The sequence below is a fragment of the Aquitalea palustris genome (assembly GCF_003693445.1).
GTDB classification, from domain to species: Bacteria; Pseudomonadota; Gammaproteobacteria; order Burkholderiales; family Chromobacteriaceae; genus Aquitalea; species Aquitalea palustris.
This window is the reverse complement of sequence record NZ_RFAR01000012.1, coordinates 1-57,671: the sequence shown is the minus strand read 5'-3', so window position 1 is coordinate 57,671 and position 57,671 is coordinate 1. Positions and strand designations below refer to the sequence as shown.

The window sequence follows — 57,671 nt, the reverse complement described above, 5'->3', positions numbered from 1 at the left end:
AGCAAGGTGGCAGCATCGCGCCGTGGCCCGCGCTGGATCTCGCCACGGCCGATGGCGCGCACATGGCGTGCATTCAGCGCCGCCTTGCTCAAGGGCCATGCCAGCCAGGCCAGGGCATTGAACCAGTCATGCCAGTTTTCGCTGCGAGTGGGCACCTCGCCGGTGTCGGCAATATGGGTTTCGTAGTAGGAGGGTGCTTGCAGGTCGCAGCAGAAGCGCAGGCCTGCGGGAAGGGTGGCCGGGGCCGCCAGTTGCAGCAGCCGGTCGTAGTCGGCCTGCCCAGGCCAGTTGGCCAGCGGGAGCCGGGCGCAGATGGCGCGTAGCGGCTGGTAGAGGGGATGGGACAGATAGTCGGTGTGCCAGTGACTCACGATGGGCGGCTGCCTGACAAAAGCACCATTTTAATCCAGCGCCGGCGGCAGGTCATGGCAAACCCGGTCGCGCCCCAGGTGTTTGGCCTGATACAGCAGCTTGTCGGCCCGTTTCAGCGGGTCATCCACATGCAGATCGCTACTGCGTAGCAAGGATAGTCCCACGCTGACGGTGTAGTGGATCTGCTGCCCGTTGACTTCCACCCGGCTCTGGCTGACCGCTTCGCGTATACGCTCGGCTGCCACCAGTGCGGCGCTGCCAGCGGTATTGGGCAGCAGGGCGGCAAACTCCTCACCACCCAGTCGTCCGGTCAGGTCCGAGGTGCGCAGCACTTCACGGCACAGCGTGGCGAAGTGGGTGATGACCTGATCACCGGCGGCATGGCCGTATTGGTCGTTGATGTTCTTGAAATGGTCCAGATCCATCATCAGCACCGCCAGCGGCTGCTGGTAGCGCTGGCTGCGCTTGATTTCGCGTTCTGCCTGTTCCAGGAAATGGCGGCGATTGTCCAGCCGGGTCAGTTCGTCCTTGGTCGCCAGCTGGAACAGCTTTTTCTCGTGCAGGTCGCGCTGCAGGGCAATGGCGGTGATGTGGGAGCTGCGATAGACCAGCCGCATTTCGTCCGGATTGGGCGTGCGCGGTTCGGTGTAGTAAATGGCAAAAGTGCCCAGCAGTTCGCGCGTGCTGCTAAATAGCGGTGTCGACCAGCAGGCGCGCAGCTGGTAGGGCCGGACAAAGTCCAGATAGGGCTGCCACAGCGGGCTATTTTCCATGTCCTCGACAATGATGGTGCGTTTCCAGTAGGCCGCCGTGCCGCATGAGCCCACTTCGGGGCCAATGGCAATGCCTTCAATCAGCGCGCTGTATTCCGGCGGCAGGCTGTTGCCGGAGGCCACGTGCAGGTGCTGGCCATCTTCGGTCAGCAGCATGACCGAACACAGCCCGCCGGTGAGCTGGGATTCGATCATGGTGCAGATCTGCGCCAGCGTGTCTTGCAGTGGCTGATTGGAGGCAATCATCTCCATCACCGCATTTTCTTCGCTCAGCAGGCGATTGGCCTGGCGGGTATCGGTAATTTCCCGGTCCACCGACAAAATGCTGGTGAGCTTGCCATTGTTGTCGAACTCGGGAAACAGGCGGGTTTCGAAAATATAGCGCCGGTTATGCGATAGCAGCTCCATTTCGAAGCAGCGCGGTTCCCAGGTCTCGATCAATTGCCGGCATTGCGACTCGAACAGCGCAACCACATCGGCCGGCCAACCCTTTTCGCCCACGGTTTTGCCGATGTGTTCATCGCGGATCAACGGCGAGTAGCGGCTGACGCTGCGGTTGATGAACTGGCAGCGCAGTTGCAGATCGTAGCGAGCGATGATGTCGGTGGAGTTTTCCACCAGGGTGCGGAATTCCTGTTCGCGCCGCCGCATGGCGGCCTCGGCCAGCTTGCGCGCGGTGACGACCTGACTGAGTGCCAGCACGATGGCACCGTCTCCGGCTTGCGGATCGGCCTGCAGATTCTGCTCCAGCCATTCCCAGTGCTGGTCGGCATGCTGCATGCGGCATTCCAGGCTGTGGCTGGTGGCGGGGTGATGGCAAGCCGTCTGCAGGGCGTTCTCCAGCAGGGGGCGGTCTTCCGGGTGCAGCAGTTGCAGCCAGTCGTCCAGGCTCATGCTTTCCCGCTGCACATCCAGCCCCAGCAGCTTGTGCAGCGAGCCGGGCGAGCAGCTGACTCGCTGTTTGCCAAGATCGAATTCGCACAAGCCGAGGCGCGAGCCTTGCAATACCGTGGCGATGGCATTGCCCAGCGGGACTGGCCGGCCTTCCGCGCTGGCATCATGTAATAGCAGCAGCCGCCAGTTGCCCGGCGACCTGCCGGCTGGCAGCACGATTTGCTGCAGGCCCAGCTGGCGGGTGCGGCCTTGTGCATCCTGCAACTCGACATGCTGCGGGGTGGTCAGCAAAGCAGTCTGCTGTTGCAATGCCTGGCACAGTGCTGGCGGCAGGCCGCATTCCTCCAGGCTGTGCGGTTGCCGGCCGAGCAGAGCCATGCAGCCCTGTCCGGCAGCTTGCAACTGACCCTGCTCATCCAGTGCCAGCAGGGCGGTGCTGGAATGTTCCACCAGAAAACGCAGCGTGCCGGCCTGCTCATGTTCGTGGCGTCGACGCTGCCACAGGCTACCCAGCCAGATGCCGGCGGCCACACCAAGCAGGCCGGTCAGTGGCCAGTCCCAGGGGGCGTGAGGCAGTTCGCCGGCCCATGCCAGCGGGCTGCCCAGCGCCAGCATCAAGACCGTGCCATAGCCTGTTCTGCTGCATGTCGATCTGAAGATATTCAATGTGAACCCACCGCTTCCTGGAGTTGCCCTGTTTATATATTGCCAAGGGCTTACTCTCATCATGGCATTTGGCAGGCAAATTGTGATGACGAAAATCAGGCAGAGTGCCGGTCGCTCGTCGTTTTTATGCAACAAATAAAGTATGCTGTGGCGATTGTTGTGGAGCGATGCATGGATTACTTTCCGATTTTTCTGAAGCTGCAGGATGCCCCTTGCCTGGTAGTGGGGGGCGGCGATGTTGCCTTGCGCAAGATTCGTCTGCTCAAGGCGGCCGGTGCCAGGGTGACCGTGGTGGCGCCCGAGCTGACCGCCGAACTGGGCGAAATGGCGCAGCAAGGTGCCTTGCACTGGGAGCCGGGCTATTTCGCCCCCGGGCAGGTTGCCGGCATGCGGCTAGTGGTCGCCGCCACCGACCAGCGCCCGGTCAATCAGCAGGTTTCCGCTGCGGCGCAGGCCCACAATATCCCGGTGAATGTGGTGGATGATCCGGAACTGTCCACCTACATCACCCCGGCCATCATCGACCGCTCGCCGCTGGTGATTGCCGTGTCTTCCGGCGGTGCTGTCCCGGTGCTGGCGCGGCTGGTGCGCGCCCGGCTGGAAAGCATCATCCCGGCTGGTTTCGGCCTGCTGGCGGCCTTTTCCGCGCGCTTTCGCGACAAGGTAAAAGCCCGTTTCGGCGATGTGGAAGCACGCCGCGCTTTCTGGGAATCGGTACTCGAAGGCCCCTTGGCCGAAGCCGTGATGAATGGCCGAGAAGAGGCCGCCTGCCTAGAGATGGAAAAGCGCCTGGCCAGTCGCACGGACACGCCTAGTGGCGCGGTCTACCTGGTGGGAGCCGGGCCGGGTAATCCGGACCTGCTCACCTTCCGCGCATTGCGACTGATGCAGCAGGCCGACGTGGTCTTGCACGATAATCTGGTGGCATCGGAATTACTGGAACTGGTACGCCGCGACGCCGAACGCATATACGTGGGCAAGGCCCGTGCCAACCACAGCCTGCCGCAGGAAGACATCAATCTGCTGATGGTAAGATTGGCCAGCGAAGGCAAGCGGGTATTGCGCCTGAAAGGGGGCGATCCCTTTACCTTCGGCCGTGGTGGCGAGGAAATCGAAACCCTGGCCGAGCATGGCATTCCGTTTGAAGTCGTACCCGGCATTACCTCGGCAAATGGTGCGGCCAGCTATGCCGGTATACCCTTGACCCACCGCGACCATGCGCAGTCGGTCACCTTTGTCACCGGTCACAAGAAAGATGGCAGCATCAATCTGGACTGGCCGGCGCTGACCCGGCCGGACCAGACCGTGGTGGTGTACATGGGGCTGACCATGGCGGCGGAGTTGTGTGCTGCCTTCATCCAGCATGGCAAGCCGGCAGATACCCCGGTGGCGGTGATCGAATGGGCTACCACGGCACGGCAGCGGACGCTGACCGGCACCCTGAGCAGCCTGCCGGCACTGATTTCTTCCTATGGTGTTGCCTCGCCTGCGCTTATCATAGTGGGCAGCGTGGTCACGCTGGCGGATAAACTGGCCTGGTACCGGCGGGTGGAAAACGCTCCTGCTACAATGCCGGATTCGCAGCAGACATGAGCACAGCCAGGCAGCATGCGGCTGTGTGCCAATAATCGTTACGGACAAGAAGACTCGGGCATGGTTGGTGTACTAGTCATATCACATGGCAATCTGGGCGCCTGTCTACTGGACTGCGCCCGGCACGTATTGGGACGGGACCCGGACAATATCGCCACGCTGGCGGTAGAAAAAACCGAGGATCCGGATCAGAAACTGGTCGAAGCCGCTGCGCTGGTGGCACGCCTGGAACAGGGCGATGGCGTGGTGGTGTTGACTGATATGTATGGCGGCACGCCATCCAATATCGCCAGCCGGCTGATCAATCCGGGCAAGGTCGAGGCCGTTGCCGGCGTCAGCCTGCCCATGCTGGTGCGAGCGCTCAGCTATAGCAGCCAGCCGCTGGAGATCGTGGTCAGCAAAGCCATTACCGGCGGGCTGGAAGGTGTGCTTTATATTCTACCGGGGGACGGTAATGCTGCGCGTTGAAATACAAATTATCAATAAACTTGGCCTGCATGCTCGCGCATCGAGTAAATTCACCCAGCTTGCCAGCCGCTTCAAGAGCGATGTGGGCATTGCCCGCAATGGTCGCCGCGTCAATGGCAAGAGCATCATGGGGGTGATGATGCTGGCCGCTGCCAAGGGCTCCACCATCGAGCTGGATGTGGCAGGCCCTGACGAACAGGAAGCGCTGGATGCGCTGGTAGCACTGATCAACAACCGGTTTGACGAGGCTGAATGAATCAGCCCGCTTGAGGAGGGGATGGGACGATGAATATCACCCTGCATGGTGTAGCCATTGGTGGCGGCATCGCAATTGGCCGGGCCCATCTCATCTCGCGCAGCATGGACGATGTGGCGCACTACGGCCTGGAAGACGCAGACATCCCGGCCGAGATGGCGCGCTTCGACGAGGCGGTGCGCGCCACGCGCAAAGAGCTGGAAATGCTGTGGGGCAGCATCCCGGAAAATGCCCCGGCCGAGTTGGGCGCCTTCCTGTCCTTGCACATTATGCTGCTGGGCGATGTCACCATCTCGCGCGAACCACGCGAAATCATTGAAAAGCAGCACTGCAATGCCGAATGGGCGTTGAAGCTGCAGTGCGACCTGCTGGTGGAGCAGTTCGACGCCATCGAAGAAGACTACCTGCGCGAGCGCAAGAATGATGTGCTGCAGGTGGTGGAACGCATTTTCAAGAACCTGGATGGCCACGCCCCGCAATTGCCGGCCCCCGGCGACCTGCTGGACGATACCATTCTGGTGGCGCACGACCTGTCGCCGGCCGACATGGTGTATTTCAAGGATTCCAACTTCGCGGCTTTCGTCACCGACGTCGGCGGCGCCACCTCGCATACCGCCATTCTGGGGCGTAGTCTCGACCTGCCCTCCGTCATCGCCCTGCACCACGCGCGCGAGCTGATCCGCGAAGAGGAACAGATCATCGTCGATGGCCAGCAAGGGGTGTTGATCGTCAATCCGGATGAACTGGTCCTCAGCGAATACCGCAAGCGCCAGCGTGCCTGGCGCGATGCCAAGCGCAAGCTGTCTTCCATCCGTAAATCCGATGCCAAAACCAAAGATGGCACGGTGATCGAACTGCTGGCCAATATCGAATTGCCGCAGGATGTGGAGGTAGTGAAGGGGTCCGGCGCGGTGGGCGTAGGCCTGTTCCGCAGCGAATTCCTGTTTCTGGGCCGGGATACGCTGCCTACCGAGGACGAACAGTTCGAGGCCTACCGCAAGGTGGCCGAAGACATGAAAGGCCTGCCGGTCACCATCCGTACCATGGACCTGGGGGCCGACAAGAACCCGAAATGGCTGAACCACGATGTGGCCGATAACCCGGCGCTGGGGCTGACCGGCATCCGGCTGTGCCTGGCTGAGCCGCTGATGTTCCGCGCCCAGTTGCGCGCGCTGTTGCGCGCGTCGCATTACGGCAAGGTCAAGATCCTGTTCCCCATGCTCAATTCGCTGGGTGAGCTCAAGCAATCGATTGCCCAGCTGGATTACGCCAAGCAGGAACTGCATGAAGAAGGCCTGCCTTTCGACGCAGAGGTCGAAGTGGGTGCCATGATCGAAATCCCCTCCGCCGCACTGGTGGTGGGCAGTTTCATCAAGCATGTCGACTTCCTGTCCATCGGCACCAACGACCTGATCCAGTACACCCTGGCCATCGACCGCAACGACGACTCGGTCAGTCATCTGTACGATCCGGTGCACCCTGCGGTGCTCAAGCTGATTCTGCATACCATCCGTACCGGCCTCAAGGGTGGAGTACCGGTGTCGGTATGCGGCGAAATGGCCGGTGACCCGCGCCTGACCCGGCTGCTGCTGGGCATGGGCCTGCGCAGGTTCTCCATGCACCCGGCCAGCCTGCTGGCAGTCAAGCGCATGGTGCTCAATACCCATCTGGACGATATCGCGCCTATTGCAGGACGCATGCTTCGATCCGAAGACCCTGATAAAATCGCCGATCTTTTGCAACTGCTGAATGTCGAGCCGGATGCCTGATCCGGCTTTTTTTACCTTATCTATGCTTAACGACTCCATCGATCTGAACCAGGTACGGCGCGTCTTGGTCATCAAACTGCGCCATCATGGGGATGTTCTGCTGACTTCTCCGGTTTTTGCCGCGCTCAAACAGCAGGCTCCGCATCTGGAGATTGATGCGCTGGTGTACCGTGACACGCAGGAAATGCTCAGCCAGCATCCGGCCATCAGCCAGTTGCACACCATTGATCGCAACTGGAAAAAGTTGGGCCTTTTCGGCCAGCTCAAGGCTGAGCTGGGCTTGCTGTCGGTCTTGCGCCAGCGTCACTACGATCTGGTGATTACCCTGACCGAGCACAAGCGCGGCGCCTGGCTGGTTCGTTTGCTGTCACCACGCTGGTCGGTGGGGCCGGATGGCCCTTATGGCAAACTGTTCCGCAAAAGCTTTACCCATCGCTATCTGCAGGTGCCGGGCAACCGCCGCCATACCATCGAAATCCATCTGGATGCCCTGCGCCGTATCGGCGTGTATCCCTCTGTTGAGCAGCGTGCGCTGACCTTGGTGGCTGGTCACAATGCCGAGGCCACGCTGGCGGCCAAGCTGGAGCAGCTGGGCTTGCAGGCCGGACAATACATCCTGGTCCACCCCACCTCGCGTTGGCTGTTCAAAAGCTGGACGGTGGAAAACATGGCTGCGCTGATCAATACCCTGCAGCAACGCGGTCTCAAAGTGCTGCTGACCGCTGCCCCCAGCCCGGACGAAATGGCCATGCTGGGTGATATCCAGTCGCGTCTGACTACCCCTGCCGCCAGCCTGGCCGGGCAGCTCACCCTGAAGGAGCTGGCTGCGGCCATCGACAATGCCCGCTTGTATATCGGTGTGGATTCGGTGCCCATGCATATTGCCTCCGCGATGAAAACGCCCTGTGTCGCGCTGTTTGGCCCATCGGGTGACATTGAGTGGGGACCGTGGCAAGTAGCGCACCGGGTGGTCGCCGCCCGTGTACCTTGTCGTCCATGCGGCAATGCTGGCTGTGGTGGTGGCTGGAACAGCGAATGCCTGAACATGATCAGCCTGCAACAAGTACTGGCCGCAGTGGATGCCGTGCTGGGAGAAACCGTATGACCCGCTTGGCCATTATCCGGCAGAAATACAATCCGGCAGGTGGGGCCGAGCGTATCGTCAGTGCGATTCTGGGCCAGCTCAAACATCAGTCCACGCTGGAGCCCGTATTGATCAACCGTAACTGGGAAACACTGGATGGCGTGGCAGTGTGCCGTGTCAATCCTTTTTACCTGGGTAGCATCTGGCGTGACTGGGGCTTTGCCCGAGCAGCACAGCGGGCCTGGAAGCGAGTCGGCGCGGATCTGGTGCAGTCGCACGAGCGCATTCCCGGTTGCCATGTTTTCCGTGCCGGCGACGGCGTACATGCTGCCTGGCTGGATGCTCGTGCCGTGGGTAAAGGCTGGTGGCACAAGTTATCGGTGTGGTGCAATCCCTATCACCATTTCATGCTGCGCATGGAGCGTGCCATGTTCAGCCATCCGGACTTGCGTGCGGTGATCTGCATTTCCGAGATGGTGAAGCAGGATGTCTTGCAGCGCTTCCCGGTCAGACCCGAGCAGTGTGTGGTGATCCATAATGGCGTGGATTGCACGCGCTTCAATCCAGTGGCGGCCCGCGCGCGTCGTGCTGCTTTGCGTGAACAATATGGTATTGCCGCTGATGCACCGGTATTGGTCTACGTCGGCTCAGGGTTCGAACGCAAGGGCGTGGCCCAAGCTATCCGTGCCATTGTGCCGCATGCCGAGGTGCAACTGGTGGTGGTGGGTGGCGACAAGAAGCTGGCGGCATACCGGCAACTCGCCCATGCCTTGGGCGTGGCCGGGCGCGTACATTTCACCGGCCCGCAAAAAGATGTGCTCAGTCATTACGGTATGGCGGATGGTTTCATCCTGCCTACCCTGTACGAGCCATTTGGTTCGGTTGTTGCAGAGGCCATGGCCTGTGGCTTGCCAGTGCTCACCAGCACTCGTTGCGGCGGGGGGGAGTGTGTAAGCCCAGGCGTGAGCGGATGGCTGGCTTTGCCGCAGGATACCGCCGCCTGGCAAGAAAATGTCGGCATCTGGCTGGCGGCAAGAGCACAGTGGCCCTGGATGGCCGAACAAGCCCGTGCCCGTGTACTGGTGCAGACCGAGCAGCATATGGTGGAACAGATGATGTTTTTGTATAGCCGCCTGCTACAGGTGAGCGATAAGAAAAATAATGAATAATGATTGACTCAGTGGGGGGGGAAGATGAGGGAGAGCCGTTTTCCGGGCAGGGCGCTGATATTCCTGTCCTTGCTGCTGCGCCTGCCATTTCAATGGCGGCGATGCAAACCGCAGCCTGAGAGTGTCAGTCGCATCCTGATTCTGCATCAGTTTCTGCTGGGCGATGCCTTGATGGCGACCAGCTTGCTGGCCAAGGCCCGCGAACAATATCCGCAGGCAGATATTGTCATGGCCTGCCCGCAGAGTCAGGCTGCCTTATATGAAGGCCGGCCATATGGAGTGATTGCCTTTCCCTGGCATATCCGCAACTTTGCCACCGTCTGCCAGCTGTTTGCCATGCCACGGTTTGACATGGTGTTGCTGATGGGGGAAAACCGCCTCAGCTATCTGGCCCGTGCCATTGGGGCGCGCTGGGTTGTCGGCTTTGCCGATGAACAACCGGCGCACAAAAATTGGCTGCTGGATGAGGCCATTCCCTACCCGAACCAGGCTGAAGCCTGGACGGATACTGCGGCGCGCTTGGTGGAAGGCCCCGAGCCCCGTCCGTACCGCATTGAGGATTGGCCTGCAAGGCTGCAGCGCCTGCCGGAATTGCCAGATGCTTATGTTGTCCTGCATGTTGGTGCCAGTTCTGCCACTCGTTTCTGGCCTGCAGCCCATTGGCGCGAACTGGCAGAGGGCATACGTAAGCGGCATTTAGGTGTGGTCTGGAGCTGTGGTCCCGGAGAGGGTAGCTTGTTGCAGGAAATCGCCCCTGCGACAACTGATGTGGTATTTGATGGTTGTCTCACCTTGTTGCAATTACGGCAATTACTGCAACAGGCCGCTGCCTGTGTTTGCCCTGACACGGGCGTGGCACATCTGGCCAAGATAGCCGGTACTCCCTTGCTGATGTTGTTTGGACCGGGTAGCGAAACCCTGTTTGGTGCCAGCCGTTTCTTCTCTGCTCATCAGTGTTGTGGTGTGGGGCCCGCCATTTTTCCCTGTCGCAACCAGCGTAGCGTGCATCACCGCGATGTGGATTGGGCGCTGCGTTGTTTCCGGAGGTTTGGTCGCGGGCCGGGGCGGTGTCGGCAGGCCCTGTGCATGCAGGCAATCCAAGCGGGTGAGGTATTACAGGCATTGAATGGATTACTGGATCGGCACTAGTGCCCGCAGGAGTGCAATGGTCTAACCCAGCTTGGCTGGGGCGGGGTAAGGAGTCAGGGATGTTGGAAACAGGTTGGGGACGGGGAGAAGTCTATTGTGAGTGAGTGGGTGCTGTTTACCGAATCTTCCCCAAATGTAGGGGGGCAGGAATTGCAATTGATGCAACAGATGCGTCAGATGCAGCAGCGTGGTTTGCGCACCATGCTGGCATGCCGCCCCGGTAGCCGGGTGGAAGAAGTGGCATTGCAGCAGGGTTTGTCTGTATTGCCAGTACGTTTTCGCAACAGCCTGCATTTGCCTTCGATTGCCATCCTGCGTCGCTGGATTAGCCAGCACAAGCCGAGATTGGCCATCTGTCATAGCGGGCATGACAGCAATAATCTGGCTATCGCCGCCAGGCTGGTATGGCGTCGTCCCTTTCTGCTGCGCTCGCGTACCTACCAGCCGGGCAGACCGGGAGCCTGGTCATACAACCGGATGGTAGATGCCACCATGGTACCCAGCCAGTATCTGAAAGATGCCTTGTTGGCTAATCCTGCCATTCGTGCTGATCGAGTGCATGTGGTGTATCCGGGTATCGATTTTATCGGGCTGGATCGTGCCGTGTCGCAGCCGCTGCCAGCATCTGTTGCGAGTTGGTTGATCTCGGGTCGCGGGCCGGTGCTGCTGCATGCGGCAATGCTGCGTGGCGAAAAAGGCCATCTGACCATTTTGCAGGCAATGGATTTGTTGCGGCAAAGTCACCCGAACTGGCGTTATCTGATCGCTGGCGAAGGTGTGGCACAGCAGCAGATTGAGACAGAGGTGCGCCGGCTTGGCCTGGAGGCTCGCGTGTTGCTGGCGGGAGTAGTCTCTCCGGTTGCCCCGCTTTATCAGGCCGCCGATCTGGTATTGATGCCATCGACTTACGAACCCTTGGGTATGTCGCAGATTGAGGCGCTGGCTCTGGCTCGGCCGGTATTGGCGAGTCGGACTGGTGGTATTCCAGAAACCGTGCATGATGGGCAGACCGGCGTGCTGGTCGAACCAGGAAACTGCCATGCATGGGCACAAGCTATCGCCAGTGCCCTGGATAATTTGCCGCAGCAACAAACATTGGCCTGCGCGGGGCGTGCCGATGTGCGTCAGCGTTTTGACCCGGGCAGTAATTTAAACCGGATACTGGCTTTGAGTGGCCTGGCAGATCAACTGCCAGCTGTTCTCTGATTGAATGGAATATCACTTTGAAACATAGTTGGCCGATTTACCGCCGCCTGCTGAGCTACCTGGCCCAGTACTGGAAAGTCTTTGCCCTGTCGTTGGTGTCGATGACCATCGCTGCCCTGACCGAGCCGGCGTTTGCCCGCCTGATGAAGCCGCTGATCGATGGCGGCTTCGTCAACAAGGACCCGCAGGTCATCATCTGGGTGCCGATGGCCATCATCGGTGTATTCCTGGTGCGTGGCGTAACCAGTTTCATCAATGAGTACACCTCCAGTTGGCTGGCCGGACATCTGGTGCAGACGCTACGGCAGCAGATGTTTGCCAAGATGCTGCGTCTGCCGGTGCAGTACTATGCTGATAATCAGTCCGGTCGGCTGGTGTCGCGCATTTCCTTTGACGTCAATCAGGTGACCGAGGCCGGCTTCAATGTCATTACCGTCACGGTTAAAGATGGTGTGACGGCAGTCAGCCTGCTGGCCTGGCTGCTGTATATCGACTGGCAATTGACGCTGATCTGCCTGCTGGTGATGCCGGTGGTGACGGTGTGCATGCGCATCGTGGCCAAGCGCTTGCGTGGTCTGGCGCTGGAGAATCAGCAGCACATGGCCGACCTGACCCAGATCCTGGGTGAAGGCGTGGATTGTCAAAAAGTAATCAAGGTGTATGGCGGCGAGCAGTACGAAGAGGCACGCTTTGATAGCGCCGCCCAGGCCATCCGCCGTAATGCCGTCAAGCAAAGTGCGGCGAGTTCGGCCAATACCGGGGTGACGCAGTTGATGATTGCCTGTGCACTGGCGGCGATTCTGTATTTCGCGGCGATGCGTGCCCAGCATGGTGCGTTTACTGCGGGTGACTTCATGTCATTTCTCACGGCCATGATGCTGTTGTTTGCACCGGTCAAACGCATTACTGGTATCTCGCAGGCTATGCAGCGTGGCCTAGCGGCGGCGGAGAGCGTGTTTGCATTTCTGGATGAGCCGGGTGAGCCGGATCATGGTAGCAAGCGTTTGCCGACTACGCAGGGTCGTCTGCGTTTTGAGGATGTCTCGTTTCGTTATCCCAATGCCGAGCGCGTGGTATTGCAGGACATCAACCTGACGGTCAATTCGGGTGAGACGGTGGCCTTGGTCGGTTCTTCCGGCAGTGGCAAAACCACGTTGGTCAGCCTGATTCCACGCTTCTACGAACCCTTGTCGGGGCAGATTACCCTGGATGGCATTGCGCTGGCCGATATCGCACTGGCGGACCTTCGCCATCACATCGCCATGGTGAGCCAGGATGTGGTGCTGTTCAATGACAGCGTGGCCGCCAATATTGCTTATGGCTCCAGCCACCAGGTCAGCCGTGAGCAGATCGTTGAGGCGGCACGGGCGGCCAATGCACTGGAGTTCATCGAAGCCATGCCTGAGGGCCTGGACACGCAGATTGGCGAAAACGGGGTGCGACTGTCTGGCGGTCAGCGTCAGCGATTGGCGATTGCCCGTGCGCTGCTGAAGAATGCGCCATTGCTGATTCTGGATGAGGCGACTTCGGCGCTGGATACCCAGTCGGAGCGACTGGTGCAGGCGGCATTGGAGAACCTGATGAAGAACCGTACTACTATCGTCATCGCCCACCGTCTGTCCACCATCGAGAGTGCTGACCGCATCATCGTGATGCATCAGGGGCGGGTGGCCGAGCAGGGAAGTCATCAGCAATTGATGGCGCAGGATGGGCTGTATGCTCGTCTGCACAGCCTGCAGTTCCGTGAACCGGAGGCAGGAGCAGTCTGATGGCTTGCGTGGCTACGTAAACAAAACAGGCTGCCGTGAGGCAGCCTGTTGTTATGGTAGTGGCAGAGAGCGAATCAGGCCTTGGCCGCAAACAAGGGGTCTTGCGGAGCCAGCTGGCGGCCGGCCTCCTGGATGGTGCGCCATACCGGCTGATCCTTGACCTGGGCCTGGATATCTCGTGCCAGACGGCAGTACGCCTTGCCATTGCCTTCAGAAGAGTAGGCGCGCAGCAGCGTGACCTTGATCGACAGATTATGCGGCTCGTCCTTCATGGCATCCTTGAGCACCCGCACAGCATCACCGGTACGGCCGTAAGCCAGAAAAACCTCGGCTTCGCCCACCGGATCAATGCCGCGGGCGCGCGGCTTTTTATACGTCACCTTGCGCCACAGCTGGCGGGCAAGGTAGTAAGTGCTCATCAGGCCGAAACTGGCCGTCAACGCAGTAATGGCATCCACCTGGGCTTCCCTCCGAGATTCTCTCTCTGCTTGAATTATGCAGTCGATTATTCGGGTAGCCGGACATCACCGCAATCCGTAGAACTCCTTAATGGCGTAAAGGTTTTGATATTTTGCGGGCAGCTGTTGCTTACTGACGCGCCAGTGCCGGGTCGATATGCGGGCTGTGGAACAGCGACTCCAGCAGGGTGGCCGGCAGTCCGGGCTGGATGACCGCCTGCCCTAGTTGCTGCAACAGGACAAACCGGATGACGCCGCTCTCGACCTTTTTGTCGTGGCCCATGTGGCGCAGCCATTCTGCTGCGCCAAAGTCCGGGCTGCGTATCGGCAGGCCTGCGGCGGCGATCAGCGCCTGCACCCGTGCTACGTCGTCTGCGGTCAACCAGCCCATGGCCTGCGAGGCGGCAGCTGCCAGTACCATGCCGGCACCTACCGCCTCGCCATGCAGCCATTTGCCATAACCCAGGCCGGCTTCGATGGCGTGGCCGAAGGTGTGGCCCAGATTGAGCAAGGCCCTTACGCCCTGCTCCTTTTCATCCTGGCCGACGATTTCTGCTTTCATTTCACAGGAACGACGTACCGCATATTGCAGCGCAACCGGATCGCGTGCGCGCAGTTTGTCCATATTGGCTTCCAGCCAGCCGAGAAAGTCGATATCGCCCAGCAGGCCGTATTTGATGATTTCCGCGATGCCAGCGGACAGTTCACGTTCTGGCAGGGTAGCGAGCAGGTCCATGTCCGCCACGACCAGTTGCGGTTGGTAGAAGGCACCAATCATGTTCTTGCCCAGCGGGTGGTTGATGGCGGTTTTGCCCCCCACGGAGGAATCCACCTGCGCCAGCAAGGTGGTGGGAATCTGGATGAAGGGGGCGCCGCGCTGATAACAGGCGGCGGCAAAACCGGTCATGTCGCCGATCACGCCGCCACCCAGAGCAATCAGCGTGGTCTTGCGTTCGGCATTGGCGGCCAGTAGTGCGTCGAAAATCAGATTCAGCGTTTGCCAGTTCTTGTGCTCTTCACCGTCCGGCAGCACCACCGGAATGGTACGTACGCCATGCTTTTCCAGCTGCTGGGTCAGGCGCTGCAGATAGAGCGGAGCGACGACATCGTTGGTGATGATGGCAACCTGCGGGATACGCAGGTGGGGCAGAATCAACTCGACCTGATCGAGCAGTCCGTGGCCAATGTGGATGGGGTAGCGGGTGTCCGGCAGGGTCAGGTCGAGCGTAATCATGGGTCAGGTCTTGGCTGGGATAGTATGCAGCTGATCGAGCAGGCGGCTGACCAGCAGGTTGACGTTCTGCTGCGAGGTATCGACCACAATGTCGGCGACTTCGCGATACAGTGGGTCGCGCTGCTCCAGCAGGCTTTGCAGCTTGGCGCGAGGGTCGGCAATTTGCAGCAGGGGGCGGTTCTTGTCGTGCATGGTGCGGGCGAGCAGGTCGTCGATGGATGCCCGCAGATAGATCACCACGCCGTGACGGGACAGTTCGGCGCGGTTTTCCGGGCGGAGCACGGCACCACCTCCGGTGGCCAGCACGATATTGTCCATTCTGACCAGATCGGCAATGACTGAGCTTTCCCGGTCGCGAAAGCGTAGTTCGCCTTCGATATCGAATATGGTGGCAACGCGAACGCCGGTGCGCGCCTCGATTTCATGATCCGAGTCGTAGAAGGTTTTGCCGGTCTTGCGCGCCAGGGCTCTGCCAACGGTGGTCTTGCCGGCGCCCATTAGCCCGACAAGAAAGAAATTGCCTGCCATGTTCTCCATGGCAGGCATTGTAGCTGATGCAGGCTGGGTCTGTCTGCGCGGGCAGACGACAAAATCGCTTGCCCTGGCTCATTCTCAGCGGTTTTGCAGACTCAGGTCTTCCACTACGCGCGGGGTGATGAAAACCAGCAGTTCGGTACGGTTGTTCTTCTCCACCTTGCTGCGGAACAGTGCACCGAGGAAGGGGATGTCACCCAACAGCGGAACCTTGTTGATCGTGTTGTCCAGTGTTTGCTGGTAGATGCCGCCAATCACCACGGTGCCGCCGTTTTCCACCATCACCTGTGTTTTGACCACCTTGGTATCGATGGCCGGGGTGCTGTTGACGATAAGGGTGCTGCTGACCGTGTCCTTGTTGATCTGGATTTCCATCAGTACGCGGTTGTCCGGGGTGATCTGCGGGGTCACTTTCAGGCTGAGATTGGCCTTTTTGAACGATACCGAAGTGGCGCCACTGGAACTGGCTTCCTGGTAAGGAATTTCCGTACCCTGTTCGATGCTGGCTTCTACCCGGTCGGCGGTCATGATGCGCGGATTGGCCAGCACCTTGCCCTTGTCACCGGTTTCCATGGCATCCAGTTCCAGGCCGATGGCAGCACGGGAACCGGCTCCGAATACAGCTCCAATCGAGTTATAGGTGCCGGACAGGCCCAGGTTGACCCCGGAACTGAGTATTTTGGAGCCGGAGGTTCCGTTCGCAATATTATAATTGGTGACGGCATCTGTCACAGATCCACCCAGGCTAACGCCTGATCCGGCACGAGCCACATTGAGCTTCACCCCCAGGCTCTTGCTCCAGTCATCGGTGGCTTCGACGATACGGGCCTCGATCAATACCTGTTTGACCGGAATATCGGTCTTGGTTACCAGGTCGCGGATCTTGTCGATGACGCTTTGCGTGTCGTTGATGATCAGTGTGTTGGTTTTCGGATCGATCAGCGCACTGCCGCGCGAAGAGAGCAGTCCGTTATTGGTGGTATTGTTGGCCCCGCTGGTTATGCTGCTCCCATCCAGAATCTTCTTGAAGTCTTCGGCCGAGCGATAACGCAACACGAAGGTTTCCGAGCGTACCGGTTCCAGCGCGGTCAGCTGCTGCTTGCCTTCCAGTATCTGTTTGTCTCGCGCCAACAGTTCTTCACGTGGGGCGATATTGATGATGTTGCCGTTACGGCGCTGGTCCAGGCCCTTGGTCTGCAAGATCAAGTCCAGCGCCTGGTCCCAGGGCACGTCTTTCAGGCGCAGGGTGATATTGCCGGTGACCGAGTCGCTGGTGACGATGTTCAGGCCAGTAAATTCGGCAATCACCTGCAATACGGTGCGTACTTCGATGTTCTGGAAATTGAGCGACAGCTTGTCACCCTTGTATTGCGGCTTGCTGTTCAGTTCCGTCTTGCTGGCGCTTTCTACCACGGCCTTGCGCACCTCCACGACCAGCTTGCGTTCGGTCTGGTAGGAAGAGAACTCCCAGTCGCCTTGCGGCTGGATCAGGATGTGGCTGTTGCGGCCTTGATTGCTGGCGATCACCTTGTCCACCGGAGTGGCGAAATCGCTGACATCCATGCGCTTTTCCAAGGCGCGCGGCAGGCTGGCATTCATCACGTCCAGCACCAGGTTTTTACCATCACGGCGGACATCCACCGGCGTATTGTCGGCGGGAAGGGTAATTTCTACCCGGCCTTCGCCGCCTTTGCCACGGCGGAAGTCCAGCCCCAGCGGGGTGGTGGCCACGGCAGCCTGGGCCGCAGCCTCACCGGCTGCCGAGCTGTTGACAGTGGCCTGCTCTTGCGAGGTGGCGCTTTGTTGTACCGGAGCCATATTGTTGTTGATGCGGACCAGCAGCTTGTTGCCGGACAATGAGGTGCTGTAGGCCACGTTGTGAGCCAGGTTCAGCACCAGTCGCGAACGGCCATTGGCTTCTACGGCAACGGCAGACTTGATGATGGGGTTGCCCAGGTCGACGAAGTTTTTCGGCAATTTGACCTGGGTGTCAGCAAAGTCAAAGGCAAGCCGTGCCGGATTGGCGATGGCGAAGCTATTGGGCTTGATGGCCGGACCGTCGAAGGTGACTTGCAGCAACTGGCTGTCGCCATCGCTCTGGGCTACGTCGATCGCCGTAATGGATCCAGCATGGGCGACGGAAAATGCGATGGACAGACCCAGCCCGGATAACAGTTTGATTGAATGGTTTTTCATTATTTCTGCCCTTGTTCATCCAGGTACATGCTGGTTTCGCGTTGTACCCATTCTCCGTTCAGATCTTCCACAGTCTCGGAAAGCACGAGTTCGGTATCGCTGATGCGCTTGACCTGGCCAAAGTTGGGGCCGATGAAATTGCCCGGCTGTACGCGGTAGATGCTGCTTTCCGGGGTGCGGATCAGTGCATAGCTGATGCCGTTGCGCTTGAGCAGGCCAACCATCTTCAGCTTGTCCAGATCATAGTTTTCCAGCAGTTCGCGTGGGCGCTTGAAGTCCGGCGCATTGGCTGCGTTCTGTTTCTTGGCCATTTGCAGCTTGATGGGGTTGAATGGATCGGGCAGGTCAAAGGCGCTGTAGGCAAAGGGCTGGTAGGCCTGCGCCTGGGGTAGCGGGTCGATCTGTCCGCGCAGGCCTTGACTGGCCTGTTGCATCCAGGCGCGCAAGTCGTCGGTGTTGCCAGAGCCGCAGGCGCTAAGCAGCAGCGGACAAAGCAGGGCGGCGAGAGTCGGTTTCAGTGTCATTTCACTCTCACTTCTTCGGCGGCTGGGCCGCTGCCATCCGCTCTTCCGGTTCGAGCGCACGATAGGTTTTGGCGGTGGCTTCCATGGTCATGCGCGCCGCATCCTTGCCCTGCCCCGGGGTCAGGCTGATATCGCCAATGGTGACGATGCGTGATAGCTGTGCCACATCGCTGACGAAGGCGGCCAGGTCGGAATAGCTGCCGGTCAGTTTGATGGCAATAGGGACTTCCGCCATTTCAGTCGTTTTGACCTCGCCATTGGGGCGGAACAGCTCGAACTGCAGACCGCGGCCAATGCCTGCCTGGTTGATTTCAGTCAGCAGGGCATCCATGTCCGCCTTGGTGGGCAGTTGCTTGAGCAGTGCGCCAAACGACAGCTGGATTTCTTTCAGCTGCTGTTGCAGGGCTTCCAGGTTGATGGCCTGGCGCTTCTTGTCAATGAAAGTCTGCTTGAGTTGTTCTTCCTGCTGATGGGCGCTGTTCAGTTTGTCCATCTGGTCGCTCAGCACAAAGAAATAGCCCAGAAACAGAAAAACCCCGGCCATGAAGGTGAGTACGACCAGCTGGGCCGGCAACGGCCAGTTGGGCATGTCCTTCGGGTCGAGATTGCGGAACTCGTCTAGGGTCATGGCTTGGCTCCCTGCGGTGCCACCTGGCTGGCTGGGGCACTGGCGGTCGCGGGCAGTTTCAGCGTACTGGTGAGACTGAACTCGCTGACGCGCTGGTTGTTGACCATGGCGGACTTCACCTCGATCAGTTGCGGCTCGTTGAAGATCTGCGATTGCGCCAGGGTGCGCATATAGTTGGATACCCGGGCGCCGGACAGTCCGTAGCCGGAGAAGGAGAAGGTATTGCCGCTCTGTTTGAAGCTCTTCAGATAGATGCCATCCGGGGTCTGGCGCAGCAACTGGTCAAATATATGGACCGCGTCATTGCGTCCTTGCTGCAGCCTTTCCACCAGTTGCTTGCGTGCCAGCAGGTCGTCGCGTTGCTTTTTCAGCATGCCGATATCCTTGATCTGCTGATTGAGCTTGGTGATTTCGGCCTGCAGGAACTGGTTGCGCTCTTCCTGGCGCGACTGGCGGGCATCCAGCACGAAATAGCTGATGCCGATGATCAGCAGGGCGACTGCGACTGCACTGCCCAGCAGCAGCTGGAAACGCAGGCGATGGGCGGCTTTTTTCTGCTCGCGGTGCGGCAGGAGGTTGATGCGTATCATCAGTCAAACCTCCGCATGGCCAGGCCGCAGGCAATCAGCAGTGCCGGTGCGTCCAGCAACAGTTCTTTCAGCCGGATCGAGCTGGATTGCACCATGGAGGTGAAGGGGTTGGCGATCATGGTGCTGATCTGGGTGCGCGAAGCCACGGCATCATCCAGCCCTGGCAGCATGCTGCAGCCACCGCCCAGCAGGATGTAGTCCACGCGCAGGTATTGCGACACGCTGACGGTGGTGTAGAAAAATTGCAGTGCGCGCTGGATTTCCTGTGCCAGCGAATCGACGAAAGGATGCATCAGTTCCGATTCGTAGCCGTCCGGCATGGCCATGCTGCGCTTGCCGTTTTCGGCTTCATCAAAGCTGATGCCATAGCGGCGCTGGATGTCGCGGGTCAGCTGCTGTCCGCCAAATACCTGCTCGCGGTAGTAGATTTGCTGGCCGTTACGGATGACGTTGCAATGAATCTTGGTGGCGCCGATATCGAACAGGGCGAAAGTCTGATTCATGCCGTGATCGGGCAATTGCTGCTGGATCTGTTCGAAAGCGGTCATCATGGCAAATGATTCCACATCGACCAGTTGGGCGCGCAGGCCGGCCATTTCCACCACGGCCACGCGTTCTTCCACTTTTTCCTTGCGGGCAGCGCACAGCAGCACTTCCAGGTCGTCCAGGCTGCTGCTGGAGGGGCCAAGCACCTGGTAATCCAGGTTCACCTCTTCCAGCGGGAAGGGAATGATCTGGTTGGCTTCCGATTCGATCATGCCTTCCATGTCTTCGGACTGGCTGACCGGTACCAACAGCTTTTTGTAAATCGCCATCGAGGTGGGAATGGCGATGGCGACGTTCTTGATCGGGCTGCCCAGGCGCTTCCAGGCCTTGCGCACCGAGTCGGAAATTCCTTCGATATCAACCAGATTGCCTTCGGAAACAGCGTCCTTGGGCAGGGCTTCAATGACGTAACGCTCAATCTGATAATTCTTGCCGGATCTGGAAAGCTCGACTAGCTTGATGGACGTGGTGCTGATATCAAGACCGAGCAAGGGAACACTCTTGGACTTCCCCAATCCAAGCTGATCCAGCCAATCTGTCCCGAACCGTAATTTGTCGGATAGCATCAGTTAAGGCCCCGAATAGGTCTAGTGCGACAGTTTTTGCACCATCGCGGTCAATGTTTGTCTTGCTTATTCCCACAAGACGTTATAATCCGCTTTCTTCCGAAAGCCTATTTGTAATTATGTTCAAACGACTTCTTGCGATTTTGGCCGGTCTGGTTATTGGTGGGGCCGTTCTGGCAGCCGGTGCGGCAGCCATTGCGATCATCATAACCTACCCGCGTTTGCCAAGTCTTGATGTGCTGACGGATTACCGTCCAAAAATTCCACTGCGCGTCTACTCGGCAGATGGCCAGTTGCTGGGTGAGTTTGGCGAGGAGCGGCGCTCTTTTGCGCGCATCCATGAAGTCCCGCAACTGATGAAACAGGCTTTGCTGGCTGCCGAAGACGAGCGATTCTACCAGCACAGCGGCGTGGATTACGTCGGGGTCATGCGCGCTGCCGTCGGCAATCTGGTGTCCGGTCATGCCCGTTCCGGTGCCAGTACCATCACCATGCAGGTGGCCAAGAACTTCTTCCTGTCCAGTGAAAAGACTTTCACGCGCAAGTTTAATGAAGCCTTGCTCGCTTTCAAAATCGAACATACGCTTTCCAAGGATCAGATTCTCGAGCTTTACTTCAATCAGATCTATCTTGGGCAGCGCGCTTACGGTTTTTCTGCTGCGGCACAAGCTTATTTCGGCAAGCCAATCACCGACTTGAGCGTGGCCGAGATGGCCATGCTTGCCGGTTTGCCCAAGGCACCTTCGGCCTACAATCCCATCGTCAATCCTGACCGTGCCCGGCTGCGTCAGCAGTATGTGCTGCGACGCATGCGTGAGCTCAATTTCATTACGCAAGATCAATATGACGCTGCCGTAAAAGAGCCTCTGCAGCTGGCCAGCGCCACGGTCGATAGCAACCAGCCAGCCCTGTATGTGGCGGAAATGGTGCGTCAGGCCATGTACGAGCGCTACAAGGATGCGGCCTACACCGAGGGCTACAAGGTGTACACCACGCTGGACAGTCACCACCAGCAATGGGCCTATGACGCGCTGCGTGCCGGCCTGCTCGACTTTGATCGCAAGCAGGGTTATCGCGCACCGGAGAGCTATATCGACCTGGCCTCGGCTGAGGGGGAAGACCAGACCGAAGCACTGGATGATGCACTGTCTGAAATTCGCGACAGCGGCGACATGCAGGCGGCTATCGTCTTGTCGGCCAGCCCGGCTGAAGTGCGCGCTTATATGCGTGGCGGCAAGGTGGCGGTCATCAAGGGGGCGGGGCTGGAGTTTGCCCGTCGTGCGCTCAATCCCAAGCTGGCAGCCGACAAGCAGATCCGTCGCGGTGCTGTCATCCGGGTGCGTGCCCATGAAAAAGGCTATTGGGAAATCGTACAGATGCCGGATGTCGAAGGGGCATTTGTCTCGATGGATCCGCGTAGCGGTGCCATCAAGTCGCTGGTGGGCGGCTTCGACTTCAACCGTCGCAGCTTCAATCACGTGACCCAGGCCTGGCGTCAGCCCGGCTCCACCTTCAAACCCTTTATTTATTCTTCTGGCATCGAGCGTGGCATTACCCCATCCACTCTGTTCAATGATGCCCCGCTGACGGTGCCGGGCGCACCCGGTTCGCCCAGCTGGGAGCCGAAGAACGACGATGGCAAGTTTGCCGGTCTGATCAGCCTGCGTCGTGCGCTGACCCAGTCCAAGAACCTGGTGTCGGTACGGTTGCTGATGGCGGTGGGGACGGATTATGCCCAGCAATACATCCAGCGCTTCGGTTTCTCGCCCAAGCAGCATCCGGCCTATCTGACCATGGCGCTGGGTGCCGGTGCGGCCACGCCGCTGCAGATGGCCGAGGGTTATTCGGTGTTCTCCAATGGTGGCTACCGCATCAAGGCCTTCTTTATTGATCGTATCGAAGACCAATCCGGTCATGTGCTGGCCAAGACCCAGCCGGCAGTGGCCGGGCAGAACGCCACCCAGGCCATCGATCCGCGTAACGCCTTCATCATGACTTCCATGCTGAAGGACGTGGTGCGCTATGGTACGGCGGCCAAGGCCATGAGCCTGGGGCGCATGGATCTGGCCGGCAAGACCGGTACCACCAGCGACTGGAAAGATGCCTGGTTTGTCGGCTTCAATCCCAACCTGGTAGCGGCCACCTGGGTGGGCTACGACCAGCCGCGCTCGCTGGGCCGTTACGGCTATGGCGGCACGGCGGCCTTGCCGGTATGGATGAACTACATGGCCAATGCGCTCAAGGGCGTGCCCGAGGTGGAGCTGCCGGTACCGGCAGGCATCGTGGTGAAGCCAGGTGCTGGCCAGCGCGGTGGCGACGAGTACTACTATGAAGAGTTCCAGAAAACCAACCCTGAGCTGAAGATCGACAATCACGGCACGGTGCCTGGCAGCAATGCCTCGGATGCTGCGGTAGATGATGCGACGGCCAAGGATCCGAATGCGCCTGCAGCCAAGGATGCAGTAGAGAACGTCAAGGAGTTGCTGTTCTAGACGGCAGCTGCCTCCAGCGCATTCTGCAATGCAAATCACTATCCCGCCCTGCCATGCAGGGCGGTTTTTTTTGTTGGTGACTACAGGTCTGCCATGCCTTATTTGCATGTCACTCCGCAGTGGTCACACCGCTGGCAGCGCCGGCCGGCCTTGGCTGGCGTGATTGCTTCACGCCGATTAACATCTATAAACATGTTGGCTATAGGCAGTGTCATGTCGATTGCCTATCATCGCCACTTGTTCTAGGGTGGGCCTGCTGCCCTGTTTACTACTGCTGACCGCTCCTGGCTTGTTGTCAGGGGCGTATCCCGGAAATCCATCATGTCCGATACCGCTGCCAAGTCCACGCATACCCTGCGCAATGTTTCCCTGCTGTTGTTGGTGTTGGCGGCGGGCGGGTGGTGGTGGAACAGTCATCGCACGGCGGCGGCAGATGCCGCCAGCGCACAGCAGCGCAAAGGCGGCGGGCCGATTGCGGTGGCAGTGGCCACGGTGAGCCGGCAGGATGCGCCCTTGCAGCTGGGGGCGCTGGGCACGGTGAACTCGCCCAATACCGTTACCGTGCACAGCCGGGTGGATGGCCAACTGATGGCCCTGCATTTTGAAGAGGGGCAGCCCGTCCAGAAAGGCCAGCTGCTGGCCGAACTGGACCCGCGTCCCTATCAGGCCGCCCTGACCCAGGTCGAAGGCCAGTTGCTGCGTGATCAGGCCTTGCTGCAAAACGCCCAGCTCGATCTGGCACGCTACCAGCAGCTCCAGGCCCAGAACTCCATTGCCAAGCAGCAGGTTGATACCCAGCAAGCGCTGGTGCGCCAGTATCAGGGTACGGTGAAGCTGGATCAGGGCGCTGTGGCCAATGCCCGTCTGCAGCTCGATTACAGCCGGGTGACCGCCCCCGTAGCCGGCCGCGCCGGTCTGCGCCAGGTCGATCCGGGCAATATCGTGCATGCCAGCGACACCAATGGCGTGGTGGTGATTACCCAGACCCAGCCCATCAATGTGGTGTTTGCCATTCCCGAGGTCAGCCTCAGCCAGGTGCTGGCGGCAGCCCGTGCTGCCAAGGGCAAATTGCAGGTGGAAGCCTGGGACCGCGATAACCGCCACAAGCTGGCCGATGGCGAACTGCTGGCCATCGACAACCAGCTGAGCACCAGTACCGGTACGGTCAATCTCAAGGCCCGCTTTGCCAATGCCGATGAGGCGCTGTTCCCCAACCAGTTTGTCAACGTGCATTTGCAGCTGGGTGTACAGAGCGGAGCCACGCTGCTGCCGAGTGTAGCCTTGCAGCTGGGCAAGGTGGGCAGCTATGTCTATACCGTCAATCCGGACCAGACCGTCAGCATCAGCAAGGTGAAGCTGGGGGCGGTATCGGGCGACAACACCATTATCGAAGAAGGAGTGAAGCCCGGACAGAAAGTGGTGGTGGACGGGCTGGACAAGCTGCGTGACGGTGCCCAGATCAAGGTGATCGACCGTGCGGCGCAACAGGCCGGCAGCAACGAGGGAGCAGGCAAGGGCAAGCACCGCCAGCACGATGCCAGTGGCGGCTGGAGCGGCAAGCGCCAGCATGCCTCTGACTCTAACTAAGCCCAGGAATACGGTATGAATCCCTCACGTCCGTTCATCCTGCGGCCGGTGGCCACCACCTTGCTGATGCTGGCCATCCTGCTGACCGGCATCGTCGCTTGGAAGCTGCTGCCGGTATCGGCGCTACCCGAGGTGGATTATCCCACCATCCAGGTGGTGACCCAGTACCCGGGGGCCAGTCCGGAAGTCATTACCTCGTCCATTACCGCGCCGCTGGAACGGCAGTTCGGCCAGATGCCCGGCCTGAGTCAGATGACCTCCACCAGCTCCGGTGGTGCTTCGGTGATCACCCTGCAGTTCAGCCTGGAGCTGACGCTGGATGTGGCCGAGCAGGAAGTGCAGGCTGCCATCAACGCGGCTGGCAATCTCTTGCCCAGCGACCTGCCCAATCCGCCGATCTACAACAAGGTGAACCCGGCCGACACGCCCATCCTCACCATTGCCGTCAGCTCGGACACCCTGCCGTTGACCCAGCTGGAAGACCTGGTCGATACCCGTCTGGCACAAAAACTATCGCAAGTGCCGGGAGTGGGGCTGGTCAGCCTCAGTGGTGGACAACGTCCCGCGGTACGCATCCAGAGCAATCCCAAGGCGCTGGCGGCACGCGGCCTGACGCTGGAGGACATCCGCACCGCCATCGGCAATGCCAATGTGAATCAGGCCAAGGGCAGTTTTGATGGCCCGCAGCAGGCTTCCACCGTGGATGGCAACGACCAGCTGAAATCGGCCGAGGAATACAAAAGCATCATCGTGGCCTATCAGAACGGTGCTGCGGTGCGGCTGCGCGATGTGGCGCGGGTGGTGGATGCCGCAGAAAACTTGCGGCTGGCCGCCTGGGCTGGCAACACGCCGTCCATCATCCTCAATGTGCAGCGCCAGCCGGGTGCCAATGTCATCCAGGTAACCGACCGCATCAAGGCACTGCTGCCGCAATTGCAAGGCAGCCTGCCCGGTGCGGTGGATGTGAAAGTGCTGAGTGACCGCACCGTCACCATCCGTGCCTCGGTGGAAGATGTCGAGTTCGAACTGCTGCTGGCCATTGCGCTAGTGGTGATGGTGATCTTCGTCTTTCTGCGCAATGTGCCGGCCACCATCATTCCGGCGGTGGCCGTGCCCTTGTCGCTGGTCGGCACCTTTGGCGTGATGTACCTCACCGGTTTCTCCATCAACAACCTCACGCTGATGGCGTTGACCATTGCCACCGGCTTTGTGGTGGACGATGCCATCGTGATGATCGAAAACATCGCCCGCTATATCGAGGAGGGCGAAAAACCGCTGGCGGCAGCGCTGAAGGGCTCGCAGCAGATCGGCTTCACCATCATCTCGCTCACCTTTTCGCTGATTGCGGTGCTGATTCCGCTGCTGTTCATGGGTGATGTGGTGGGGCGCTTGTTCCGCGAGTTTGCCATCACGCTGGCGGTGTCCATCCTGATTTCTGCCTTCATTTCACTGACCTTGACGCCGATGATGTGCGCGCGCCTGCTCAAGCATGTGCCGGAGGAAAAACAGGGCCGTTTCTACCACGCCAGCGGTGCCTTCTTCGACCGCATCATTGCCCGTTACGGCCAGATGCTCAGCTGGGTGCTGGAGCGGCAAAAGCTCACCTTGCTGGTGGCGGTGGGAACACTGGTCATGACGGTCTTGCTGTACATGGCGGTGCCCAAGGGCTTTTTCCCGCTGCAGGATACCGGCGCCATCATGGGTAGCAGCGAGGCGGCGCAAACCATTTCCTTCTCGGCCATGGCGCAGAAGCAGCAGCAACTGGCGGAGGTTTTGCTGAAAGACCCGGCGGTGGACAGCCTGTCGTCGTTTATCGGGGTGGATGGCAATAATGCTTCGCTCAATAGTGGCCGGCTGCAGATCAATCTCAAGCCCAAGGCCGAGCGCGATGATATCCGCACCGTGCTGGCGCGCTTGCAGCAGCACGCGGCTGATGTGCCGGGCATGTCGCTGTATCTGCAGCCGGTGCAGGATTTGTCCATCGACACCCGCGTCAGCCGCACCCAGTACCAGTTCACCCTGCAGGCCACCAGCCCGGACGACCTGTCGCTGTGGGTGCCCAAGCTGGTGCACAAGCTGAATCAATTGCCGGAGCTGGCGGATGTGGCCAGCGACTTGCAGGACAAGGGCTTGCAGGCCTACGTCAACATCAACCGTGACGCGGCCGCCCGGTTGGGGGTGACCACCGCCGCCATCGACAATGCCTTGTACGATGCCTTCGGCCAGCGGCTGATTTCCACCATCTTCACCCAGACCAACCAGTACCGCGTGGTGCTGGAAGTGGATGCGCAAAGCCAGCGTGGCCCGCTGTCGCTCAAGGGCATTTATGTGCCTACCGCCAGTGGCGGCCCGGTGCCGCTGGATACCGTGGCCAGCATCGAGGAGCGCCCCACCGCGCTCACCATCAACCATCTGGGGCAGTTCCCCACCACCACGGTGTCGTTCAACCTGGCCAAGGGGGCGGCACTGGGGCCGGCGGTGGAGGCCATCCGACAGGCCGAGGCCGATCTGGGCATGCCGGCCAGCCTCGATACCAAGTTCCAGGGGGCGGCGCTGGCCTTCCAGGCTTCGCTCAGCAACACGCTGTGGCTGATCCTGGCGGCCATCGTCACCATGTATATCGTGCTGGGCGTGCTGTACGAGAGCTATATTCATCCCATTACCATCTTGTCCACGCTACCCTCGGCCGGTATTGGTGCCTTGCTGGCCTTGCTGGTGTCCGGCAACGATCTGTCGGTGATTGCCATCATCGGCATCATCCTGCTGATCGGCATCGTCAAGAAAAACGCCATCATGATGATCGACTTCGCGCTGGAGGCCGAGCGCGAGCAGGGCATGAGCCCGCGTGATGCCATCTACCAGGCTTGCCTGCTGCGCTTCCGTCCCATCCTGATGACCACCATGGCGGCACTGTTGGGCGCGCTGCCGCTGATGCTGGGGGGCGGCATGGGTTCCGAGCTGCGCTCGCCGCTGGGGGTCACCATGGTGGGCGGCCTGATGGTCAGCCAGGTGCTGACCTTGTTTACCACGCCGGTGATCTACCTGGCCTTCGACCGGCTGGCACGGCGTTTCCGCCGCCCGCCGGAAACCGCGGCAGATGAGGCCGGGGCATGATTCCGTCCGAACCCTTCATCCGGCGGCCGATTGCCACCACGCTGCTGACGCTGGCCATCCTGCTGGCGGGTTTCCTGGCCTTCAAGCTGCTGCCGGTATCGCCCTTGCCGCAGGTGGACTTTCCCACCATCTCGGTCAGTGCCAAGCTACCCGGCGCCAGCCCGGAAACCATGGCTGCCACTGTGGCCACACCGCTGGAGCGGGCGCTGGGGCGTATTGCCGGGGTGACCGAAATCACCTCGTCCAGCTCGCTGGCGTCCAGCCGCATTACCTTGCAGTTCGACCTCAACCGCGACATCAACGGCGCAGCGCGCGATGTGCAGGCGGCCATCAATGCCGCCCGTTCGTTACTGCCCACCGGCATGCCGTCCAACCCGACTTACCGCAAGGTGAACCCGGCCGATGCACCGATCATGATCATCGGCCTCACCTCCGATTCGCTGACCCGTGGCCAGATGTATGATGCGGCGGATTCCATCCTCGGCCAGAAACTGGCCCAGGTGGAGGGTATTGGCGATGTGAATATCGGCGGCGGAGCGCAGCCGGCGGTGCGGGTGGAAATGAACCCGCTGCAACTGAACCACTACGGCATCGGCATGGAAACGGTGCGCGCAGCCATCACCAGCACCAATGCCAACCGGCCCAAGGGCTATCTGGAAGACGAACAACGGCACTGGCAGGTGCAGGCCAATGATCAGGCTGGCAAGGCCAGCGACTATCTGCCGCTGGTGGTGAGCTATCAAAACGGTGCGGCGGTGCGGGTGTCGGACGTGGCCGAGGTGAAGGATTCGGTACTGGACGTGCGCAATGCCGGCCTTTTGGGCAAGCAGCCGGCGGTGATGATCATCCTGTTCCGCCAGCCCGGTGCCAACATCATCGAAACCGTGGAACGGGTGAATGCGCTGTTGCCACAGCTGCAGGCGTCGATTCCCGCTGCCATCAAGATGCAGGTGGTGATGGACCGTACCTCCACCATCCGCGCCTCCTTGACCGAGGTGGAGCGTTCGCTGGTCATTTCCATTGCGCTGGTGATCCTGGTGGTCTTCCTGTTTTTGCGCAATGGCCGTGCCACCGCCATTCCCGCCATCACCGTGCCGGTGTCGCTGGTAGGCACCTTCGCGGTGATGTATCTGAGCGGTTTTTCGCTCAACAATCTCAGCCTGATGGCACTGACTATTGCCACCGGCTTTGTGGTGGACGATACCATCGTGGTGCTGGAGAACATCTCGCGCCATATCGAAAACGGCATGAAACCGCTGCAGGCCGCCTTGCAGGGTGCGCGCGAGGTGGGCTTTACCGTGCTGTCGATGAGTATTTCGCTGATTGCGGTATTCATTCCCATCCTGATGATGGGTGGCATCATCGGCCGGCTGTTCCGCGAGTTCGCCGTCACCTTGTCGGTGGCCATCATGGTGTCGTTGCTGGTGTCGCTCACCACCACCCCCATGCTGTGTGCCCGCTGGCTCAAACCGCATGCCGAACGGCCGCCGGGCCGGCTGTTCCGCTGGAGCGAAAACGTATTCGAGCGCATGCTGGCCGGCTATCGGCGCAGTCTGGGCTGGGCCTTGCGCCACGGCCCGCTGATGATGCTGATACTGGGTGCCACCATTGCCCTGAATGTCTATTTGTACGTGATCGTGCCCAAGGGCTTTTTCCCGCAGCAGGATACCGGCCGCCTCACCGGCATGATCAAGGCCGACCAGAGCATTTCCTTCCAGGCCATGCAGCAGAAGCTGCAGCGCTTTATCGACGTGGTGGGGCAGGACCCGGCGGTGGACAAGGTGATCGGCTTTACCGGTGGCGGCCAGCGCAATACCGCCAATATGTTTGTCAGCCTGAAGTCGCTGGGTGAACGCACGGAAACGGCCGACCAGGTGATCGCCCGCCTGCGCAAGCGGCTGGCGCGCGAGCCGGGGGCACAGCTGTTCTTGCAGTCGGTGCAGGATATCCGCATCGGCGGCCGGGCGGCCAATGCCCAGTACCAGTACACCTTGCAGGGCGATGACCTGAACGCCTTGCGCAGCTGGACCCCCAAGGTGCAGCAGGCGCTGCAAAAGCTGCCCATGCTGGCCGACATCAGCAGCGACCAGGAAATCAAGGGCCTGCAAACCACGCTGACCTTTGACCGCGATGCCATGGCCCGGCTGGGGCTGACCCAGTCGCAGGTCGACGCGGTGCTGAACGATGCCTTTGGCCAGCGTCAGGTTTCCACCATTTACAATCCGCTCAACCAGTACCATGTGGTGCTGGAAGTGGCGCCGCAGTTCTGGCAGAACCCGGAAGGCCTGCGCAGCATCTATCTGCAGACGCCATCCGGCAGCCCGACTCCGCTGTCGGCCTTTGCCCGCTGGGAGGCGACCAATACCTCGCTATCGGTCAACCACCAGAGCCAGTTTGCCGCCACCACGCTATCCTTCAACCTGCCGCCGGGCACCTCGTTGTCCGATGCCACGGCAGCCATCGACAAGGCCACCGCCGCAATCGGCCTGCCTTCGTCGATACACGGCAGCTTCCAGGGCACGGCCAAGTCCTTTCAGGATTCGCTGGATAGCCAGCCCATGCTGATCCTGGCGGCATTGGTGGCGGTGTATATCGTGCTGGGCATGCTGTACGAAAGCGTGGTGCATCCGCTGACCATCCTGTCCACGCTGCCCTCGGCCGGGGTGGGAGCCTTGCTGGCCCTGCTGGCGACTGGTGGCGAGTTCAACATCATTGCGCTGATCGGCGTGCTGCTGCTGATCGGCATCGTCAAGAAAAATGCCATCATGATGATCGACTTTGCCCTCAGCGCCGAGCGCGAACAGGGCCTGAGTTCGCACGAGGCCATTCTGCAAGCCTGCCTGCTGCGCTTCCGGCCGATCATGATGACCACGCTGGCCGCGCTGTTTGGCGCACTGCCGCTGGCACTGGGCCATGGCGACGGTGCCGAGATGCGCACGCCGCTGGGCATTTCCATCGTGGGTGGCTTGCTGCTCAGCCAGCTGCTGACCCTCTACACCACACCGGTGGTTTACCTTTATCTGGACCGTTTCCGTCTGTGGTGCCAGCAATGGCGCGACAGCGCACGGGCGCAAGCTGCTGCAGGACACAAGGAATGACGCGCATGACTGCTTTATCCACGCGACCGGCGCTGGCCGCCTGCCTGATGGCCATGGTGCTGGCTGGCTGCGCCATCGGCCCCGACTACACCAAGCCCAAGATGGATATCCCCGCGGCCTACAAGGAAGACGGCCGCTGGAAGAGTGCCAGCCCGCAAGACGCCAGCCCGCGTGGTGACTGGTGGACCGTCTACCAGGACCCGCAGCTCGATAGCCTGATGGACACCCTCAACCGGCAAAGTCCCACCATTGCCCAGGCCGAGGCCAATTACCGCCAGGCCCGCGCCTTGCTGGATCAGGCCGAGGCCAGCCTGTGGCCCACGCTTGGCGTCACCGCCAGCAAGAGCCACGGCGTCAGCACCGCCGGTGGCAATGTCAGCAATCAATACAATCTGGCCGCCACGGCCAGCTGGGAAGTCGACCTGTGGGGCACGGTACGCCGTGCCGTGGAGGCGGGCAGTGCCAAGGAAGCCGCCAGTGCGGCCCAGCTCGAATCCATCCGCCTGAGCAGCCAGGCGCAGCTGGCCACGGCATATCTGCAACTGGTGGTGGCCGATGTGCAGCTCAGGCAATTGCAGGACAGCGAGGCCAATCTGCTGCAAAACCTGCAACTGACCCGTAATCAGTTTGCCGTGGGCATGGTGTCGGATGACAGCGTGGCCCAGGCCGAAAGCAGCTGGAAAACCGCCCAGGCGGCACGGGTGGACAAGCAATTGAGCCGCGCCCAGCTCGAGCACGCCATTGCCGCCGCACTGGGCGTGGCACCGGCCAGCTTCGCGCTGCCGGCCAGCAAGGCCCTGCCACACTTGCCGCAATTGCCGCCGGGCCTGCCCTCCACCTTGCTGGAACGTCGACCGGATATTGCGGCCGCCGAACGGGCAGTGGCCGAGGCCAATGCCGAAATCGGCATCGCCAAAGCAGCCTATTTCCCCACGCTTACCCTGTCCGCCAGTGCTGGCTACAAGGGCAGCAGCTTTGCCGACTGGGTCAGCCTGCCCAATCGCATCTGGAGCCTGGGGCCGCAACTGGCGCTTACCCTGTTTGACGGTGGCTTGCGCCGGGCCCAGACCGCAGCCGCCATCGCCAGCTACGATGCCAGTGTGGCCAGCTATCGCCAGACCGTGCTGAGTGCTTTCCAGGCGGTGGAGGATAATCTGTCAGCGCAGTCGCTATTGCAGGAAGAGGCGCAATACCAGCAGTCTGCGCTGCAGGCCGCGCAAAGAGCGGAAGGCATTACCCAGAACCAGTACCGTGCCGGCGTGGTGAGTTATCTGAATGTATTGACGGCGCAAAACAGCCGCATCAGTGCCGAAACTACGCTATGGAGCGTGAAAAACCGCCAGTACACCGCCAGCGTGGCACTGGTGTCTGCCTTGGGCGGCAAGTGGTGATGCCAGGCCTGACCCAACACAAAACAGCCCGCAAGGGCTGTTTTGCATGAGACGGCCGGCCGGGTGAGGCTCAGAACGGCCGCCGACCGCTCACCATCCCCGGCGCCTGCACGCTCCATTCACTGATCACCAGAAAGCCGTCCGCCACGGCAAACAGCATGGACAGGTCCACGCTGCGCACCAGCGTGCCGGGCTTGAAGGAATGAGTCTCCAGCCAGCCTTGCGCACGATGCACCACAAAGCCCACGCCATTGGCTTCGGCCTGGCAGTTGATGTCGCCAAAGGCGCGCAACTGACGCTGGATGCTAGCCAGCGGGCCGCTCAGGTCCAGCATGCGCTCGGCCTCGCTCCAGCGTGGCCAGTAGCTGCCTTGCTCTTGCGGCTTGGCCTGTTGCCAGGCGTTGGTGAAATCAGCGATGACGCGGCGGCCCAACTGCTCCAGCGCCAGCTGGCATTTCCACTCCAGCGTGTTTAGCGTTTCGTCCGCCGCCATGGCAAACCGTTGCTGGTCCAGCAGCGCACCGCTGTCAAAATCCTGCTCCACTACATGGCAGCTCACTCCCCACTCCGCCCTTTGCTCCAGAATCGCCCGCACCAGCGGAAACGGACCGCGAGCTTCCGGTAGCGGCGAAGGGTGGAAATTCACTGCATGGGCCAGATGGGGCCGCCAGTTGGGCACCCGCCAGTCGTAGCTGCCCAGTAGCAAGGTTTCACAGCCTTGCGTTGCCAGCGCGGCCAGATCGGCCTCGGTGATGGGCGACAGCTGCACGGGAATGCCCAGCCGGGCCGCCTGCTCGATCACCTGGCGGTTGTCATGGATCTTGCCATCCAGCGGAGAAGTGAAAATCTTCAAGGGTTGCCAGCCGGCTTGCAAGGCAATGTCCAGCAGCACCTTGAAGCGGTCGGTCAGGGTAATGGCAAAGCGCATGGTGGCATCCGGCGGCAAATAAGAATGGCAGGTATACCAGCTAAGCAGGCAGCGCTGCCATTCTTTCAAAAAACTTAACAAATATGCCGTGCAATCACCGCCGGCTAGTCGTCAGCTTGTTCCGCAAGAACAGTCCTGGCTTTACGTGTTTTGCAGGAATTTTCAGGCTTTTACCTTGCGTGCTGGCGCTATACAATGTGCGGCTCTTTTACTGTCTGCGCACTTTGTTCAACATCACGGCGGATCGATGCAGATCGCGCCAGCTTGCTGCTTGTCCGGTGCTGCCACTTTTATTATGTCCCTTCACCTCAGTTCCAGCGTCAATGCCGGTAGTTACCGCCCTGATATTGATGGCCTGCGCGCCCTGGCCGTGCTGGCCGTGGTGCTGTTCCACATCGGTGTGCCTGGTTTTGGCGGTGGTTTTGTCGGTGTGGATATCTTTTTTGTTATTTCCGGCTTCCTGATCAGTGGCTTGCTGCGGCAGGAACTGCTCAGCCAGGGGCGCATCGACTTCAAGGCCTTCTATGCCCGGCGTTTTCGCCGTCTGGGCCCGGCCTTGCTGCTGGTGGTGTGCGTGGTTTTGCTGCTGTCCTACTTTGTGCTGCTGCCTGACGACCAGAACAAGCTGGGCCGGGAAATCCGTGGCGTGGCCTTGTTGTCGGCCAACCTGCATTTCCTGCAGCATGCCTTTGATTATTTCAATTCCGCGTCCGACCTCACGGTCATGCTGCACACCTGGTCGCTGGCGGTGGAAGAGCAATATTACCTGGCCTGGCCCTTCATCTTGTGGGGGCTGTACCACCTGAATGGCCGTCAGCCAGACAAGGTGGCACGTAGCCTGCCACCCTTGCTGTGGCTGATTTTTTCCGTGTCGCTAGCCTACTGTCTGTGGTTGTCCTATCACGAAACCCCGCGCGCCTTTTACCTGATGCCCACCCGCGCCTGGGAATTCGCCGCTGGTGCCCTGCTGGCCATCACCCCGCTGCCTGTGAGCTGGAAACCACATGCCGCGCTGGCTAGCGGCGTCGGCCTGCTGTTGCTGCTGGGCTCGGTGCTGGGCCTGAACGAAGCCATGGTGTTTCCGGGCGTCATCGTGCTATTGCCGGTGCTGGGCAGTGTGCTGTTTCTGCTGGGTGGCCAGCTGAATGCGGACAATACCGTCAGCCGCCTGGCCGCACGCCGGCCCTGGACCGACATCGGCATCCTCTCCTATGGCTTTTATCTGTGGCACTGGCCACTGCTGGCACTGGGCCGCTACTGGGGACTGGGCGAACGCAGCCTGCCGCGCGACCTGCTGCTGGGCGGCGTGCTGGCCTTGCTGCTAGCCTGGCTGAGCTATCGCTATGTCGAGCAGCCCATCCGCCAGAAAAAACTGCGCGCCTTCACCGCCACCAAGGCCACGCTGTGGAGCGGCTTTGCCATGATCGTAGGGATGTGGTTGCTGGGTAATGCCGCCATGTTCCTGCTGCCACGCGCGCCGTGGTCGGGCCATCAGGCACTGCTGCAGGCCAAGGGCGATGCCATGGCCATGCATGGCAATTGCGCCATGCCCAAAGACGGCCTGCCCTTGTCACCGGTGGCGCAGTGCGTGGAAGGCCAGCGTAACGGCCCGGTACGACTACTGGCCTGGGGCGATTCGCACACCGATCACCTGATGCCGCTGTATGCAACCCTGGCACAGCAACAGCACATTGCCATCCTGCGCCGGGTCTACCACGGTTGCCCACCGCTGCCGGATGTCACCCCGGTGGGTGAGGGCAAGCTGCGCAGCTGGTGCACCAACTTCTCCCGTGCGGTGCGGGACGAACTGCCGCAACTCAAGCAACAGGGCGTCAGCGGTGTGCTGATGAATGTGCGCTGGAGTGGCTATGCCGCGCTCAATAAACCGGGTGAAAACAGCATTGCCGTGCTGGCCACCGGGCAGAACGGCATGCCAGACAGCGTATGGGGCAAACAGGTGGGTGTGGCACCGTTGGATCGCATCACCTCGCTGGCGGTACTGCAACAAGCGCTGCAACGCAATGCCGCCTATCTGCAGCAACTGGGGCTGAAGCTGGTGCTGGTATTGCCCGAGCCGGAAATGCAGCGCTCGCCGCCGGAATGCGTGATCCGGCTGGGTGCTGCCGCCTGCAATGTAAGCCGCCAGCAAGCCGAGGCAGAACGCGCCGACGTAGTGGCCATGCTGCGCCAGGTGGCCAGCCAGGCGCCCAATGTACGCATCTGGGATGGTTTCGACCATTTTTGCGATGCCACCACCTGCTACGCCAGCCAGAACGGCCACATCCGCTATCAGGACAAAAACCACATCACCGCCAGCATGGCCCGCTCCATGGCCGCCGATTTCAAACCGGTATTCGATTGGGCCTTGCAGCCACTGGCCAAACCCTAAAGCCATCTGCTCCGCTAAAACAAAGCCGCCGCTGAGGGCGGCTTTGTCATGGCACTGCCAGGGTGTATCAAGCGCAGGCGACTAGCCCGGACACACAATCCGTCGCAAATCGCCAAAGGCTTGCTCTCCTGCCTCCTTGCTTTCCCACTCGGTAGTCTGGTTCACCTGAATGACATGCTTGTCCGCATCCACCAGCCATTGCCGCTTGATGCGGACCTCCCCGGTGGCACAGCGAAATTGCAGCTCGTTATACATGCCGTAGGGGTCTGGCTTGCCGGGGTATTCATGGCGGGCGCGGAAAAAGGCCGACCCCTGCGCATCCTGCGCTACCGAGTTCTGAATCACTGTCAGCACGCCGTCCTGAATGGTCATGCCCGCCTTGTTACTGGATGGTATGCGTGCCGTGGCTCCCGTTTTCCCATTGATGACTGGCTTGCGACAGCTGTTCCAGCCTTTGCTACTCGGCCTTGGCCTCTGGCAGGTGGGCATCCGGTGTCAGTCCGCATTCCTGAACCATGTGGTTGACTGCCGGTGTGGATGTGGCCGCGCCAGCAGGCCTCTCCCAGGTGGTCAGCATCAGCGCAGCGCCCAGCATTAGCAGCAGCACCAGACCCCAGCCGTATAAAGTGCGCCAGAAGGGCGTTTGCCCGCCAGCGGGGTGGGTCGCTGCCGCAGCCTTGTTTTCCCGCTTGATGATGGACCAGCTCCAGACGGCAAAGCCAATACCCAGGCCCAGCATGAGCAGCAACAGCAAGCTGCCGACATCCATCGCCAGTAACAGCGAAGGGTTGGCTTGAATGAAATAAATGAACAGCCACAGGAAACCCACAGCCACACCCAGCAGGAGCAGGCTACCCAGCCAGGCCCCGCCCATGCCGATATTCCCCTTCCGGCTGGCGGTGGGCTGGCTGGATTTGCGCTGGTAGCTGGCGGGTAACAAGCCCAGCAAGGAGGTCGCCAGGCCGACGGCCAGCCACAGCAGCCAGTGCCACAGTGGAATGGCAGTAACATCCACCGCGGCATCATTCACCCCCAGCATTCGCCAGAATATGCCCCAGGTCATCAAGGCATAGCCCAGGCCGGCGAAAAAACGTCGGCCACGCTCGAACTGCCGCACCGATTCGCTGGAAGCCGCATCGGCAAACAGTGGCAAGAGCAAGGCAATGGCGGCAAAGATGACTGCGGTTTCCAGCAGACTGGCCGCCGGGCCATGGAAGGTACTGCCCCGACCATGCTTGCTGGGCAGATAAAATGCATGCCAATGCACGCTGCACGCTGCGTAGGCCAAGGCGACCAGGCTCAGGCCAATGCGCTGCCAGCCAGCCGTGTTATTGAAAGTCGGGTAAGGTTTGTCCGGATTGCTTGCCATGATGGTCCTCTATGCGCCAAGACAGGGTTTGCCGTACTGTCAGGCAGCAGGCACACCGGCCGCAGCGCAAACAGTAGCGCTTACCCGCACATTTTGACATCATTTTTGTGCAAATGTCATATTGACCGGCTGGGTCACCGCATGGCCAAGCCTGAGCACAGCGTCAGCGGCAAGACACGACAGGGAGGGGTAGGGCATGAACCGGGAGCTGGAAATCGTCGAACAACTGATACTGGGCCAGGATCCACTGCACCGAGGCCAGGCACTGCACACCCCCAAAGACGCAGCGCTGGATCAGGCCCGCGCCCACTACTACCAGCAGCTAAAGCGCGTAAGCAAGCAACAGCCTGCCCAGCTCGCTCCAGCAAGTGCTCCGGACCGCCCCGGCCACAAGCGGGCCGGCGAGCGCTGGAGCATTGCCGAAGACAACCGGCTGAGCGCACTGTGGGAAACTTCCAGCACCGTCACCAGTGCCGATCTGGCAGAAAAACTGGGCCGCAGCCGCGCCGCCATCCTCGCGCGGTTGGTGAAACAAGGGTATTTTTCCGACCAGAGCAGCGCCATGCAAGCCGACGACCAACGGCTGGAACAAGCTGGCCAGCCCGCCTGGTGGGCCAGTCAGCCGCCGCCGCTCGCCACGCCAGCACGCTCTGCCAATGCAGCCGCGCACACCGATGTCGCCACGGACATTCCCAACGCCGGCAAGGCCTGGAGCGCCAGCGACGACGCCCGGCTACGCTCCAGCTGGCACGACCCTGCCGCCCCCGACTGCGCCAGCATCGCGCAAAGCATGGGCCGCAGCCGCGCCGCCATCATCGCCCGGCTGGTGCGCATCGGCGAATATCCCGACCGCGATGCGGTGCGGGTGGCGGATAGGGAGAGGGGCGTCCGACAGGAACGGGGTGATTGAATCTTTTGATGAGAGCAGACAACTTTAGGATGTGCATAAAAAAAGCCGCAAACCCTTGCTGGGTGCGGCTCTTGTGGACTTTATCGGACTTCGCTGGAACTGTAAGTGGTGCCCCCGACAGGAATCGAACCTGTAACTGCCCCTTAGGAGGGGGCCGTTATATCCATTTAACTACGGAGACCTAAATCCGGTTCAGGCGTTGCGGTCCACCGACAGGCGGGCCAGTTCGACCAGTGCCTGTTTCACCGGGGTGTCCGGCAGTTCGGCAATGGCGGCCACGGCTTGTTCGGCGGCTTTGATGGCTTCGTTTTTGGCGTAGTCCAGCGCGCCGCAGGATTGTACAGCAGCCAATACATCGTGGAAACGGTCGCGGCTGGCGTTTTCCAGCGCCTGGCGTACCACGTTGGCGGCGGTGGCATCGCCCTGGCGCATGGTGTAGATCAGCGGCAGGGTGGCCTTGCCTTCGGCCAGGTCGTCGCCCAGGCTCTTGCCGATGGTGTCGGCATCGCCGCTGTAGTCCAGCACGTCGTCGATGATCTGGAAGGCCGTGCCCAGGTACATGCCGTAGTCGGCCAGTGCCTTGACCTGTACCTCGCTACCACCGGCAATCAGTGCGCCAACGCGGGCGGAGGCTTCGAACAGCTTGGCAGTCTTGTACTGGATGACCTGCAGGTAGTCCTGCTCGGACAGCGCGGTATTGCCGATATTCAGCAGCTGCAACACTTCGCCTTCGGCGATGACGTTGGTGGCTTCGGCCATCACCTGCAGGATCTGCATATTATTGGTGGTGACCATCATCTGGAAGGCGCGGGTGTAGAGGAAGTCGCCCACCAGCACACTGGCAGCATTGCCGAACAGGGCATTGGCGGTTTCGCGGCCACGGCGCATGTCGGATTCGTCCACCACATCGTCGTGCAGCAAGGTGGCGGTGTGGATGAACTCGATCATGGCGGCCAGTTCGTACAGATGCGCGCCTTCGTAGCCCAGCGCCTTGCCGGACAACAGGGTGAGTACCGGGCGCAGGCGCTTGCCACCCGCAGAGATAATGTATTCCGCCACCTGGCGGATAAGCACTACATCGGAATGCAGGCGCGCGCGGATGACGCCATCTACGGTCTGCATGTCTTCAGCGATCAGGGTACGGAATAGCGGGGTGGACACGGTTTTAGCCAGTTGTTTGGTTTTAGCGGAGCCAGAAGCGCGGAATGTTACCAGAAAAGCCTTGCAGACAGCCATGCCCAGCCTGGCTTTGCGGCTAAACTGATGAAATTATTGACAACTTTGAATCGGCTGCGTATAGTTTCGCGTTCTTCTCGCGTGATGCGGTGAAGATCCCTCTTTAGGAGCTAAGCGAATGTATGCGGTCATAAAAACCGGCGGCAAGCAGTACAAGGTTGCCATCGGTGAAAAACTCAAAGTAGAACAGATACCTGCAGACGTCGACAGCCAAATCGTACTCGAAGAAGTGCTGATGGTCGCTGACGGTGAACAGGTTGTTGTAGGCGCCCCGCTGGTAGCTGGTGCCACCGTTACGGCTACTGTCGTTTCCCACGGTCGTGGCGACAAGATCCGCATCTTCAAGATGCGTCGTCGTAAGCACTACCAGAAACACCAGGGTCATCGTCAGAACTTCACCGAAATCCGCATCGACGCGATTTCGAAGTAAGGATAAACAGTCATGGCACACAAAAAAGCAGGCGGTAGCTCCCGCAACGGTCGTGACTCCGAAGCCAAACGCTTGGGCGTTAAGGCTTACGGTGGCGAACTGATTCCGGCAGGTTCCATTATCGTACGTCAGCGTGGTACCCGTTTCCACGCAGGTGAAAACGTTGGTCTGGGCAAGGATCACACCCTGTTCGCCAAGGTTGACGGCTACGTTCAGTTCACCATCAAGGGTGCTCTGCAGCGCAAGATCGTTACCGTTGTTCCGTACACCGGTGTAGACGGCGAATAATCGCTTTCTGCAGACAAGAAAGCCCTATCCTGTGAGATAGGGCTTTTTTTTATCCGGCTTGCCGCTAAGGGCGGGCCTGTGGAGGGGCAAGGCGTGAGGGCTGGATGAGGCTCGCAACCTTGACGCCTGACTCCTCAAGGAGGATTTATGAAATTTATCGACGAAGCCCGTATTGAAGTGATGGCGGGCAAGGGTGGCAATGGTGCGGCTAGTTTTCGTCGCGAAAAGTACGTGCCTTTTGGTGGCCCGGACGGTGGCGATGGCGGCAAGGGTGGCAGTGTGTATGCGGTGGCAGATGAAAACGTCAACACGCTGGTGGAATACCGTTTCGTCAAAAAATACCTGGCGCAGGATGGTGAACGTGGCCGTGGTGCCGATTGCTACGGCAAGGGCGGTGACGACATCGAACTGCATATGCCGGTGGGCACGGTGATTGCCGACCACGATACCGGCGAGGTAGTGGCCGACCTGACTCACCATGGCCAGCGGGTGATGATTGCCCGTGGCGGCAAGGGTGGCCTGGGCAATATCCATTTCAAGTCGTCCACCAACCGTGCGCCGCGCCAGAGCACGCCGGGTGAAGAGGGCGAACAGCGTACGCTGAAGCTGGAACTGAAGGTGCTGGCCGATGTGGGCCTGCTGGGCATGCCGAACGCCGGCAAGTCCACCTTTATCCGTTCGGTATCGGCGGCGCGTCCCAAGGTGGCGGATTATCCGTTTACCACCCTGCACCCCAACCTGGGTGTGGTACGCATGGACGATACCAGCAGCTTCGTGATCGCTGATATTCCCGGCCTGATCGAAGGCGCTGCAGAGGGGGCTGGCCTGGGCCATCGCTTCCTCAAGCATCTGCAGCGTACCGGCCTGTTGCTGCATATCGTGGATGTGGCACCGTTCGATCCGGATGTCGATCCGGTACGCGAAGCGCGCGCCATTGTGGCCGAGCTGGAAAAGTACGATGAAGAATTGCATGGCAAGCCGCGCTGGCTGGTGCTGAACAAGCTGGACATGCTGCCGGTAGAAGAGCGCGACCTTACCGTGTCGGCCTTCCTGGAAGCCTATGGCTGGCCCAAGACCCAGCCGGACGACAGCCTGGGTTTCGATGTGGATACGCCGCGTGTGTTCGCCATTTCCGCGCTGACCCACGAAGGCACCCGCGAACTGGTGCGCGCCATCGACAACTATCTGCGCATCATGCGCGCCCGCGCCCGTGCTGCGGCCGAAGAAGCCGAGCGTCTGGCCGAAGAGGCCCGCCTGGCACGCAAGGCAGCTGCCCGTGCCCGCCAGGAAGAGATCGAGGCCGCCAAGGCGGCTGCTGCCGCGGCCAAGGCTGCCGGCGAAGACAAATAAGCAGCTGCTGACCATTTGCAAAGCCGGTTTCCCTGTCGGGAACCCGGTTTTTTTGCGTCTGGCTGATGGTCGGTTGGCAGGCGGAGGCGCGGCGCGGGGCCTTGCTGCTGGCGTGAGCTAAGTGTTTTTACTTGCGCTTGTTGTATTTTGTACTCAAAAATACAATCGAATGCGACTTGATTTTCCATTTCTGGGCGTTTACTTTGCCTGCTGTCCTCTCCGGTCAGGATGGATGCGTTATTTATCCTGTATCCGGAATCGAGGTTCTGGACAATTTGCGCTATTCATATAACCATGCAGGCAATCAGCTGACCTGCCCACAAGGCAGGGCATGTTGATGCGGCGTATCGGTATGTCGCGGTGGCAGGGGCTGCCCGGCATGTTGTGAACAAATAAAACAAAGCAGTAAGGAGAAGTCTGATGAGAAAAGTGATTACCGCCGTTTCTCTGGCACTGATGGCCACTTCTTTTGGCGCATTCGCCAAGGACTGGAAGGAAGTTCGTTTTGGCGTTGACGCCAGCTACGCTCCGTTCGAGTCCAAGGCTCCGGATGGCAAGCTGATCGGTTTCGACATCGATCTGGGCAACGAAATCTGTACCCGCATGAAGGCCAAGTGTGTCTGGGTGGAAAATGACTTCGACGGCATGATCCCCGCCTTGAAGGCCAAAAAATTTGATGGCGTGCTGTCTTCCATGTCCATCAACGAAGCGCGCCTGAAAGAAATCAACTTCTCGGCCAAGCTGTTCAATACTCCGACCCGCATGGTGGCCAAGGCCGGTTCCGGCCTGATGCCGACTGCCGCTTCGCTGAAGGGCAAGCGCGTGGGTGTTGAGCAAGGCACCATCCAGGAAGCTTACGCCAAGGCGCATTGGGCTCCGGGCGGTGTAGAAGTTGTTCCTTACCAGAACCAGAGCCTGGTGCTGGCTGACTTGGCTAGCGGCCGTCTGGACGCTTCGCTGCAAGACGCCATCCAGGCTGACGAAGGCTTCCTGAAAAAGCCGGAAGGCAAGGGCTTTGCTTTCGCTGGTGGTGACCTGAACGACCCGAAAACCCTGGGTACCGGTGCTGGTATCGGCCTGCGCAAGGAAGATACCGATCTGAAAGCTGCCATCGACAAGGCGATTGCCGGCATGCTGAAAGACGGCACCTACAAGAAAATCGAAAAGAAATACTTCAAGTTTGACGTATACGGCAAATAAGTCGTAACCCAGACTGAAGCACAGCGCCCCGGCGGAGTCTGACCGGGGCGCGTTTTCATAACGGGTACGGAGGAGATGCGTAACACCCACTGTTACGTCCGTATCCATATCGCCTTGCACACCAGTCTGACCCGCAGCCCCTGCTGCTGCCGCCTTTTGCCTGTGGCGGCCTGTTGTATGGGTAAGGGCTGTCTGCGGCCTGCGTGGGCAAGCGCATAAACATACAGGGGGAACGGCCATGTTTCTGGATGGATTCGGGCCTATCATCCTGGACGGTGCATGGGTCACGCTGGAGCTGGCAGTCATGTCGCTCCTGGTGTCTTTCGTCATCGGTCTGGGAGGCGCTGGCGCCAAGTTGTCGAGCAATCCGCTGCTCAAGGGCATTGCCACGCTTTACACCACATTGATTCGCGGCGTACCGGATCTGGTACTGATGCTGCTGATTTTCTACAGCCTGCAGATCGGCATGAACCATCTGACCGAATGGCAGGGTATGGAGCAGATCAACCTCAATCCCTTCGTGTCCGGCGTGTTCACCCTGGGCTTCATCTACGGTGCCTATTTCACCGAGACCTTCCGCGGTGCCTTCCTATCCGTGCCCAAAGGCCAGATCGAAGCCGGCATTGCCTATGGCATGAGCGGCTGGCAAACCTTTTCCCGCATCCAGTTTCCGCAGGTGATGCGCTTTGCCCTGCCGGGTATCTCCAACAACTGGCAGGTGATGCTGAAGGCAACCGCGCTGGTGTCCATCATCGGCCTGTCCGATGTGGTGAAGGCATCGATCGATGCTGGCAAGAGCTCCTACAAGGTATTCTTCTTCACCGTGGTGGCCGGTGCCATTTACCTGATTCTGACGTCGGTTTCCAGCCTGGTCCTGATGTGGCTGGAACGTCGCTATTCCACCGGCGTGCGGGAGGCTGAACTGTGATCGACATCATCCAACAATACTGGAAAGCCTTCCTGTGGACCGATGGCTACCATCTGTCCGGCCTGGCGGTCACCATGTGGCTGCTGGTGGTTTCCATCGCCTTCGGTTTTTGCGCTTCCATTCCGCTGGCCATTGCCCGCGTCTCGAAGTCCAAGTGGCTGTCGCGCCCGGTATGGCTGTTCTCCTACGTGTTTCGTGGCACCCCGCTGTACATCCAGCTGCTGTTTTTCTACACCGGCATGTACAGCCTGGATATGGTGCGCGATGTGGACATCCTCAATCACTTTTTCCGCGAAGGGTATAACTGCACCATTCTGGCCTTTGGCCTGAACACCTGCGCCTATACCACCGAAATCTTCGCCGGCGCCATCAAGGCCACCCCTTATGGCGAGATCGAGGCTGGCCGCGCCTATGGCATGAACAAGTTCACCTTGTACCGCCGCGTGATCATTCCTTCCGCGCTGCGCCGTGCCCTGCCGGCCTACAGCAACGAGGTGATCCTGATGCTGCATGCCACCACCGTGGCCTTTACTGCCACCGTGCCGGACATCCTGAAAGTGGCGCGCGACGTGAATGCCGCTACTTATGACTCGTTCAATGCCTTCGGTCTGGCGGCGCTGATTTACCTGTGCATCACCTTCATTCTGGTGGCCCTGTTCCGCAAGGCGGAAAGCAAGTGGCTGGCGCATCTGCGCCCGATGAAGGCCTGAGCAACAAGCAAGGATAAGCAAAGATGGAAAAGCTAGTCGTCAAAGACCTGCACAAAAGCTATGGCAGCCATGAAGTGCTCAAGGGCATCTCGCTCAAGGCCAAGGCCGGCGATGTAATCAGCATCATCGGTTCCTCCGGTTCCGGCAAAAGTACCTTTTTGCGCTGCATCAATTTTCTGGAAAAGCCCAACGCCGGCAGCATCAGCCTGAGCGGTGTCGACATCAGCCTGCAGAAAAACAAGCAGGGCGAACTGATTCCGTCTGACCAGAAGCAGCTGCAAACCATGCGCTCCAAGCTGGCCATGGTGTTCCAGCACTTCAATCTGTGGGGTCACATGACGGTGCTGGAAAACGTCATCGAAGCCCCCATCCATGTGCTGGGCCTGTCCCGCGACGAAGCCATTGCCCGCGCCGAAAAGTATCTGCGCAAGGTGGGGCTGGATGCCCAGGCCCAGGCCAAGTACCCGGCGCACATGTCCGGTGGCCAGCAGCAGCGCGTGGCCATCGCCCGTGCACTGGCGATGGAGCCGGAGGTGATGCTGTTTGACGAGCCTACCTCGGCACTGGACCCGGAACTGGTGGGCGAAGTACTGAAAGTGATGCAGACCCTGGCCGAAGAAGGCCGCACCATGATTGTGGTGACACACGAAATGGGCTTTGCCCGCAATGTGTCCAACCACGTCATGTTCCTGCACAAGGGGCTGGTGGAAGAAGAAGGCCACCCGGACGAAGTGTTCGGCAATACCAAGAGCGAACGCCTCAAGGCCTTCCTCTCCGGCAGCCTGAAGTAAGGCACTTTCCGGCCAGATCACAAGCGGCTTCCCGTTCGGGGGCCGCTTTTTTCATGTTCTGGTGCGGAGACCGGAGTGGCCAGTCATTCGACATGCGTTGACTTACCCCCGTCCGGCCTTGGACAATCCGCTTTTGCTTTCTCAAGCCGGAATGCCATTGGAATCGCTCGCCGACTTCTTCCAGCCGGGCATCGCGCCGGATTCGCTGTCCGGCGTCAATCGCCTGCAACAAGCCTGGCCTTATCTGTCTGTCTTCGTCACCCTGTTTCGTGGTGGTGACGAGGAGGTGCTGATGCGCCTGTTGGTGCTGCGCGAACTGGGTGGCCGCGCCGATGCCCCGCGCTGGACGCCGCAGGAAATCGCCCAGCGCTTTGCCTATCTCAACGACACCAAGCTGGCCACCATTCTGGGCCGCCTGCGCGAGGGTGAATTGCTGGTGTATGACAGCGATGGCGGCCAGTACCAGCTGTCCGAAGGCGCCCGCGTGGCGCTGGCGGCGCTGGCCACCCTGATCGACTTTGCCGGTGACGATGTCGAACTGGGCTATCTCACCAGCCAGGTGGCTGCCGGGCAGGCGGTGGGGCAGTTGTCCGATGACGCCCTCAAGCACCTGCTGGCGCGGCTGAACGAGCTGTACGGCGAGTTTGAAGAAGCACTGGAATCCCAGTCCGAATTCCGCATCCGCGCTGCCCAGCACCGGCTGGAAGCGGTGTGGCGCTGGGTGGCCAAATCAACAGAAGTCATCCGCAGCCTGACCGCCGACGACACCCTCAGCCTGTCTGCGCTGAATCAGGCCCAGGCCATCGCGCTGGCGCAAAGCCGCATGCTGGCGCTGGCCGGCACCTTCGAGCGCCGTCTGGCGCAGCTGGCGGCGCAGCGGGTGCATCTGGGCAGCTCCGGCCTTACCTCTACCGATATTGCCGACTGGCTGCGCCGTCAGGCGGTGGGCCAACTGGCCGATCAACTGACCGGCTGCCTGTCCATCAACCCGGAACCGGCCTTCATCGCTACGCCGGAGCTGGCCGACATGGCGGAATTCGAGCTGCTGGCGCGCGAGCGGGCCAAGGCCGGCAATACCACCTTGCCCGGCAGCGTGGCCGCGCCCCTGTCCGGCGAGTTGGAAGTGGAGCGCCTGTTCGCCGCCGAAGCCATGTACGACGAGCTGCTGACACTGGGCCTGCAACTGGGCGAGAGCGGGGCAGACCACATCCCCATCCAGCAGGCGGTGCTGGCCGACAGCTACAACGAAACGGCTTATCGCCTGTCGCTGCTGTCGCTGATTGGCGATCCGGAAAGTCATGGCGATGCCAGCATCGTGGCTGCGCTGGCCAAATTGCCGTTCACCCTGCACGGCGGCGAAGCCGTGATCGAACCCGAACACCCGGAAGTCGCCACGCTGTCTGATGCGCGCCTGCTTCCCCATACCCCGAATTAATCCATGGAACAGCAACTGAAAACCCTCACCGCCCGCCTGCTGGCCCAGTGTGTGGTACCGCGCAGCGATGCGCTGGCGCGCAAGGCGCTGCTGGATGACATTTTCCGCCAGGAGCTGGACAAACGGCTGGCCGATGTCGGCCTGCGGCTGGTGGAGAACCCCTACGCCGAATACATCGCCGTCGCCCTGCTGCCGGAAATGACCGAACCGGTATTCGGCAGCGGCGAGGCCTGGCTCAACAATAATCTGGGGCTGCCGCGCGATGGCGTGGCACTGCTGGTGATCCTGTGGGCGCTGATCATCCTGCCCAAGCGCGAACGGCAGATTGCCCGCGTGGAAGCCGGGCGCGAAAACCAGAGCGATATGTTTGGCGCACAAAAGCCGCTGGAAACCGGCGAGGGCGTGTCCACTGGTGTGTCGGAAGACGCGCTGTATGCTGATTTTGGCAAGGCGCTGGGCGGGCGTACCCGCTTCAATGCCAATCTGGGCCGCTTGGTGAACCTGGGCTTTGTGGTGCGCCGTAACAAGTGGCTGGACGAAGGCCCGATGCTGGACCTGATGATCGACTACAGCCAGCTGGCCCCGCGCATCATCGAGGGTGCCTTGTCCGAGGTGCTGACCCAGCGCCGCGAGCAGGCCGCTGGTGCACTGGCCGACAAGACCGCCAGCGCCATTGCCCTGGCGGTGGCGCAGCCGGCGGTGATGGATGATGGTTCCAGCCTGTTTGCCGATGTGGCAAGCCCCGATGACGACGTACAAGCCCCCGCGCAAGAGGAAGACCGCTGATGTTCCAGATGAAATCGGTAGAAATGGTGCACTGGGACTTCTGGCAACGACTGGCGGTGCCGCTGGACGCGCAGATTGTCACCATCATCGGCCCCAATGGTTCGGGCAAGACCACGCTGCTGGATGCCATGCGTACCCTGCTGGCCATCAAGTGTTCCGGCAAGCGTGATTACAAGCGCTATGTGCGCAACAACCGCGAGCCCTTTGCTTACCTGCGCGGGGTGGTGGATAACCCGCGTCGCCCATCCGGCGGGCTGTATCCCACCCCGTTTTTTCCCATTGTCAGTGATGCCGTCACCCTGCTGTGCCGCATCAAGAAGCAGGGCGGCGACTGGGTGCGCCATTACGCCATTCTGGATGGCGATGTGCCGCTGGAACTGGCCGAAGCGCAGGCGCAGTGGCTGGGTGTGCAGGAATACCGCCGCCGCCTGGAAGTGGCCGGCCTCACCCCGGCGGTGGGCGAGGTGCTGGCGCTGGAGCAGGGCGATACCGACAAGCTCACCGAATACAGCCCGCGCCAGCTGCTGGACCTGGTGTTTCAGGTGTTTGGCGACAAGGATGTGCTGGACAACTACCAGCGCGCCCGCGACGAACAGCGCGCCACCGAGCTGGAACTGGAAGCGCTGACCCGGCAGGAAGAAGCACTGGAAGTGCGGGTGGAAACCATGAAAACCCGCGCCGGGCGCTTCCTGGAGTGGCGGCAATTGCAGCAGACCATCAGCCGTCTGCAAGACGAAGCCTTGCCGGTACTGGGCTATCTGGATGGCAAGAACGCGCTGGGCCAGACCTGGCAAAACTACCGCGCCGCCTATGGCCAGCTTAGCCGTACCCGGCGCGAGCACCACGACACCCTGCAGCTGGTGGCCAAGCTCAAGGCGGCCGAAGTAGCCGCTGCCGAGGCCCGCGCTGCCGCAGAGCATGCCCGGGTGCAGGTGCAGGAGCAGTTCATGGCGGCCAAGGCCGAGCATGCCAGCGTCAGCGGCCAGCTGAAAGAGCGCGACCGCCTGCAGGCGCTGGCCAGCCGTGAATACGGGGCCGATGCCGCTGCGCTGTCCGACAAGCTGGCTGGCTTGCGCGGCGAGGCCGAGCAGCTCAAAGACGGCCTGCGTGATTTGAACCGCCAGCGTATCGACCTGAAAAATCATGTCGAGGCACTGGAAATCGGCCGTGGCCGTTCGCCGGAAGAAGTACGCCAGTTCAAGGCCGCGCTGGACGAGGCCAATATCGGCCACGCCATGCTGTCCGACATCATCGAGGTGATGGACGCCGGTTGGCAGGGCGCGGTGGAAGCCATGCTGCGCCCCTACCGCCATGTGGTGTTGCTGGAAAATCCGCAGCAAAAGGGCGAGGCCTGGCGCTTGGGCGAAAAACTGCGTTTCCGCCATTTCGTGGTGCCGGAGCGCAGCAGCCCGCCGCCGGCGCGCAAGGGCAGCCTGCTGGAAGTGATCCGCTTTTCCGCCAATGCACCAGACTGGCTGTATCAGCAGCTGAACAAGGTCAGCCGGGTGGAAAATGCCCAGGCCGGCGCAGGCGTCGATGGCGACTGGATTACCCGCGACGGCTATTTCCGCGAACGGCGTGGCGCGCGCCATATCGGTGTGGCCGCACATGAGTTTGCCTTTGGCGAAGGCGCACGCCAGTCGCGCCTGCTGGCGCTGCGCGATGAGCTGAAGCAGCTGAATGTGCGCATTCTGGCCGATGAAGAACAACTGGTGGCGATTACCCGCGAAGCGGCTGGCCTGGCCGAATACCTGGGCGGCATGGATGCCATCCGCCAGCTGGATAGCCGTGCCGAAGAATTCGCCGCACTGGCCACCCGTCTGGCCAGCCTGCAACAGCAACAGCAGGAACTGGGCGCACAGCTGGCCGAAGCCAGCAGCACCAAGGATGCGGCGGATCAGCGTTATGGCGATGCCCGGCTGGAGCACGACCGCATCTGCCAGCGCGAACAGGAAAGCCTGTCGCGTTACGACGGCAAGCGCCAGGAGGTGGAAAACCACCGCCGTCAGCTGCGCCGCCTGCTGGCCGAATTGCGCGAATGGGCCACGCGCCTGCCGGCTGATGCCTTGGCCGCCGAGCATGTGGCCGCGCTGGAAGACGAGTACGAAAGTGCCGCCGATGCGCGCCATCAGCTGAATTATCTGCAAGAGCGGCTGCAAGGTGGCGAATGGGAAACCGACGAGTCGGTACTGGCGCTACGCGACAAGCTGGCCGACGATCTGACGCAGATCGACCGCGAACGGCAGCGCCGCCAGAGCGAGGTGGACCGCTCGCGTGAACTCACCGACGACGCCCGCGCCGCCTATATGGGCAAGCTGCGCGCCACGGTGCGCGCCTATGGTGCCAATATCAAGCGTCTGGGCGAACTGGCCGGCATCGGCGTGGATGTCGAATTGCCGACGCTGGAAAACGACGATGCCGCGCTGGCGCAGGCCGGGCTGACGCTGCGCTTCAACTTCGACCAGAAGGGCCTGATGGGCATGAACGACGGCGAAGCCTCCGGCGGCCAGCAGGTGATGAAGTCGCTGATCTTGCTGATCGGCCTGATGATGGACGAGGCCAATCCCTCCGGCTTCGTGTTCATCGACGAGCCTTTCGCCCACCTGGACATCTTCAACATCGACCGGGTGGCCGGCTTCCTCAAGGCCACCGAGGCGCAGTATCTGATCACCACGCCCAACACCCACAACATCAATATCTTTGCGCCGTCGGAACTGACGCTGGCCACCCGCAAGAAGCGGCCGGGCGAGCAGTGGGCCCCGCCCATCCTGCAAACCCGCCGCCGCGTGGACGCTGCTGCGCCCGACGCCGAGGCCTGATGCCAGCTCGCCGGCAGGAAACTTGTTTGCTGCTGGCGGTCTACTCTTTTCACCCTTCACTGGCAGAACCCCATGTCCAGCTGGCTTGCCCGTATTTCCCCTGAACTGGTCGAACGCCTGCCCATCGGCGCACGCGGCCACCATCTGCTGCTGCAACCCACGCTCGCTCCCACACCGCTGCTGTTGCCGCAGGCCGACCAGGCCCTGCTGCAGCGCTGGCTGGCCTTGCGCGTGATGCGCCAGCGCTGGACCAGCTTGCTGGGGCAGGGCAGTGATGCGGCGCAAGCGGAAGACCTGCTGCGGCGCTTACTGGAATGCGGCTGGTGCGAGGTGGAGCTGCATGCCGAACCGGGCCGGCTCGGCCAGTGGGAGCCGTTTTGGGTTAGCTGGCGCGAGGTCTACCAGCTGCGCAGCCTGATCGGCCTACCGGATGCCGATGCCCGCGACGAAGTCGTGCAACTGTGGCGCGGCTGGCAGCCGCAGAACGCCATCCTGCAAGGCCTGGCCGACAGCCTGGCCCAGCGCCTGCAATCCTCCACGCTGGAGCGGCGGCTGAAAATCGCCCAGGCGCTGGATGGCTGGCTATCGGCCGGACTATGGGGCACCGAGCGCCAGTTCTCGCAATATGCGCTGGGGCGCAGCAAGGCCTTTGGTGAGGCCGACCGGCGCTGGCTGGCCGAGTTCGGCATTGCGCTGGAAGCCTGCGGCATCTCGCGCCATACCCCGCATGTCTTCCTGTCTGGCCCGCTGGAGCTGTATGCCGCTGGCCAGCTGCTGCTGTCGGCCGGGCTGTTGCAAAGCGGGCTGGCGCTGGCACCGGAAGCACTGCAACAAGTGGATGCCATCCGCGGCCCGCTGCAGATGGTGCGCATCGTGGAAAACCTCAGCGTGTTCGAGGTGCTGACGCGGCAGGCCGAACCGGTGCTCACCATCTGGGTGCCGGGTTACCCGCACCGGCGCTGGCTGCAGGCGGTGGGCCATCTGCTGGCGGTATTGCGCTTGCCGGTGCAGGTGGCCTGCGATCTGGACCCGGCCGGGGTGGCCATCGCCCTGCAGGTGGGCGAGCTGGCCGGGCAGGCCGGCTGCGCCTGGCAGCCTTGGCGCATGCAGGCCGACGAGCTGACACTGGCGCATGGTGGCCAGCCCTTGAAAGAGGAAGACCAGCAGGCACTGGCTAGGCTGGCCCGGCTGCCGCTGCCACCCATGTTGGCTGATCTGTGCGCCGCCATGCTGGAGCGCCAGCTGAAGGTGGAGCAGGAGGCGTTGTTCATCGGCCACTGCGAGGAGGGGCAGGCTGGCTGAGCATGGCCGTGCCTGCAAAGCGGATGACAGAACCGAGCGCTTGCTTGATAATCATCGGCACTGCATCTTGAGCGGAGCAACCATGCGTACCCTGACTTCCCTGCTTGGCAATTCCCAGAAACTGGACGGCGGCGCCATGTTCGGCAATGCGCCGCGCGCCATGTGGAGCCAGTGGCTGGTTCCGGACGAGCAACACCGTGTGCCGCTGGCCTGTCGCTGCCTGCTGGTGCGCGAGGAAGACGGCCGGCGCATTCTGCTGGAGGCCGGTATCGGCGCCTTTTTTGCCCCGGAGCTGAAAACCCGCTACGGCGTGGTGGAAGACGGCCATGTGCTGCTGGACAACCTGGCGGCCGCCGGTAGCAGCCACGAAGATATCGATGTGGTCATCCTGTCTCACCTGCATTTTGATCATGTCGGCGGCCTGCTGGCCGCCTGGGATGGCGGCCCGGCGCGGCTGCTGTTTCCCAAGGCGCAGTTCGTGGTCAGCCGCACTGCCTGGCAGCGTGCCAAGGAGCCGCATGCCCGCGACCGCGCCTCCTTCATTCCCGAACTGATTACCCTGCTGGAAAACAGTGGCCGGCTGGTGCTGACCGATGGCGAAACGCCAGACTGCCTGCCGGTGGATTACCGCTTTCACCTGAGCGATGGCCATACCCCTGGCATGCTGTTGACGGAAATTCCGCTGGGCGAAGGCCCGGTGCTGTATGCCGCCGACCTTATCCCCGGCGCGTCCTGGGTGCATGTGCCCATCACCATGGGTTACGACCGCTTCCCGGAACAGCTGATCGATGAAAAGCGTGGTTTGCTGGATGACTTGCTGGCCCGACAAGGACGGTTATTCTTCACGCATGATCCGCAACATGCGCTGGCCCGCGTGGCGCGTGATGGCAAAGGGCGGTTTCACGCTGCCGATGCGCTGGCACGGCTGACGGCGCTGGCCAGCTGACTGTGGCATTTGTTTAACATTTTGCACGCTGGCAGCGGTCTTGCAGCGTGCTCGTCGGCGGCGGCCTTTCCCGGCTGGGGCCTGCCGCCATCCTCCTGCCTGCTCTGCAAGTGATTGTATTATTTGATCAAACAATTACGTAAAAGATATGTGATATTCGGTAAGTTGTTGTTTGTATGATTGTATACAATAATTTTTGATCAATTGTGTTGGAAATATTTCACAAAAACATCGACAGACCATCAGCTGCCCGCTTATGCTGACCGCTTCTGACTGGATGCTGTCCGGCGCGCCTTGACGGCGGCCGCAGCAGCTCCTTGCAGTTTGTTGATGGGGAATACATCTCGTGGGGGATGTCGTTGACCGGGGCTACGGCTCCGGTTTTTTTTTGCTTGGCCAGCGATGCAGGCAAAAGACGTCGTGTCGATGCCAACCGTTATGTGATGCGCCCCAATCCCCGTGGCGCGCGCCGTTGTAGCCGGGATCGGGCAAGGTTTTAAGCCGCCGCACTGTTTGAGCCATTCGACCTTAGTGAATGGCGAGTCCGGCGGCGCCTTGCCCGGCGCGGATACTGCGGAAATACCCGCAACCCGGGGTCGCCTAGGGGAGCTGGCGAGGCAGCTCCCCTGCCTGCACGGCGGGCAGCCCCGCCATGAAAACAGTTCCGCGTAGCGGGCAGAGGAACTGGGAAGACGCAATCTTCATCCCGGTCTGCTCGCAGACATGAGTGCAGACATGAGTGCAGGCATGCTGCACCGCAAAATAGTTGCCAGCCTTCCACCCGGCATGGCATGGTTCAAGCCATGACTTCACCGCGTTCTTCCAACACAATTGCCTATTGCCTGCTCACCTTGGCCGCCCTGTTCTGGGCTGGCAATTTCGTGCTGGGCCGTGCCGTCCATGCCAGCATCCCACCCTTGACCCTGTCGTTTGGCCGCTGGCTGATTGCCTTGTGCATCCTGCTGCCGCTGGGACTCAAGCCCCTGTTGGCCCAGCGTGCCCTGTGGCAGCCGCACTGGCGGCGCATCATCCTGCTGGCCTTGCTGGGCATCGCCGCCTTCAATTCGCTGGTGTATCTGGGTTTGCAGTCCACCAGCGCCACCAACGGGGTGCTGCTCAATTCCTTCATCCCCATCCTGATCGTGCTGCTGGGGGCCTTGTTCTTCCGCATGCCGCTGAATCGTGGCCAGCTGCTGGCAGTGCTGCTGTCCTTTAGCGGCGTCTTGTTGCTGGTGGCGCATGGCGAGCCAGCGCGCTTGTTGGCTCTGGATATCAATCAGGGGGATGCACTGGTGTTTGCCGCCATGCTGGCCTGGGCGCTGTACACCCTGCTGCTGCGCGGCCTGCCGGCGGAGCTGGACCGGCTGGGCCTGCTGACCCTGCTGGTGGCCATCGGCTTGCTGGCCATCCTGCCGCTGTTTTTGCTGGAATATGCCCAGGGACGGCGGGCCGTGCCGACTCTGTCCACGCTGGCCAGCTTTGCCTATGTCGGCACGCTGCCTTCGGTGCTGGCTTATTATTTTTACAATCTGGGTGTGGCGCGGGTGGGGGCGGCGCGGGCCGGCAGTTTCATCCACCTGATGCCGGCATTTGGTGCCGTGTTGTCCATGCTGCTATTGGGTGAAGCCATTCATGGCTATCACCTGCTGGGAATTGCTGCCATTCTGGGCGGCGTGTTGCTGTCGGCACGCAGCGCAGGACGTTAATGTATGCAGGCTGCGTTTGGCGTAGCCGGGAAAGGTTGAATCATGAGTCGTTTCTGGAGTCCGGTGGTGCATCAGCTCACGCCCTATGTGCCGGGCGAACAGCCCAAGCTGGATACGCTGATCAAGCTCAATACCAATGAAAATCCCTACGGGCCGTCGCCCAAGGTGCTGGCGGCCATCCGTGCGGCCACCGACGACAGCCTGCGCCTGTATCCGGACCCGAGCGGCGATAAGCTGAAAGATGCCATTGCCAGCTACCACGGTGTCAGCCGCCCGCAGGTGTTCGTGGGCAACAGCTCGGACGAGGTGCTGGGCATTGTGTTCCAGGCACTGCTCAAGCATGAACAGCCCTTGCTGATGCCCGACATCAGCTATGGTTTTTACCCGGTGTACTGCGGCCTGTTTGGCATTCAGGCGCAGCAGGTGCCGCTGGATGACAGCCTGAGCATCCAGGTGGAAGACTACCGCCAGCCCTGCGGCGGGGTGATTCTGGCCAATCCGAATGCGCCCACTGGCCGCCTGCTGCCGCTGTCCGCCATCCGCCAGCTGCTGGATGACCATCCCGACCAGGTGGTGGTGATCGACGAAGCCTATGTTGATTTTGGCGGCGACAGCGCCATCGCGCTGGTGAATGACTATGCCAACCTGCTGGTGGTGCACACCCTGTCCAAATCCCGCTCGCTGGCCGGGCTACGCGTGGGCTATGCCATTGGCCAAACCGAGCTGATCGAGGGGCTGGAGCGGGTGAAAAACAGCTTTAACGCCTATCCGCTGGACCGGCTGGCGCTGGCTGGTGCGGTGGCGTCCTTCGAGGATGACGACTACTTCCGCCACACCTGCCAGGCGGTGATGCGCACGCGGGAACAACTGACTGCGCAATTGCAGGCACTGGGCTTTGAAGTATTGCCCTCGGCGGCCAATTTCGTGTTTGCCCGCCACCCGCAGCACGATGCCGCCATGCTGGCCACCGGCTTGCGCCAGCAGGCAGTGATCGTGCGCCACTTTACCGCGCCACGCATCAATCAGTATCTGCGCATCAGCATCGGCACCGATGCCGAATGCGCGCGGCTGGTGCAAGTGCTGGGCAGCCTGTTGTCCTGAGCCGCGACCCACCCCCGGCAGAATCCCTTCATCTTCATAAGGAGCAGACATGAGCGAACAAGACCGCGCCGCCGGCAAGGCCCGCCGCACCCAGGTGATGGGCGAGGCTTTTGTCGAACGGGCGATGAGCAATCTGGATGGTTTTTCCGCCCCCTTGCAGGACTGGCTGAACGAGCATGCCTGGGGCAGCACCTGGCAGCGCGAGGGGCTGGACCTGAAAACCCGCAGCCTGATCACCTGCGCCATGCTGGCCGCGCTGGGCCGCAGTACCGAGCTGAAAGGCCATGTGCGCGGTGCCATCAATAATGGTGCCAGCCTGGTGGAAATCCGCGAGGTACTGTTGCACAGCGCGGTGTATGGCGGTGCCCCGGCGGCGGTGGAGGCTTTCCGCAGTGCGCGTGAAGTGCTGAACGAGCTGGGACTCAAGCTGGAAGAATAGACGGACTGGTATCAGGGTTGATTTTCTGCCGCCAGGCCCCACACTGAGTGCATCCCCACCCCTGTGGCCAGTCACAGCATTGGCTGCTCTTGCTTGAAGGACATGAAGATGGCATCTGTAACCCTGCGCGGTAACCCGGTTGAAGTGGCTGGCACCCTGCCGGTCAAGGGCGACAAGGCTCCGGCCCTGACGCTGACCAATGGTGATCTGGCCGACGTGACCCTGGCTGATTTCGCCGGCAAGAAGAAAATCGTCAACATCTTCCCCAGCGTCGATACCCCGACCTGCGCCACCTCGGTACGCAAGTTCAATGAAAAGGCTGCCGGCAAGGCCGACACCGTGGTGCTGTGCGTATCCGCCGACCTGCCGTTTGCCCAGAAGCGCTTCTGCGGCGCCGAAGGCATCGAGAACGTGGTGAACCTGTCCACCTTCCGCAATGCCGACTTCCTGCAAGCCTGGGGCGTGAAGCTGGCTGCCGGCCCGCTGGCTGGCCTGACCGCCCGCGCCGTAGTGGTGCTGGATGCCGACAACACCGTGCTGCACAGCGAGCTGGTCGCCGAAATCGGCAGCGAGCCGGATTACGAGGCCGCCCTGGCTGCGCTGTAATCAGCCCCGCGCTACACGGTAAACGTAAAACGGCAGCCATTACTGGCTGCCGTTTTTCATGGGCAAATCACCACCTCAGCCGGCGTCGTGGGCCTGGGCGGTATGCGGTCCGCTGTGGCTGGCGCGGATGGTGGTCTCGCCCTGTGTGCTGCCTAGCACTTCCGGGCGACTGCCCAGTTGCGACAGCTTGTCGCGGTGGCGCTCTGCCAGGCGCTGGTAGTGTTCGTCGGAGCGGCGGAAGAAAATCAGCTCCTTGTCGGTCATGCGCCTGACCTTGGTGGCCTCCACCGCCGCCTCGTGCGCCAGCAGGCTGCTCTGTTCGGCCATGTCGCGAATGCGCAGTCCCAGCTGGCTGATATCCTCGACGGCGCGGCCCAGTTTTTGCAGCTCGGCCACCGTGCTTTCCAGCTTGGCTTGCAGGCGCGTGCTGGACAGGCCGCCCGCTTCGCGGCTTTGCTGCAGGATGTCGGCACTCAGCCCGGCCAGCAGCTGGGCCACTTGCTGGCTTTGCTCGCCATACTGGATTTGCTGGCGCGTCTGCTCCACCACGCGGGTGGTCAGCTCCAGCACCTGCTGGCTTTGGCCTTCGCTGTGGATGGCCGAGACATGCACGTCCTGCATCACCTCCAGCAGCTTGTCCAGTGCCAGGTTGACATGGCGGGCGGCCTGGCCAAGCTCATCCTGGCTGGTGTCGGGCAAGCGGGCAGCGGTATTGCCGGCGGCAATCTTGTCGGCAGCCAGGCACATCATCAGAATGCGGTTTTTCAGGGCGCGGGCGGTCGCCAGCTGCAGCAGCACCACGACGATGCCCACCAGCACCAGCGGGCCGAGAATGGCAAATAACAGCCGGCCCACCGTGGTCTGCATGTCGGCTTCGACCATGCTCAGGCCATCGTGCTCGGCCTGCAGTTGCTGATCGATGGCTTCGATCAGCGGCAACATGTGCATCTTGTAGGCGGCATCCGGAATGTTCAGCGCATCTTCCGGCGAGGTTTCGGCAATCTTCAGTGCGCTGGCAATCTGGCGGGTAAAGGCTTCCCAGCGCTGGGTCAGTGTCTGGTCGAAGCTGTCGCGCCGTTCGCTGGGCAGGGCGGGCAGGATGTCACCGCGCAGTTGCTGTACCTGCCGGCTGGTATCGGCCAGCTGGCGGGCGGTGCTGTCCAGCATGGGGTCGGCGCGCGCCAGGCTGAGCATGGCGGCTTTCAGTTGATTCAGGTGGGCCGACAGCGCCTGACGCTGGCGGTATTGTTCGAATTGATGGGTCAGCGAATACAGTTGCACACCGGTCAGCGACAGTGCCAGCACCAGGCTGAGCAGGGTGAAGGCAATGGTAAGCCAGAGGCGTTTGACGAGCGACATGGCAGGCTGTCCACAATGGAAAGCCAACACGCTACGGCAAGATCATGACGCGGGTGTGACGGTTTTATGTCAGGTCACACCCGGATGGCGGACTAGGCTGCGTGCAGGCGGAACCAGCTGAGCGCCTGGTTCAGCACGCTGGCCGATTCTGCCAGCTGGCGCATGACCGGGCTGGCGTCGCGCATCTGTTCGTCGATGGTACTGGCCAGGTGCGCCAGTTCGAAACCGTGCTGGCGGATGCTGTTGCCGGCCTCGCTCTGTTGCTGGCGCGAATGGCTGATATTGCCCATCAGCTCGTCCAGCCTTGCCAGGGTTTCATCCACGCTGGAGAGGGCGGCATCCAGCGATTGCTGGGCATGCTGGTTGTCGTGGCTGGCCTTGCCGGCGGTATCAATGGCATCGCCCAGCGATTGCTTGACAGTTTCCACCTTGGCCAGGCTGTCGAAAATGCGCGAGGTGGCGCTGGCGGTACGCTCGGACAGCTTGCGCACCTCGTCGGCCACCACGGCAAAGCCAC

General features: G+C 61.0%; 48 protein-coding genes and 1 tRNA gene (1 of these 49 running past the window's edge). 32 read left to right on the top strand and 17 right to left on the bottom strand.

Annotation, left to right across the window (positions count from 1 at the left end; genetic code table 11):
• Positions 1-371, bottom strand: partial view of a DUF3025 domain-containing protein gene (locus tag EAY64_RS04135; RefSeq protein WP_103523526.1) — the start only. The gene continues 433 nt to the left of window position 1, outside the view; the window shows 371 of its 804 coding nt (coding positions 1-371); it begins with the start codon at positions 369-371; its stop codon lies beyond the left edge, outside the window.
• Between the two features lie 30 nt (positions 372-401).
• Positions 402-2,654 (bottom strand): sensor domain-containing diguanylate cyclase, encoded by a 2,253-nt coding sequence (locus EAY64_RS04130; protein WP_158604605.1) that lies wholly within the window; start codon positions 2,652-2,654, stop codon positions 402-404.
• A 222-nt stretch (positions 2,655-2,876) separates the two neighbouring features.
• Here EAY64_RS04130 and cysG point away from each other — a divergent pair, with 222 nt between their 5' ends.
• From cysG to msbA, 9 genes are all read left to right on the top strand, one after another.
• On the top strand, positions 2,877-4,298 hold the full coding sequence (cysG, locus tag EAY64_RS04125; RefSeq protein WP_103523524.1) for a siroheme synthase CysG: 1,422 nt from the start codon (positions 2,877-2,879) through the stop codon (positions 4,296-4,298).
• A gap of 60 nt (positions 4,299-4,358) precedes the next feature.
• Positions 4,359-4,766 (top strand): PTS sugar transporter subunit IIA, encoded by a 408-nt coding sequence (locus EAY64_RS04120; RefSeq protein WP_059284423.1) that lies wholly within the window; start codon positions 4,359-4,361, stop codon positions 4,764-4,766.
• Positions 4,753-5,022: an HPr family phosphocarrier protein gene (locus EAY64_RS04115; RefSeq protein WP_103523523.1), complete on the top strand. Its 270-nt coding sequence runs from the start codon at positions 4,753-4,755 to the stop codon at positions 5,020-5,022. Before EAY64_RS04120 ends, EAY64_RS04115 begins: the two co-directional genes overlap by 14 nt.
• 29 nt (positions 5,023-5,051) lie before the next feature.
• Entirely contained in the window at positions 5,052-6,791 is a 1,740-nt protein-coding gene (gene ptsP, locus EAY64_RS04110; RefSeq protein ID WP_103523522.1) for a phosphoenolpyruvate--protein phosphotransferase, read from the top strand.
• A gap of 22 nt (positions 6,792-6,813) precedes the next feature.
• A complete protein-coding gene (rfaQ, locus tag EAY64_RS04105; RefSeq protein WP_103523521.1) occupies positions 6,814-7,896 on the top strand; it encodes a putative lipopolysaccharide heptosyltransferase III in 1,083 nt (360 codons plus the stop codon).
• Positions 7,893-9,044 (top strand): glycosyltransferase family 4 protein, encoded by a 1,152-nt coding sequence (locus EAY64_RS04100; RefSeq protein WP_103523520.1) that lies wholly within the window; start codon positions 7,893-7,895, stop codon positions 9,042-9,044. The genes rfaQ and EAY64_RS04100 overlap by 4 nt, the downstream gene beginning before the upstream one ends.
• A gap of 24 nt (positions 9,045-9,068) precedes the next feature.
• Complete coding sequence (locus tag EAY64_RS04095; RefSeq protein ID WP_103523519.1) at positions 9,069-10,193, top strand: glycosyltransferase family 9 protein; 1,125 nt, start codon at positions 9,069-9,071, stop codon at positions 10,191-10,193.
• 96 nt (positions 10,194-10,289) lie between these two features.
• Positions 10,290-11,399: a glycosyltransferase family 4 protein gene (locus tag EAY64_RS04090; protein WP_103523518.1), complete on the top strand. Its 1,110-nt coding sequence runs from the start codon at positions 10,290-10,292 to the stop codon at positions 11,397-11,399.
• Between the two features lie 11 nt (positions 11,400-11,410).
• Complete coding sequence (gene msbA, locus EAY64_RS04085) at positions 11,411-13,168, top strand: lipid A export permease/ATP-binding protein MsbA (protein WP_103523517.1); 1,758 nt, start codon at positions 11,411-11,413, stop codon at positions 13,166-13,168.
• Positions 13,169-13,242: 74 nt separating this feature from the next.
• On the opposite strand, the gene EAY64_RS04080 is transcribed toward msbA, so the two are convergent.
• From EAY64_RS04080 to EAY64_RS04045, 8 genes are all read right to left on the bottom strand, one after another.
• The gene (locus EAY64_RS04080) at positions 13,243-13,626 is read right to left on the bottom strand and encodes a type IV pilus assembly protein FimV (protein ID WP_226034177.1); all 384 of its coding nucleotides are present in this window, start codon (positions 13,624-13,626) and stop codon (positions 13,243-13,245) included.
• Positions 13,627-13,756: 130 nt separating this feature from the next.
• The gene (gene aroB, locus EAY64_RS04075) at positions 13,757-14,860 is read right to left on the bottom strand and encodes a 3-dehydroquinate synthase (protein ID WP_103523516.1); all 1,104 of its coding nucleotides are present in this window, start codon (positions 14,858-14,860) and stop codon (positions 13,757-13,759) included.
• Positions 14,861-14,863: 3 nt separating this feature from the next.
• Entirely contained in the window at positions 14,864-15,406 is a 543-nt protein-coding gene (gene aroK, locus EAY64_RS04070) for a shikimate kinase AroK (protein WP_103523515.1), read from the bottom strand.
• A 66-nt stretch (positions 15,407-15,472) separates the two neighbouring features.
• Positions 15,473-17,590, bottom strand: coding sequence for a type IV pilus secretin PilQ (locus tag EAY64_RS04065; protein ID WP_103523514.1), 2,118 nt, complete (start codon positions 17,588-17,590; stop codon positions 15,473-15,475).
• Entirely contained in the window at positions 17,590-18,114 is a 525-nt protein-coding gene (locus tag EAY64_RS04060) for a pilus assembly protein PilP (protein WP_103523513.1), read from the bottom strand. The genes EAY64_RS04065 and EAY64_RS04060 overlap by 1 nt, the downstream gene beginning before the upstream one ends.
• 7 nt (positions 18,115-18,121) lie before the next feature.
• Complete coding sequence (locus tag EAY64_RS04055; protein ID WP_103523512.1) at positions 18,122-18,742, bottom strand: type IV pilus inner membrane component PilO; 621 nt, start codon at positions 18,740-18,742, stop codon at positions 18,122-18,124.
• Positions 18,739-19,332 (bottom strand): PilN domain-containing protein, encoded by a 594-nt coding sequence (locus EAY64_RS04050; protein WP_103523511.1) that lies wholly within the window; start codon positions 19,330-19,332, stop codon positions 18,739-18,741. The genes EAY64_RS04055 and EAY64_RS04050 overlap by 4 nt, the downstream gene beginning before the upstream one ends.
• A complete protein-coding gene (locus tag EAY64_RS04045) occupies positions 19,332-20,369 on the bottom strand; it encodes a pilus assembly protein PilM (protein WP_226034178.1) in 1,038 nt (345 codons plus the stop codon). Before EAY64_RS04045 ends, EAY64_RS04050 begins: the two co-directional genes overlap by 1 nt.
• A 128-nt stretch (positions 20,370-20,497) precedes the next feature.
• On the opposite strand from EAY64_RS04045, the gene EAY64_RS04040 reads away from it, so the two are divergent.
• The 5 genes from EAY64_RS04040 (at position 20,498) to EAY64_RS04020 (ending at position 32,126) form a co-directional block, all read left to right on the top strand.
• Positions 20,498-22,936, top strand: a complete 2,439-nt coding sequence (locus EAY64_RS04040) for a penicillin-binding protein 1A (RefSeq protein WP_233566464.1) — start codon at positions 20,498-20,500, stop codon at positions 22,934-22,936.
• A gap of 321 nt (positions 22,937-23,257) precedes the next feature.
• Positions 23,258-24,523, top strand: coding sequence for an MdtA/MuxA family multidrug efflux RND transporter periplasmic adaptor subunit (locus EAY64_RS04035; protein ID WP_103523508.1), 1,266 nt, complete (start codon positions 23,258-23,260; stop codon positions 24,521-24,523).
• 15 nt (positions 24,524-24,538) lie between these two features.
• Positions 24,539-27,637 carry an MdtB/MuxB family multidrug efflux RND transporter permease subunit gene (locus EAY64_RS04030; RefSeq protein WP_103523507.1) on the top strand — a complete coding sequence of 1,033 codons (3,099 nt, stop codon included), beginning with the start codon at positions 24,539-24,541 and terminating at the stop codon, positions 27,635-27,637.
• Positions 27,634-30,735: a multidrug efflux RND transporter permease subunit gene (locus EAY64_RS04025; protein ID WP_103523506.1), complete on the top strand. Its 3,102-nt coding sequence runs from the start codon at positions 27,634-27,636 to the stop codon at positions 30,733-30,735. The genes EAY64_RS04030 and EAY64_RS04025 overlap by 4 nt, the downstream gene beginning before the upstream one ends.
• A 5-nt stretch (positions 30,736-30,740) precedes the next feature.
• Positions 30,741-32,126 carry an efflux transporter outer membrane subunit gene (locus EAY64_RS04020; protein ID WP_199734382.1) on the top strand — a complete coding sequence of 462 codons (1,386 nt, stop codon included), beginning with the start codon at positions 30,741-30,743 and terminating at the stop codon, positions 32,124-32,126.
• A 70-nt stretch (positions 32,127-32,196) separates the two neighbouring features.
• Here EAY64_RS04020 and EAY64_RS04015 read toward each other — a convergent pair whose 3' ends face one another.
• A complete protein-coding gene (locus tag EAY64_RS04015) occupies positions 32,197-33,054 on the bottom strand; it encodes a formyltransferase family protein (protein WP_147456172.1) in 858 nt (285 codons plus the stop codon).
• Between the two features lie 295 nt (positions 33,055-33,349).
• Between EAY64_RS04015 and EAY64_RS04010 the strand changes: the two genes are divergently transcribed.
• Positions 33,350-35,443 (top strand): acyltransferase family protein, encoded by a 2,094-nt coding sequence (locus EAY64_RS04010; protein ID WP_158604604.1) that lies wholly within the window; start codon positions 33,350-33,352, stop codon positions 35,441-35,443.
• 81 nt (positions 35,444-35,524) lie between these two features.
• On the opposite strand, the gene EAY64_RS04005 is transcribed toward EAY64_RS04010, so the two are convergent.
• Both EAY64_RS04005 and EAY64_RS04000 read right to left on the bottom strand, forming a co-directional pair.
• Entirely contained in the window at positions 35,525-35,815 is a 291-nt protein-coding gene (locus tag EAY64_RS04005) for a hypothetical protein (protein ID WP_103523502.1), read from the bottom strand.
• Positions 35,816-35,900: 85 nt separating this feature from the next.
• Entirely contained in the window at positions 35,901-36,812 is a 912-nt protein-coding gene (locus EAY64_RS04000; RefSeq protein ID WP_103523501.1) for a hypothetical protein, read from the bottom strand.
• Between the two features lie 196 nt (positions 36,813-37,008).
• Between EAY64_RS04000 and EAY64_RS03995 the strand changes: the two genes are divergently transcribed.
• Positions 37,009-37,722 (top strand): hypothetical protein, encoded by a 714-nt coding sequence (locus EAY64_RS03995; RefSeq protein ID WP_103523500.1) that lies wholly within the window; start codon positions 37,009-37,011, stop codon positions 37,720-37,722.
• Positions 37,723-37,828: 106 nt separating this feature from the next.
• Here EAY64_RS03995 and EAY64_RS03990 read toward each other — a convergent pair.
• Positions 37,829-37,903: transfer RNA gene (locus EAY64_RS03990), tRNA-Arg, on the bottom strand.
• An 11-nt stretch (positions 37,904-37,914) separates the two neighbouring features.
• Positions 37,915-38,883, bottom strand: a complete 969-nt coding sequence (gene ispB / locus EAY64_RS03985) for an octaprenyl diphosphate synthase (RefSeq protein WP_226034179.1) — start codon at positions 38,881-38,883, stop codon at positions 37,915-37,917.
• Positions 38,884-39,076: 193 nt separating this feature from the next.
• Between ispB and rplU the strand changes: the two genes are divergently transcribed.
• From rplU to tpx, 16 genes are all read left to right on the top strand, one after another.
• Positions 39,077-39,388 (top strand): 50S ribosomal protein L21, encoded by a 312-nt coding sequence (gene rplU, locus EAY64_RS03980; protein WP_059284477.1) that lies wholly within the window; start codon positions 39,077-39,079, stop codon positions 39,386-39,388.
• A 12-nt stretch (positions 39,389-39,400) separates the two neighbouring features.
• Complete coding sequence (gene rpmA, locus EAY64_RS03975; protein ID WP_103523498.1) at positions 39,401-39,676, top strand: 50S ribosomal protein L27; 276 nt, start codon at positions 39,401-39,403, stop codon at positions 39,674-39,676.
• Positions 39,677-39,823: 147 nt separating this feature from the next.
• On the top strand, positions 39,824-41,026 hold the full coding sequence (gene obgE / locus EAY64_RS03970; RefSeq protein WP_103523497.1) for a GTPase ObgE: 1,203 nt from the start codon (positions 39,824-39,826) through the stop codon (positions 41,024-41,026).
• A 420-nt stretch (positions 41,027-41,446) separates the two neighbouring features.
• Positions 41,447-42,226 carry an ABC transporter substrate-binding protein gene (locus EAY64_RS03965; RefSeq protein ID WP_103523496.1) on the top strand — a complete coding sequence of 260 codons (780 nt, stop codon included), beginning with the start codon at positions 41,447-41,449 and terminating at the stop codon, positions 42,224-42,226.
• A 238-nt stretch (positions 42,227-42,464) separates the two neighbouring features.
• A complete protein-coding gene (locus tag EAY64_RS03960) occupies positions 42,465-43,154 on the top strand; it encodes an ABC transporter permease (RefSeq protein ID WP_103523495.1) in 690 nt (229 codons plus the stop codon).
• Positions 43,151-43,864, top strand: a complete 714-nt coding sequence (locus tag EAY64_RS03955) for an ABC transporter permease (protein ID WP_103523494.1) — start codon at positions 43,151-43,153, stop codon at positions 43,862-43,864. Before EAY64_RS03960 ends, EAY64_RS03955 begins: the two co-directional genes overlap by 4 nt.
• Positions 43,865-43,887: 23 nt before the next feature.
• Positions 43,888-44,655 carry an ABC transporter ATP-binding protein gene (locus EAY64_RS03950; RefSeq protein ID WP_103523493.1) on the top strand — a complete coding sequence of 256 codons (768 nt, stop codon included), beginning with the start codon at positions 43,888-43,890 and terminating at the stop codon, positions 44,653-44,655.
• 157 nt (positions 44,656-44,812) lie between these two features.
• A complete protein-coding gene (locus tag EAY64_RS03945; protein WP_411267235.1) occupies positions 44,813-46,090 on the top strand; it encodes a hypothetical protein in 1,278 nt (425 codons plus the stop codon).
• Between the two features lie 3 nt (positions 46,091-46,093).
• Positions 46,094-46,876 (top strand): hypothetical protein, encoded by a 783-nt coding sequence (locus EAY64_RS03940; protein WP_103523491.1) that lies wholly within the window; start codon positions 46,094-46,096, stop codon positions 46,874-46,876.
• Positions 46,876-49,695 carry an ATP-binding protein gene (locus tag EAY64_RS03935; RefSeq protein ID WP_103523490.1) on the top strand — a complete coding sequence of 940 codons (2,820 nt, stop codon included), beginning with the start codon at positions 46,876-46,878 and terminating at the stop codon, positions 49,693-49,695. The genes EAY64_RS03940 and EAY64_RS03935 overlap by 1 nt, the downstream gene beginning before the upstream one ends.
• Positions 49,696-49,767: 72 nt before the next feature.
• On the top strand, positions 49,768-50,997 hold the full coding sequence (locus EAY64_RS03930; protein ID WP_103523489.1) for a DUF2399 domain-containing protein: 1,230 nt from the start codon (positions 49,768-49,770) through the stop codon (positions 50,995-50,997).
• A gap of 82 nt (positions 50,998-51,079) precedes the next feature.
• The gene (locus tag EAY64_RS03925) at positions 51,080-51,943 is read left to right on the top strand and encodes an MBL fold metallo-hydrolase (protein WP_103523488.1); all 864 of its coding nucleotides are present in this window, start codon (positions 51,080-51,082) and stop codon (positions 51,941-51,943) included.
• 803 nt (positions 51,944-52,746) lie between these two features.
• On the top strand, positions 52,747-53,649 hold the full coding sequence (locus EAY64_RS03920; protein ID WP_103523487.1) for a DMT family transporter: 903 nt from the start codon (positions 52,747-52,749) through the stop codon (positions 53,647-53,649).
• Between the two features lie 42 nt (positions 53,650-53,691).
• Positions 53,692-54,750, top strand: coding sequence for a histidinol-phosphate transaminase (gene hisC / locus EAY64_RS03915; protein WP_103523486.1), 1,059 nt, complete (start codon positions 53,692-53,694; stop codon positions 54,748-54,750).
• Between the two features lie 49 nt (positions 54,751-54,799).
• A complete protein-coding gene (locus EAY64_RS03910) occupies positions 54,800-55,189 on the top strand; it encodes a carboxymuconolactone decarboxylase family protein (protein ID WP_045847912.1) in 390 nt (129 codons plus the stop codon).
• Positions 55,190-55,297: 108 nt separating this feature from the next.
• Entirely contained in the window at positions 55,298-55,795 is a 498-nt protein-coding gene (gene tpx, locus EAY64_RS03905; RefSeq protein WP_103523600.1) for a thiol peroxidase, read from the top strand.
• 75 nt (positions 55,796-55,870) lie between these two features.
• On the opposite strand, the gene EAY64_RS03900 is transcribed toward tpx, so the two are convergent.
• Positions 55,871-57,154 carry a HAMP domain-containing protein gene (locus EAY64_RS03900; protein ID WP_103523485.1) on the bottom strand — a complete coding sequence of 428 codons (1,284 nt, stop codon included), beginning with the start codon at positions 57,152-57,154 and terminating at the stop codon, positions 55,871-55,873.
• A 92-nt stretch (positions 57,155-57,246) separates the two neighbouring features.
• The coding region (locus EAY64_RS03895) for a methyl-accepting chemotaxis protein (protein ID WP_147456171.1) at positions 57,247-57,671 on the bottom strand (425 nt) is incomplete at its 5' end.

Excerpts from the sequence above, each read along its gene's own strand:
- EAY64_RS04130 (WP_158604605.1), bottom strand. The coding sequence starts at position 2,654 with ATGCTGGCGCTGGGCAGCCCGCTGGCATGGGCCGGCGAACTGCCTCAC.
- cysG (WP_103523524.1), top strand. The coding sequence starts at position 2,877 with ATGGATTACTTTCCGATTTTTCTGAAGCTGCAGGATGCCCCTTGCCTG.
- EAY64_RS04120 (WP_059284423.1), top strand. The coding sequence starts at position 4,359 with ATGGTTGGTGTACTAGTCATATCACATGGCAATCTGGGCGCCTGTCTA.
- EAY64_RS04115 (WP_103523523.1), top strand. The coding sequence starts at position 4,753 with ATGCTGCGCGTTGAAATACAAATTATCAATAAACTTGGCCTGCATGCT.
- ptsP (WP_103523522.1), top strand. The coding sequence starts at position 5,052 with ATGAATATCACCCTGCATGGTGTAGCCATTGGTGGCGGCATCGCAATT.
- rfaQ (WP_103523521.1), top strand. The coding sequence starts at position 6,814 with ATGCTTAACGACTCCATCGATCTGAACCAGGTACGGCGCGTCTTGGTC.
- EAY64_RS04100 (WP_103523520.1), top strand. The coding sequence starts at position 7,893 with ATGACCCGCTTGGCCATTATCCGGCAGAAATACAATCCGGCAGGTGGG.
- EAY64_RS04095 (WP_103523519.1), top strand. The coding sequence starts at position 9,069 with ATGAGGGAGAGCCGTTTTCCGGGCAGGGCGCTGATATTCCTGTCCTTG.
- aroB (WP_103523516.1), bottom strand. The coding sequence starts at position 14,860 with ATGATTACGCTCGACCTGACCCTGCCGGACACCCGCTACCCCATCCAC.
- aroK (WP_103523515.1), bottom strand. The coding sequence starts at position 15,406 with ATGCCTGCCATGGAGAACATGGCAGGCAATTTCTTTCTTGTCGGGCTA.
- EAY64_RS04065 (WP_103523514.1), bottom strand. The coding sequence starts at position 17,590 with ATGAAAAACCATTCAATCAAACTGTTATCCGGGCTGGGTCTGTCCATC.
- EAY64_RS04060 (WP_103523513.1), bottom strand. The coding sequence starts at position 18,114 with ATGACACTGAAACCGACTCTCGCCGCCCTGCTTTGTCCGCTGCTGCTT.
- EAY64_RS04055 (WP_103523512.1), bottom strand. The coding sequence starts at position 18,742 with ATGACCCTAGACGAGTTCCGCAATCTCGACCCGAAGGACATGCCCAAC.
- EAY64_RS04050 (WP_103523511.1), bottom strand. The coding sequence starts at position 19,332 with ATGATACGCATCAACCTCCTGCCGCACCGCGAGCAGAAAAAAGCCGCC.
- EAY64_RS04040 (WP_233566464.1), top strand. The coding sequence starts at position 20,498 with ATGTTTGTCTTGCTTATTCCCACAAGACGTTATAATCCGCTTTCTTCC.
- EAY64_RS04035 (WP_103523508.1), top strand. The coding sequence starts at position 23,258 with ATGTCCGATACCGCTGCCAAGTCCACGCATACCCTGCGCAATGTTTCC.
- EAY64_RS04030 (WP_103523507.1), top strand. The coding sequence starts at position 24,539 with ATGAATCCCTCACGTCCGTTCATCCTGCGGCCGGTGGCCACCACCTTG.
- EAY64_RS04025 (WP_103523506.1), top strand. The coding sequence starts at position 27,634 with ATGATTCCGTCCGAACCCTTCATCCGGCGGCCGATTGCCACCACGCTG.
- EAY64_RS04020 (WP_199734382.1), top strand. The coding sequence starts at position 30,741 with ATGACTGCTTTATCCACGCGACCGGCGCTGGCCGCCTGCCTGATGGCC.
- EAY64_RS04015 (WP_147456172.1), bottom strand. The coding sequence starts at position 33,054 with ATGCGCTTTGCCATTACCCTGACCGACCGCTTCAAGGTGCTGCTGGAC.
- EAY64_RS04010 (WP_158604604.1), top strand. The coding sequence starts at position 33,350 with ATGTCCCTTCACCTCAGTTCCAGCGTCAATGCCGGTAGTTACCGCCCT.
- EAY64_RS04005 (WP_103523502.1), bottom strand. The coding sequence starts at position 35,815 with ATGACCATTCAGGACGGCGTGCTGACAGTGATTCAGAACTCGGTAGCG.
- EAY64_RS04000 (WP_103523501.1), bottom strand. The coding sequence starts at position 36,812 with ATGGCAAGCAATCCGGACAAACCTTACCCGACTTTCAATAACACGGCT.
- EAY64_RS03995 (WP_103523500.1), top strand. The coding sequence starts at position 37,009 with ATGAACCGGGAGCTGGAAATCGTCGAACAACTGATACTGGGCCAGGAT.
- rplU (WP_059284477.1), top strand. The coding sequence starts at position 39,077 with ATGTATGCGGTCATAAAAACCGGCGGCAAGCAGTACAAGGTTGCCATC.
- rpmA (WP_103523498.1), top strand. The coding sequence starts at position 39,401 with ATGGCACACAAAAAAGCAGGCGGTAGCTCCCGCAACGGTCGTGACTCC.
- obgE (WP_103523497.1), top strand. The coding sequence starts at position 39,824 with ATGAAATTTATCGACGAAGCCCGTATTGAAGTGATGGCGGGCAAGGGT.
- EAY64_RS03965 (WP_103523496.1), top strand. The coding sequence starts at position 41,447 with ATGAGAAAAGTGATTACCGCCGTTTCTCTGGCACTGATGGCCACTTCT.
- EAY64_RS03960 (WP_103523495.1), top strand. The coding sequence starts at position 42,465 with ATGTTTCTGGATGGATTCGGGCCTATCATCCTGGACGGTGCATGGGTC.
- EAY64_RS03950 (WP_103523493.1), top strand. The coding sequence starts at position 43,888 with ATGGAAAAGCTAGTCGTCAAAGACCTGCACAAAAGCTATGGCAGCCAT.
- EAY64_RS03940 (WP_103523491.1), top strand. The coding sequence starts at position 46,094 with ATGGAACAGCAACTGAAAACCCTCACCGCCCGCCTGCTGGCCCAGTGT.
- EAY64_RS03935 (WP_103523490.1), top strand. The coding sequence starts at position 46,876 with ATGTTCCAGATGAAATCGGTAGAAATGGTGCACTGGGACTTCTGGCAA.
- EAY64_RS03930 (WP_103523489.1), top strand. The coding sequence starts at position 49,768 with ATGTCCAGCTGGCTTGCCCGTATTTCCCCTGAACTGGTCGAACGCCTG.
- EAY64_RS03925 (WP_103523488.1), top strand. The coding sequence starts at position 51,080 with ATGCGTACCCTGACTTCCCTGCTTGGCAATTCCCAGAAACTGGACGGC.
- EAY64_RS03920 (WP_103523487.1), top strand. The coding sequence starts at position 52,747 with ATGACTTCACCGCGTTCTTCCAACACAATTGCCTATTGCCTGCTCACC.
- hisC (WP_103523486.1), top strand. The coding sequence starts at position 53,692 with ATGAGTCGTTTCTGGAGTCCGGTGGTGCATCAGCTCACGCCCTATGTG.
- EAY64_RS03910 (WP_045847912.1), top strand. The coding sequence starts at position 54,800 with ATGAGCGAACAAGACCGCGCCGCCGGCAAGGCCCGCCGCACCCAGGTG.
- tpx (WP_103523600.1), top strand. The coding sequence starts at position 55,298 with ATGGCATCTGTAACCCTGCGCGGTAACCCGGTTGAAGTGGCTGGCACC.
- EAY64_RS03900 (WP_103523485.1), bottom strand. The coding sequence starts at position 57,154 with ATGTCGCTCGTCAAACGCCTCTGGCTTACCATTGCCTTCACCCTGCTC.